A 57,671-nucleotide genomic window follows, 5' to 3' on the forward strand; every position below is an offset into this window, starting at 1 on the left:
GATTAATCGTTTCAAGCCCAAACGTTTCCACCGCCAATGTTTCATAAGGTATAGCCGCCTGTTCCAAGGAATTTATCAGTGCTTTATTCTTTTGTTGAACACTCATTAATTCTTGAGGACCGACCATAATCAACACTTTCTTAGGTTGTGTTTGACACACATACTCTCCAATCATTCGTCCACCTAATTGATGATCTGATTTAACAAAAAACTGACTCTCTTTTGTCGTACGGTCAACTTGAATAAATGGAATCGCGCTCTCCTGTTCTTCGCTAGCTTCAACCGCCGTGATAATCCCTGCAAAATTATGTTGTTGGAATGAACGATAATATTGTTCTTGGCGAGCAGTATCGTTCGACGTATTACTCAACACCATTTGATAATTTTTTTCTACTAAGAAATCTTCCGCTCCTCGAGCTAACATTGGAAAAAAGGGGTTTGTAATATCTGGTAAAAGTAACGCAATCATTCGCGTTTTATTTTGAAATAATGAACGGGCAATCTCATTAGGTCGATAATCTAACTTTTGAATAGCCGCTTCTATTTTTAATTTCGCCTGATCGCTTACGTATCCTTTGTTGTTAATATAACGCGATACCGAAGCGACAGATAAACCTGCTTCTTTCGCGACTTCCTTAATCGTAGCCATCACTATCACCCTCACTTTTTAAATAGGTAACCGATTACACATTAAATTGTAACCGGTTACCTATCTTTTGTCAAATAGTTTGTGTTATATAATTTTTATCCATAAATTGGTATAAAAAAGACAACAGTCGTTTAACTGTTGTCTTTTCCTTTAATTTATTTCGCTACTTGTTTTCTTTTCAGATAAGCAACGATAGTGATTATCATCATTCCTACCCAAACAAGCCAAAGTGTTGCAGATTCTCCTGTTTGAGGTAATCGTTTTTCTTCTGTTTTCGGTGCCTTATCTTCAGGCTTCGCTGGTTTTGTAGGTTCTTCAGGATGAATATCCTCTACATACGTATTCGTTACCGTATAACCTGTTTCCATATCACCTGAAATGGTACTTTCGTACCCAGGAACGGCCACTTCGTTTACTGTGTACTGGATTTCTTCACCGTCTTGATATTGATCAAGCTCTGTAAAGACATATTGCCAGTTGTTGTCTTCCGATAATGTGATTTCGGATACTTTTTCACCATTCGCAAGAAGCTCTATTGTAACTTGTTCTGCTTTAGGTCCTACCCATTCTTTGGTGACACCGATACTGCGATTTCCTTCAATCGTATTGACAATAGTAAAGCCATTTTCCATGTCACCTGTCATTGTACTACTGTATCCGTCAAGCGCTACTTCTTCCACTGTATAGTCAATCGCTTCGCCTGTCTTCGCATCGTACTGTGGCAAGTTTTCAAAAACAGCCTGCCATTCATTATCTGCGGATAGTTCTAAGTCTGATACTTTTTCACCGTTCGCTAATAACTGAACCGTTACCGAGTCAGCTGCTTTCCCTACCCATTGTTTTTCAACAGGGATATCCATTGTTTCAATGTTCGTATTCACTACTTTGAAACCTGTTTCCATATCACCTGAAATGGTACTTTCGTACCCAGGAACTGCCACTTCGTTTACTGTGTACTGAATTTCTTCGCCGTCTTGATACTGATCAAGCTCTGCAAAGACATGTTGCCAGTTGTTGTCTTCCGATAATGTGATTTCTGATACTTTTTCACCATTCGCAAGAAGCTCAATTATGACACTTTCTGCTTTCGGTCCTACCCATTCTTTGGTGACACCGGTACTGCGTTTTCCTTCAATCGTATTGACAATCGTAAAGCCGTTTTCCGTGTCACCTGTCATTGTACTACTGTATCCGTCAAGCGCTACTTCTTCTACTGTATAGTCAATCGCTTCGCCTGTCTTCGCATCGTATTGTGGCAAGTTTTCAAAAACAGCCTGCCATTCATTATCAGCGGATAGTTCTAAGTCTGATACTTTTTCACCGTTCCCTAATAACTGAACCGTTACCGAGTCAGCTGCTTTCCCTACCCATTGTTTTTCAACAGGGATATCAATGTGTTTTAATTCATTTTCAATAACCGCTATTTCTTGAGCATTGTTAGCTTCTAGATTTATTTCCTGTGTTTCTTGCGGATTAAATACCACATATTCTGGTGCGTTTATTTCTCTTACTACAAGTTTTCCTGGTTTAAATCCTGACGCTCTAATCTGACCATTCTCGTCAGTTGTAAAGTTTTCTTTAGTTTCTGGTTTATTTTGATATAAAGGACCGCCGTCTTCTCGTTCAATCTCAAAAGTAACACCTGGTATTGCAACTTCAGTACCTGCGACAATCTTATTGATATTTAAAAAGGCACGTACTTTACCAGAGATATTACCACCTACATCAATATTAATAACACGACCTTCATTATCAATATGACCTGGCTTTTGATCTTCAAAAAAGTCAAAAGACGCATTATTCGTAAATTCTTTTAAATCATTATTAGTAATCAACGCATCATAAGTGAAGGCAAATTCACGACCATTAAGAACTTCTTCAGGTATTTCTATATCAATCGTACCGTCTGTCATATTGTAATCAATCTTAGAACCTGCCGCTGTTCCGTACTCTGAAGCTAAAAATTCCTCAATACTTGAAAAGCCAACATAATGTGTTTGGAATTGTTGACCACCCCAGTATAATCCAATCTCAATACCTGAACCATCAAGAAGTTGTCCTTCTCCTAATTTATCATGAATAACAAGAGGTCCACCTGGATAAGCATCTCCATTAATATTCCCTCTTAAAAACCATGTAACGTAGCCTGGTTTTGCAGCACCATACATCATGCCAGTCTTACCAGCGAATATACCGCGATCGCCACCCTTAGTATTAGAAACATTCACTATTTGATTGCCTACTGTTAAGGTGTGTGTACTGTCTTCTTCCACGTTTAACCCCGATAAAGTAAGCGTAAAATCACCATGAATATCATGTTGTCCTTGAATCCCCTCTGAAAAAATCATTGTAATTCCAGTATGATCGACTTTGATTTCCACGTTTTCAATTTCCGGTAATTTAGAATTTAACTCAAAACCTGCTACCCCATCACTGGTTATTGGTATATGAATTTCTTTTCCTGGATAAATATAATGTTCACCAGACGCATCCTCACTCTGTCCGGCAAAAGTTAACGTCACTTGAAAGTCCTGTGTATGACTAATATCAGTTGGACTTACACGTAAATCAGTAATAATCTCATCGAATCCTGCTTTTTCTTGTGCTTTCACTAACGTCATAAAGCTTGGTACAAACTGTCCAATAACGAAAATCAGCGTCATGATCGATGTTAACCATCTATTCTTATTCAACATATAACTCTCCCTTTTTTAGCACACGTGAGATTAAAAATTAGAAAAAGATGTCTCTTGAACAATCATTTTGGCGGACTTATCATAATCTCTTTTCAAGACACGATTTAAACTCTTCGCATCGGTAAAGCCATTATTGAGTGCCACGTCCATGACCGTTCCATTTCCTTTTTTTAATTCATCAATAGCATGCATACTTCGGACACGTTCTATGTAGTTCGAAACCGTATAACCTGTATAATCTTTAAAAAATTTACTTAAATGGCTGACAGAAACATTCACTTCTTTAGCGATTTTAGCCAATGGCAAACGCTCTTTATAATGTTGATGAATATAACATAAAATGCTATCGAGTAATATCATATCTTCACAACCAGGTAATTCCGTTCGTTCATCTGAAAAAGCAGCAATTAAAATTCCTGCTACTTGCAAGACAAGTCCTGTATAGATAAAATCAGGTAGTGTGTTATCACTTACTTGTTTCAACTCCACGATTTCATCAAAAATTCTTTTTAACTTTTCATAGCTAGTTTGCTGAAATTGACTCATACGTTCTATATCAGGTAGATGATAAGAGTAATTCATGAATTCAGGGCAATAGTTTCTAACAAATTCTAATGGAAAGATTACGGTTAAAAATTGAGTTTCTTCATCAAAACTCACACAGTCAAGGCCATGAACTTCATAAGAATTAACAATCATCATCTCTTCCGTCGTTCGCTTGACGACTTTGCCATTTAAATAATAACTGTCTACCGAACCTTTATTGATATAGTTTATTTCAAGCTCTGGGTGCCAATGTCTTGGCATGGTATACGTTCCGTCATAATCTTGCTTTCGGATGATGTTACTACTCGCATTCCATTTCTGCAAATACTCATCGATATTGTGACTATTAAAATTCATCACAATCGGCTTCGTCTCAATATTATAAAAAGACTCCATCGGATAACGTCGATTAGGCATTTTATCTGTCCTCCTTTCCAAGAAAATTTAAACGATTACATGCGAACATCATAGTTTGAGTCCGCAGTTGATTATAGTGATACTCTCATTTCCTATCGATGCTTTTATCATTTAATTTTAGGGCGAAAATTATTTTCATAAAATCAAACACCTTAGAATCATTATTGTATCGCGTTTTTTCTGTATTCTATTTCATTTTTCTTATAAATAACATAATTTGTGAAAAACTATCGTTATATTAACGTTTTTTTAAGGCTATATTCACATGCCTAACTTACAAAAAACATTCATCCGTTCAATTTTTTTCATTCTTGTCAAAATAAAAAAACAGGCACTTAGAGTGATTCTCTAAGTGCCTGTTCTGGCTAGATAACTTATTCTGTTTCCTCATTCTTACTAAAGAATTTCTTTTCTTTTTCTTCCTCATCCACTTCTTCTTCAGGATGAAACTTTACTCTTATTTGTAAAACACGTGAACCTTCCATCTCTTCTGATGTCAGAGTTAAATTATCAACTTCGTAAGTTAATTTTTCATTTTCTTCAGGAATCGTTCCTAAAGCAGTAATTAAGTAACCTGCCATCGAGTCGACATCATTCATATCTAACTTCGTATTGAAACACTCATTAAACTCATCGATTGGCATGCGTCCTTGTACAAGGTATTCATTCTCACCAACTTGAGTGTATAGATTTTCTACTTCGTCAGATTCGTCATCAATCTCGCCAACAATTTCTTCTAGCAAATCTTCTAACGTCACAATGCCCACCATTCCGCCATATTCATCAAGTAGAATCGCCATTTGATTTTGCGTACGACGTAATTCTAATAATAAATCATCAGTAAAAATCGTTTCAGGTACGAATAACGGCTCATGGATAACATCCATCAAATCTATTTTTTCAAATCCGTGCTGATGAGCATATTTTAATAAATTTTTCAAATGGAGCACACCAATGACTTTGTCTTTGTCATCTTCATAAACGGGAATCCGTGAGAAGTTTTGCGACATGACTTTATCTAAATTTTCATCAATCGGATCAAGTAAATCAATCATGAAAGCATCCGTACGTGGTACCATGACTTCTCGAGCTAACGTGGTATCAAGGGAAAAAACACCCTGCACCATTTCCAACTCATCCATTTCTAAGACGCCTTCTTTTTCTAATAAGTAACGCATTTCATCACGCGTCATCTTATTATCATCATCGTCAAATTTCATTGGCGTAATTCGGCTAAGCAAGTCCGTCGAAACTGATAGTAGCCAAACAAATGGACGAGCGATAAAGCCTATCGCCATAATCGGTCCAACAGCAAACTGTGCGACCTCTTCCGATTTATTTAACGCAATCCGCTTAGGATATAACTCTCCAAACACAATTGAGATATACGTTAAAGCAATCAAAACAATAAACTTAGATGCTTGAATCGCCCATATCTTATCACCAAAAACCGGCGCTAATTTTAGAGCAAAGCTATCTGCTAAAGACGCCCCGGATAAAATATTGACTAATGTAATGCCAACTTGAATCGTCGATAAAAAATTACTCGTATTATCTAATAATTTAACCAATCGTTCAGCAGCCTTATCGCCACCTTCTGCTTTCTGTTGAACTCGATTAATATTCAACGACACGACGGCAATCTCTGCCGCGGCAAAAAAGGCGTTTAGTAATGTCAAGACAATTAAAATACCAAATAATACTAATAAAGACTGACTCTCTGGATCAGCAGTCATACGCTGTTCTCTCCTCACAAAATAAATTTAATTAAAACACAATTAATCAACATTCTATCACAAACACCACTATCTTTCAATTTTTTCAATCGTTTTGTCAGTGTCTTTTTGCGATAACAACTCTCGTCGATTCCTAACTTGTACCATATCATACACATGGATAAAAACTGTCTTACACACTGCATAGAACGGTACACCTAAAATCATACCTAATAATCCGGCAATATTCCCTGCGACTAATAAAATGATGATAATCGTTAACGGATGAATATCCAAACTCTTACCAATCACATTAGGATAAATAATATTCCCGTCGATTTGTTGGACAATTAACACGACCACACAAGCGAGTGCCGCATGTAACAACGCTTTTTCATGACCACTAAACAAAGTAACAAATAGAGCTGGTGCTAAACCAAGATACGGCCCAACATACGGAATCATATTCGTAATCCCAGCGATTATACCAAATAGAAAGGCATATTCGACACCAATAATCTTGTACCCAATCATCGTTCCTACCGCTACGAACGTACATTCAATCGCTTGCCCGCTAATATACTTAGAAATGGTTTGACTCATCTTGCTTAAGAGAGATAATATCTCCTCTTTTGACTGTGTTGGAAGATACTTTTCTAACATAGGTATCATTCGATCTCCGTCTTTTAACATGTAAAACAGCATAAACGGTACTGTAACAACTACAATTGTTATATTAGCAAAAACCCCAACAAAAGAACCCAGTCCAGAAGAGACACCATTAATGACATTTTTGACAATTGAGCCTAAAGATAAATCCATTTTATCTAAATAAGATTGCACGTCTAAGTCTCTTACAAATGGATGTTTGAATAATTGATTAGTCCAATTTTCAACAGATGTGACAACTTGAGGTAAATTTTGAATTAACTGACCCATCTGCTTCACGAGATTAGGAATAATTAAACTGACAAAAAAGATAAAGATTCCGATGAAAAAAAGTAACACCACTACTACTGACAAATTCTTAGATAGCTTAGCCTTTTCTTGCAGCAATTCCACTAACGGATTTAACATGTAATATAAAAACCCTGCAATTAAAATAGGTGAAAATAACGTTGAAAAGAATGTGAAGAACGGCTGAAACACAAAATCAATCTTCGTCGACACGAAAATCAAACTCGCAATAATCAACAATTCGAGAGACCAAAACATCAATTTAGAGTTTCTTAATCGCTCAAACATTTAAAACCTCCTTATTTTTACTTAATAACCATTTAAAAATGACACTATCTACTATATAATACAAAATATATATAAATTATCCTTTTTTTAAAAATGATTGTCAATATATTTATCACAATAGGAGGGCCCCTCATGATTTATCACATTGAACACACAGATACTATTATTTCGCCTATCTATCAAGACGCTCTCACACTTAGAAAAATAATCTTTGTTGAAGAGCAAAATGTTCCACTTTCTATTGAAATTGATGCTTTTGAAAAACACTGTCGTCACTTCGTCTTATATCATGACGAAACCCCTTTAGCCACCTGTCGTTCCTTACCACTTGAAAATGCTCAGTTAAAACTACAACGTATGGCAGTAAAAAAAGAGTATCGTGGTCAGCACATTGGTTCCTATCTCTTAAATCATGTGATTCAAGATGCTCAAAACGAAGGATATCACTCTATCATTCTAGGAGCACAAGAACACGCTGTTCCTTTTTATCAAGCTTTAGGGTTTAATATTTGTAGTCCACGCTACATGGATGCTAATATTCCTCATTTTGACATGAAAAAAGAAATTTAACTGGAATTATTGTTATTTTTTGTCCATAAGACTTGAAATCACGCGTAAACATCAGTATCCTTTACATAGCAAATAAATCAAGGAGTCGCCATATGACACAAAAACAACGACAGCTTATACTTGGTCTGATTGTTCTTATTTTAATACTGTTCATTACGTTATTAAGCTTAAAATATAAAAATAAATCACCGAGAAATGGTTGGGTTCCAAATACTCCTCCTATTGTACAAACAATTTTTAAAACATCTGGAGAAGAGATTATTTTTGAAGAGCCCTACCATAAACATCAAACTGCACAACAATTAGACGAACTAGAAAATCAATTAACTGATGTTACGGAAAATATTAGAAGCAATGAGAGTAAAGAATCTTATCTAAAATGGCAACTCGCAGTTGAAGATACGATACGCTATTGTCAAAGACACGGCGATATGCGCCATATCCAGCAAGGAAAAGAGCTATTAACAAAAGGTTTCCTAAAATTTTACGAATCACCCTAAGCCAATTCTAGCAATTGGCTTTTTTTATTCCTCCCTATTTTGTGCTTTACTTTCTTTTTTTTATCGTTATAATTAGGTTAAGCTTAAATAAAGTTTAGGTGTACCTAAAAAGGAGAGGAAAAATGAAAAAAACAATTATAACATCATTGATAATCAGTGGACTTTTCATAAGTCACAACGTTTTAGCAACAGAGGTGACAACCGATTTAGCAGAACAAAGCGCAGACGTTTCAGAATTGATAGTACCTGAAACCTCATCTCTTGAGATAGGTCACGTTTTTACCGACCAACAAGGTGTTATTTATAAAATCACCTCCATCGATGGTGAACGCGGTGACGTACAAGTAGGTGATGGCGAAAGCCCTATTCCAAATCTTGGCTCGCATGTACAAATCCCTGAAACATTAGATTTTGGAGGGGTTACGTTTACCGTCAAACAAATCGGCAGTTTTGCTTTCACGAAGTATCAAGATGAAGGAGGCGCTATCGCAGAAGGTGGCTCAAATGTAGAAATTATTGAACTACCAAGGACTATCACAACCATTCAACCAAAGGCGTTTTACTCGTCACTTGATTTACGTTTAATTCATTTTACACCAGATAGTCAGTTGACCACGATTGGAAAGGATGCCTTCGCGTTCTCAGGATTGTCTAAAATTTCCATTCCCGATAGCGTGGTAGAAATAGGAGCCAACGCATTCGTCTTTAATGAATTTTTAACCGAGTTTCAGCTTAGCGATACGTCTTCTCTTCAAGTTATAGGAGATGGAGCGTTACGAACAACCCGTCAACTCAAACACATTTATTTACCAGCTTCTCTGATATCTATCGGCGAACGTCCATTTTCAGGTGCTATAGGACTCCAAAGTATTACCGTTAGTCCAGAAAATCTGAATTACAGTTCAATTGACGGAGTCCTATTTAATAAGACACAAGAAACGTTGATAACATATCCAGCAGATCATGATGGCCACTCCTATACCGTTCCTGAAACGGTCGCGACCATTCACGACCACGCTTTCGAATATGATGTCAACTTAAAATCATTAACCTTATCAGATTCTGTCCGTCATGTCGGTGACCTTGCTTTTAAAAATATGCGCAAACTAGAAACCTTGCACTTAAATGAAGGATTAACATCTGTCGGCCGGCTCAGTTTCTATGGTATTAATCAGCTAAAAGAATTAACTTTGCCAAATAGCTTAACCGAATATGGGCGCAATCCTCTCTATGAATTAGACGGGTTGGAACAAATAACGATTGGAACTGGGACGACTCATCTACCCGCTAACTTCTTAGGAGGGCCTTTCACTCAACTTCACACGATAACAATACTAGGTGAAGAGGTTACATTTGATGATGATATGTTTAATTTCTTTGATAGTACGGATTGGCAAAATCTAAAATTTTTCGTTACAAACGAAAACGTTAGACAACGGCTGTTAGATACTTTAACGATTGAAAAAGAACAAGTCAAATTGTTAGAGAGCTTACCAGAAGCCCCAGTCACTCCTACTGAACCAGATGAAACAGAAGATACACAACAACCAGAGAGTCCAAATGAAACAGAAGAAAGTGAAACAGGCACACCGACCACACCTACTCAACCAAACGAAGAGAACGAGAATGAACAGCAAGAAGATAATACGGATACATCAAAAGATAAGGAGCAAGATGATAATAAAACGCCTAAACCTGATGCTGACAAACCTTTAGAAAATGAAATAGATAAACAAACGACTTTACCATCAAGTCCTAACAAGCATCCTAATCACAATCAAGTGGATGTGTCCGTGATACATGCAGAACAACAAGAGCATGCTAAAAAAGCCGCTCATTCATCTCAACGCTTGCCACAAACAAGCGAAGATAAGAAAAGTAATCTCTTACTTGTCATCGGCAGTACACTTTCAACAACTGCCGCGATAATCTTCTATAAGAAACATTAACTTGTTTATTTCGACAACCCTCCAAATTGTCGTTTTAATATAAAAAAAGACTGTCTTTTCGACAGTCTTTTTTGCTACTCTGTTCTATTTTTATCCAGTGTTTTCTCAGCAAGTATTAAACAGCCTTTAATCCCTGCATTATCTCCCAAACCACATGGGACAATATATTGATCTAATGGCGGCACTTCAACATAATGGGCTATCTTTTTTGAATAAGCTTCACGAATAAGAGGAAATAGATGCTCTTGTTTCATAACTCCCCCTCCGAAGACAATCATCTCTGGTGATAGAATAAGTGTGTAATTCATGACTGCCTGTGCCAAATAGTCTGCTTCTATTTGCCAATAATCATGTTCAACAGGTAAATTTGATGCCTTCTCATTTAAACGTTTTTCAATAGCTGGTCCGGAAGCTAATCCCTCTAAACAATTATGATGGAATGGACAATTCCCTTCAAACGAATCATCTTCATGCAAACGAACCAAAAGATGTCCCATTTCTGGATGTCCATATCCTTCTAGTAAGTGCCCATTTACTACAGCTCCTCCTCCTATGCCCGTACCAACTGTAATGTAAACACAGCTTTTTTTTTCCTTTGCAGCTCCGAAAGTTATTTCTCCCAAAGCCGCTGCATTTACATCTGTTGTCCAGCCAATTGGAACTGATAATGCTGAAGATAGCGTTCCAACAAAATCGTAGTTTTGCCAAGCTACTTTTGGGGTGTTAGTAATATAACCATATGTTTTGGAATCTTTATTAACATCAATGGGACCAAAAGAGCCTACACCTAACGCTTCAATCGGATATCTTTTAAAAAAATCAACAACTTTTTTAACAGTTTCACTTGGTGTTGTTGTGGGAATACTTAATCTTTCAATAATATTTAACTCATTATCACTGACCGCACAGACAAATTTAGTTCCACCAGCTTCTATACCACCTAACACGATTCATCCAACTCCTTTATGTCAAGACAGTCTATCATTACGTCACTGGATGATGTCATCTCTAACCTTAATTTTGGTTGTTTTTGATAGAAATTCAACGAGAAAGTTGTGGCATCATCTAAGAAGACTTCTAAAGTCGATACATCAACAAAGATTTCGATAACATAGGTATCTTTTAATAATTCATAACTGCGACTACGCAAAGGTTTACTTTCTGCTCCCACAATATCATAGCCACTTTGGCTTCGATCAATGGTCATTAATTTATCAGAATTGTTTAATATTATTTCCACATATTCTTCTTCAGAGCCAATTTTTATAGTTACATTTGCTTTATTAAATTCTTCCACATGTAATTTGATAGATGATGCACATGGTAAAATTTGATAAAAGGAATCTGAGTTTTCATTAAGTGTGATATTCTTAAAATTAGATATTGACACGAACGATTCTTCAACTGAAAGTATCGGCGTTTGTATTAATCGATTTTCACTAACATTCAATTTTCGTGGCAGTGTCATCGAGCCTACCCAACCATGTTTTAAATCATTCGTCGGCATGTTACGGTCCCACATTTGCATCCACGCAACCATAATACGTTGCCCTTCGTCATCTTCACAGGTCTGAGGAGCATAAAAATCTAATCCACTGTCTATTTCATGTGAGTTTTCTACATGAAATTCCCCCTTCTGCCAATCAACTTGTCCGATAAAAGCAATAGTAGAACTACGATTATGAAAAGCATACTTCTCTGGCAACATAGCGATAGGAGACATGATTAAAACATCTTTTCCATCCAGTTGAAATAAATCCGGACACTCCCACATGATTCCTTCCTGTTCTTCCCCTTCTAAAAGAATTGATACATACTCCCAATTTATTAAGTCCGACGATTGAAACAGCAGTATCCGACCTCGTTCATCTGATGTTTTTGATGCCACAACACAATAATATTTGTTGTCATGTTCAAACACCTTTGGATCTCTAAAATCTGCAATGTCTGCAACACCTTCAATGTGACTCTCATCAATCACAGGGTTTTTTTCATATTTCTTAAAATGAATACCATCCTCAGAATAAGCTAAACACTGGGTTTCTCTTCGCTCACCATTTCGTTCATAATGACCTGTATACATTAAGTATAGTTTCCCATCTTTTTCAATAGCACTACCAGAAAAACACCCATCAATCTCATAATTTTCCTCAGGTGCTAATGCCACTGGCAAATGCTCCCAATGAATTAAATCTTTTGATTTGGCATGTCCCCAATGCATTGGTCCCCAAACACTTTGATAAGGATAGTGTTGATAAAACAGATGATACTCTCCTTTAAAATAGACAAAACCATTTGGATCATTCATCCAACCAACCGGTGGAGTTAAATGATACTTTGGACGATATGTTTCTATCATCTTGTCCTGATTCTCTTCAATAAATTTATTTGCTTGTTCTGTTGTATATAGCAATTATTTCACTCCTGTTCCTTGACTTCCTAATCCTTGCACCAAATATTTTTGGAAAAACACATAGATTAAAATTAGTGGTATAGTAGATATTGTCAAAATAGCCATAACCTGATTTGTATAAACTGGCGTTGTATTATTAATATTCGTAATTGCAACTTGTAGTGGAAAAGCTTCCGTGTCTGTTAAAACCATTAATGGCCAAATATAATCATTCCACGATGCGATAAATGACAATGTGCCAACTGTTGCAATCGCCGGTTTTGACATCGGCAACATAACATTCCAAAAAACTCTAAAATTACTTGCTCCCTCTATTTTAGCTGATTCAATAATCTCATCTGGTATAGCCTTAAAAAAGTTAGTAAACATATAAATAAATAATGGACTCGCTAAAATCGGTAAAATAACTGCCATACGGCTATTTAATAAACCCAATTTTTGGACAATAGAGAACTTAGATATCATGATCGTTTCACCTGGTATGACGAGTAACGCAATCATTAAAGCAAACAAAAATTTCTTCCCTTTAAAGTCAAACTTTGCAAATGAATACCCCGCTAATGAATTCACTATGATAGACCCTACTGTTACGGTCAATGCATACATCACACTATTCGCTGTATAGCGAACAACATTAAAACGTGTAAACACTTCTTGAAATGATAAAAACCATTCGCTAGGATTTAATGACGGTAAAAAAGAACGCCATGTTCCCATTTCTTGATAAATAGCAGCTTCAGTTTTTAAAGCAGAACTAATCATCCAAACTAGTGGGAAGATGAAAAAACAAGCAAGTAATATCATAAGTATAATACTTAAAATTTGATACATTCTTTTTTTAGTCATTATTCCGACCTCCCGTTACTCTTCTCTGTAAAAGACTAAATATGATAATAACACCACCGTAGATAACTGTAATCGCACTAGCATATCCTACATGCCTATCTGTGAATCCAGAGCGATAAATGTAATACACAGGTGTAATGGTAGAGTTAAGCGGACCGCCCTGTGTCATTACCATAGGTTGAATAATCAACTTAAATGCATCAATTAATGTCGTTGTTAAAATCATGACACTTGTAGGTTTTAACATAGGTAAGGTAACATTTCTGAACTGTTCCCATTTATTCGCGCCATCAATTCTTGCAGCTTCGTAAATTTCACTAGGAATATTTTGTAACCCTGCCAAAAATATTAACATTTGATACCCCGCACCTTGCCACGCAGAAATAGCAATAATAACAAACATCGCTTGTTTTGGACTTGTTAAGAATGGCTGTGCATTGATTCCTACTTTTAACAACAAAGCATTAATTAATCCATCTGTTGGATTTAATAGATAAAGCCATAATACAGAAACAACGACAAGTGACATTACAACTGGAGCAAAGAAAGCAATTTTGAAAAAAGTATTGCCTTTTCTTTTTTTATTCACGAGTAACGCAAGTCCAAGAGCTGTTCCAACTTGAATAGGCATAATAAAGATAACAAACTTACCGATATTCCATAAACTCTTTATAAAAAGTGGGTCTTTAAAAAGAGTAATGTAGTTTCCTATTCCTATAAAGCTTCTATCTTGTGGTGTTAACATATAATAATCAGTAAAAGAGTAATATATAGATAGCAATGTTGGCAAAAACAAGAAAAGTCCTAGTAATATAAGTGCTGGTAATAAAAAGATGTAACCTCCAAATCTTTCTTGTGCTACTTGTTTTTTCATAATGTTAATTCTCCCCCCTTTTATAGGTAAAGGGCTAGTTGCCTAGCCCTCTATTCTCACTGTTACTTTAAATGACTCTCAATTTCTTGCGCCTTAGTTTCTAATAACTTATTCAAATCTTTATTATCATCGAAATAAGTACTTTCTGTTACTGTTTCTTGTACAGTTCGAGTTACTTTAGGATACTCTACTAAAACTGGACGAGAATGGCCACTCACTTGATTTTGTTTAATCAACATTTGCATAGGCTTTGCAACTTCTTCAAGCATACGATTAGCAACTGATGTTCTAGCAGGGAGCACCGTATTCCCCATGCTCATATTATAAAGTTCGTCCTCGCTTGTTAAAAATTCAATCAAAGCTCCGGCCATTTCTTTTTTATCCGAACTTGCTGTCATACCATACTGCCAACTCCCAGTCGGTGATACTAATTCTTTTGTCTTTGGTGACACTGGGTAAGGCAAGATTCCGTAGTCAATATCTTGATATTCTTGATCTAACTCTTGCATCGTCCAAGATCCTGACATCTTCATTGCATATTTACCAGTTTGAAATCCTGCTTCGGAAGGACTAATAGTAGAATATTTATTTTTTATTAAGTCTTGGATAAATTGAAAGGTTTCGACATTTTCTTTAGCATCAAAAACACCTATAGCTTTAGTTCCATCTTCGTTAACAATATCTCCACCGTTTGACCATATGAACGGTGTAAAAGCGTAGAATAACCATTCTGAATGATCATCAAATCCCATATCAATTGCTGGTTGGTCAAATTTATCTGTCAGTGTTTTCGCAATAGTATTAAATTCATCCCAAGTCCAAGGTTTTTCTAAAGTAGGTAAATCTGATTCTTCAATCCCCGCTTCTTTAAACATATCTTTATTATAAAAAATTCCTACACCTGATTCAGAGTAACCAATTGCATAGAGTTTCCCATCATACGTACCTTGATCGATAATACTTGGTAAAAAGTCCTCTTTTTCGGACAAATAGTCATCAATCGGAGCTAACATCCCTGCGTTCGCATAGGCAGCAGTGTTAGGACCATCCAAAGTCAAAACATCTGGTAATGTATTAGTTGTTAACGCTGCGTTAACCTTATCTTCATATCCGCCACCCGAGCCACTCCTTGGAATATATTCCACGACAGCTTTGTAGCCTTTATCGTTCGTTTCGTTGAATTTTTTTATAGATTCTGTCATCACTTGACCTTCTGCAGACTCTTTTGAATACTGAACCCATACTGTTACCTCATCATCTTTTACTTTTTTCTTAGTGTCTGCTTTTTGATCAGCAGAAGAACAAGCTACTAGCGATAAAGATAAAGCCACAACTCCCATAAAACCTAAAATTTTTCTTTTCATCGGTCTTCCTCCTAAAGGATACGTTTTATTTGATTACGCTTTCATTATAAACTGTCTGAAACGCTATGTCAACCGGTTTCACAAAAAATCAAAAAATATGACCACCGGTACCAATGCCGTGTGGTCAACAATTATATTGATTTTGAAGTTCTATTGCTAATCAATTCTACTGGCAAGATGGTACTCATTGGTACTTGCTTATTATCTATTTCATCTAATAAAACCTCTACCGATTTTTCTGCTAATAACGCTATTGGTTGTTTAACTGTCGATAAATCTGGTAAAATTGTACGGATATTTTCAGTTCCGTCAAATCCAACTACTTTTAGCTCTTTTGGCACTTCTATTCCGAGTTTATTAGCCTGATTTATAACGATTGATGCCATTAAGTCATCTCCAGCAAATACGCCATCAATCTTAGGTGATGACTGTAATATCTCAAATACACGTTTGTTTTTTTCTTTATTACTTTTTGTAAAAGGTATATGAGCAACATGTGACATCATATTATGGTTTCCAATGCAATCTAGATACGCTTTTTCTCGATCATTTGCAGGCGTTTGAAGTCTTGGATCCCCTGAGATACAAAGAATATTCTGACAGTCTGCCTTAATTAATTCTTCCGTAGCCATATAGCCGCCATGATAGTTATCCGATTGAATCGTAGGAATCGATTCTCCCAAAGACCGTTCTACCGACACCATTTTCAGTGGCATTTTTTCATATTCTTCAATATCTATATTATGAGAACCCACGATTATGCCATCTACTCTGTTTTCCTGAAGCATCCTTAAATATTTCTTTTCATTTTCGCTCTCGTTTATACTGTTACACACTAGTAATTTATAATCTAGTTTCGAAAGATGTTTTTCGATATGGTAAGTTAGTTCTCCAAAAAATGGATTAGAGGTTGTTGGAATTATTAGTCCAATTAACTTGGTTTTATTTGAAAAAAGAGAACGTGCCATCTCGTTCGGAATAAATCCTAATTCCTCAATACTATCATGTACTTTCTTTTTCATCTCATCACTAATATACCCACGATTATTCAACACTCTAGACACAGTTGTAGGGGAAACTCCTGCATTTTTTGCAACATCTCGAATTGTTACTTTTGTCATCTCTTTTTCTCCTTACTTTCAACATAAAATCCTGCTTCCTAAACCGATAGGAGAGCAGGATTTTAATAATACTTAATATTCATACATTCTAACTATGACGACTTACGTGATAATTGTTTATAGCGCTCATACCATAATTTCACATACGCTTCTGAAAATGGCCCTTTCCCTTCGTTAATCCACTCAACGAGTTCCTTGACATTTTCTTTGAGTATATAGTCAATCTCTGCTGAATATCCCATTTGTTGGCGATGCATTTCATACTCATCAACATCTAACAACTTCTTCTCTCCATCAGGAAAAATCTTGATATCCAAATCATAATCAATATACTTTAATGCTTCGGCATCCAGTACAAACGGTGAAGCTAAGTTACAATAGTAAGAAACCCCATTATCACGAATCATCGCAATAATGTTAAACCAAAATTTTTCATGAAAATAAACAATGGCAGGCTCTCTCGTCACCCATCTACGACCGTCTGACTCTGTGACAAGCGTGTGATCATTGACGCCAATTAAGGAATGTTCACTCGTCTTTAAAACCATGGTATCACGCCAAACGCGATGTAATTTACCGTCGTGTTTATAGCTTTGAATCGTAATGAATTCTCCTTCTTTCGGAACACCCATTTTGACCCTACTTTCTACTGATTCACCAGTTTTTTTGCCAGGGTGCTGTTCACACCGGTATCATAAACATTATATCATAAAACATTTAAAACCGAGAGAACTTTTACCAGAAGAAGAGGTATCTCACATTCAAGCTAGATAAAAACTACTCCCAATCCATTTCCCCTGTGACTACTTTCGCACTCATTTCTAACGAATCATCTGGCAAATTAGGATACGCTGCTTTCATATCTTGAATAATTTCCTCACTCGTGGTGTACGTTGCTTCAGATAGCATGAAACGCTCTAAATACTCTTTCGTAAAGGCTATATTCTCTGGTGAAAAGTCATTACCTGAAGCAAAATGACTAGGTATCACACGTGTAGCGCCAAATGTTGTTAGCTCTTCCAAGTCTTTTAGCCACTGTTCTTGACTTTCGCGAGTCTTCGTGTCGGCCATAAACAAATGACTATCTGCTGCAACTAAAATGCCCCCTAATAATATCTTATCCGTCGGTTGATACAACGTTTGTTTTTCCTCATCACTACCTACGATTTGCAGCGTATCCGAATCTAACGTCAACGCTGATGGCGCTAGCTCTGGTAATAGGATACGGTCAGGTGCATTGTCTTGCAACGTTTCTTGCCAAACTGCTTGTTTCGCTTCATTCGTCTCTTTAATTCGTTTTATCGTACTAGCGGTCGCTAAAACTTTCGCATCGGGAAACGCCTCTTTAATCACGGCTGTTCCAAAGTAAAAATCTGGATCACTATAAGAAATATAGAGGGTGTCTAGAGTTATCTGTTTTTCTTTAATATAAGCTACGATATCCTCAGCATTTTCTTTTGAAAACTGTGTATCAACTAAAAGCCCTTTGCCATTTTTTTCCACTAGAACAGCCGTAGCACCGAAGACTTCATCTGGTTTCATCACATGGTAGGTAAACGTTTCTCCCTTTATTACTTTTTCGATTTTAGGACGCACTTGAGTTTCTTTTGTTTTGGTCGTTTTTTCTTTCGTTTCTTTTTTAGCCTGACATCCTACCAATCCTACCGCTATCACTAATGCTAAACCTACTAGCCACTTCTTACGTTTCATCTTATCACACCTTTCTTATTTAAAGTAAGTTTATGGGATAATTATTTTTTTAGCAACTCATAACACTTGAATATCTATCTTTTTTTCACAGTGCTTATTATTTGTAAGTCTTTATCCTTTATGGTTTAATTAACTAACTAAATATAAGGAGATGATTAATATGTTTACAGTAACTCAGCGAAGTACTTATAGTTTGCTACTTATTCGCATTATGCTAGGCGTTACCATGCTCTTACATGGATTGCAAAAATGGTTGAATCTCGGAGACGTCACTGATTTTTTCACTAGTTTAGGATTACCCACATTCGTGCCCCCTATTATTGCTACCATCGAAACTGTCGGAGGCCTATTCATGATACTCGGTCTACTCGTCCCTCTTGTTTCTCTAGGTTTTGTCGCCATATTAGGAACGACAATTTTTATGTTAAAAAGTCAAGCTGGCTTTATTGACGGTTTTGAACTGGAATTACTGTTAATTGTGATGAGTCTTGCTGTCGGCTACGCTCACTTAAATAAAAACCTCTTTCAACTCCTCCCCTTTCAAAACGATCGTCCATTTTAAAAAAGGCTCTTGCAAAATATAAAAAAGGAAGAAAATCTTTTTTGATTTTCTTCCTTTTTTGAGACTAATCCATAAAGAATCGAATCTAGTCATCTTTTAATTCATATATTGCTTTTTTTATTCATTACCCGGCACATCTGTTAAAGTCCAAACAAAAGAAGTTCTGTATTGTGCTTTCTTTTTAACGGCTTTACCTGGTACAAATAGTTTGACACTTTCTTTAGATTTTGTTAAATCTTCATCACCCCAGCGTGTTAAGAAAGTACCTGCTCCCGCATCTTTTTTAGCACTCATTACAAGTAAATCTTCGTTCATATTGTCGATTTCGATTTCATCTACCGCTGTTGCTGGTGTTGATTCTGAAACAGTATTGATATTTCCATTAGTTAAAGTAATTTTTGCTCCTTCTAACTTATGGCTATCTTCTGTTTCAAACTGTTTCGTTTGCTTAACTTTTAAAGTCCAACCCTCTAATGTTCCTCTGTTGTCTGTTACTTGGACATAGTTAGGTCCTTCTCTTAGTTCTTGGTCAGTATCTTTATCCTTATACTTTTGTAATTCAGCATAATATGTTTCGTCTTTCGATGTTATTTTGTTTTCACCAAAGTTGAAACTAGAAGCAAAATCAATGGATAGTGGACCTGGTGTTCCTGGTTGAGGTTTTCCTTCTGGATCTGTTGGGTCTGTTGGGTCTACTGGTTGTTCTGGATCAAGTGGGTCTACCGGGTCTACTGGTTTTTCTCCAGGAGTAAATTCGATTAAGCCATTCGATGTATATTCTCCACCATCTTGTCCTGCTGCAGAAACTACACCTGCTCCCATAGATAATCCTAAAGCCATGACTGATGCTAAACTAATAATTTTGTTGTATTTCATTGTAATTCTCCTTCTATCTATTTATATTAATATTTATTGATTACAGTACTTCTTAATTAGCAGGGATTTCTGATAAAATCCAAGTTAATGTCGTTTTATAATTAACTGCATCTTTTACTGTTGCTCCTGGTACAGTTAATGTAACACTTTTGTTTAAATTAACATTTTCTTTGTTACCTTCTTCATCTACAATAACTTCCTCTTCAGTAAGGACATTCTCTCCTTCATCCCAACGATTCAACCATGTACCTGCACCTGCACCTTTTTCTGCAGTCATTACTCTATGAAGTTCTCCAACTTTCAATCCCATATTTTCATGAGCTAGTGGTGGTGTCGTGTTTGTCTTACTTCTTACTTTTGCATTAGTCAAGCTAATTTGAGCTCCGACTAACTCTTTGTTTTTCGTCTCTTTTGTTGCTTCAAATTGATTTTCTTGTTTTACATCTAAAGTCCATCCTGCGTTTGTTCCGCGTTTATCTGAGACTTGAACATAGTTTGGTCGATCTTCTAACCCTTCAAAACGTTGAGCTCTTGCATAGTAAGTTTCATCTTTATCTGTGATTTTGTTAATTCCAAAATCGAAACTAGAAGCAAAATCAATAGATAGTGGGCCTGGTGTCCCTGGATTTGGTCCTTCTGGATCTGTTGGATCAATTGGTTTCTCTGGCTCACCTGGGTCTATTGGGTCTGTTGGATCTGTTGGATCTGTATCTGGAATAAATTGAACCATTCCATGAGATTCATATTGTCTCACCTCTGCATTTTCTGCTGCTAAGACACTCGGCGCTAACAGATTAGATCCTAAAATTGACAATGCTAATACTGACATCATTTTTTGTTTTTTCATTTTCTTTCTCCTTTAAAAATTTTTTATATTAAACAGGATAGCCTATTTAAAACGATTTTTATAAAAATACCTTGACGACTAAAATTATAATTATGCTATATAAAAGCAATAACCATATCATATTATTTTTATTGTTGACTGTATTTAAGTTCGCATACTTTATTGGTACAGTTTCCAAAAAAAGTTTCTTATCATTAACATCTCTAGCTATTTTTTTATTCTTTTTTACATCTATCAAATTAGCTTCAACAATCATTCTTTTATCAGTGTAAGTTGGTTTATCACATGTAATCATTGTTAGCTTAGGTGATTCTGACGTCTCCAAAACAGAAACTTTTGTTTCATCCGTAATATAAACATCACTGACACTATATTGATATTCACCTTCTGCCTTTTCTAATATCAATTTATCGCCTATTTTAAGTTTGCCAATATCTCCCAATAACAAACCACTATCCGATAAATGATGTCCTAAAATAACGACATTATCTTTTAATGGATTTCTTTTTGGATACATATTGACTACACCAGTAAAAAAAGAGCTGTCAGTTGTATCATTCGATATTATTAAATTTTTTTTTAATGATGGTATCTTTAAAATAGATTCATATGTCACTGTTGTATCCATCTTCATTATTTGTTTCAAAGTTGGTGGTTGGATTTTAGATAATTTTTCAGAGCGATCAAGATCATCTGAGCCCGAATCAAAGACAAACTCGACTTGATTTGTCTTTTCTACCAATAAACTCATTTTAAAAAAAGGATAAAATAACACACTTATACCAATCAACATTAAAATAAGAACAATATAATCACTCTGCTTTTTTCTCATTCTTATTCCTTCTACTGAAATAAAGGCTAATAATTAAAGCAAGAATAATGATTATTAAACCGCCTATGATGTACCAATTTGTATAGTCTTGTTTAAGGGTAACATCTTTTTTGTTTAATTCTCGTGCTTTCTCCTTTGAGATAGAGAATTTTTCAGAATAAGTCCATTTGTCCTGATACTTAACAGGATTGCCTTCTTCATCTTTACCATACTCGTGCTCACCATCATTATTCTTGTTTGCATATACTGTTATATCTGCCACATAGTTTCCTGCTTCAAGTTTTTTACCTTCCTTAATCACAGGATAGTTAAATGTTGTATTGGGAGCAATCTGCATATTTTGTTTTTCTTCTTGCATGAAAGGCTCTTTTTTTCCATCCTTTTTAATTTTAGTAGCAATGACAACATTATTTATATAGGTTGGTTTCGGGTTTTGAAATCTTGTTACTATGGCATTTCTAGCATTTATCTGATCTGGATATACTTTGTTCAAATTTAATTCAGGTTCAACTTCTTGATTGTTATCGGAATGCATTATGATTGCAATAACATATGCATACTCATTCTTAATAGCTAGGCCATTTCCTTCTTCTTTTTCTTCTTCTTTTTCTTTTTCTTCTTTTAACGTAATACCCCCAGCTATAATCCCTTCAAATGTCTCTTTTGGTGGTATCACCTTTAACTTCAAATCATAAAAACTTTTCTTAGGAATTACTACTTGTTCTTCTGTTTCAACCAAATCTGCTAAATCATAACGTAACGTATCGTCTTTTTTTATATCATTAGGAGAGTATTCCACTACCCCATTACTGTTCGTTGTAGACGATGAAATACTTGTATTAACTTTAATATCTTTGTCAGAGTCATTAAATAACTTAACCACAAGTTCTTGTTCTTTCTCCGGCTCTACCTTTATATCAAAATAAGACTGTTCTTTATCTACTTGTGTATCCGGCTGTATCGGCTGAGCCGAAAAATTATATGTATCAGCCAGACTGGTTGTCATTCCAAGCCAGTTGAACAACATTACAAATAAAATTAGTAATTTTATTCTATTTTTTTTAGACATTATAATTCACTCTTTCTACTTTTTTTATGTCTTGTTGTTTTAAATATAAAAAGACAATTATAGTAACAGATAACGCGTTATAAAGTAGAATATTATTATTATCTCCTAGTTTCGGGATCATAATTGCGCGCCCTTGACTTTCATCAGTTTGATAACCTGGGACTATATTCTGACTTTGGCTCTTGTCTTCATCGGAAATATGAATATTAGGATACTCTCCGTAGAAACCTACACCAGAATTTGATTGATAACTAGTACCAAAAACTGTTAGCGGAAGATTAAACATCAAAAAAAATATAAATGTGTACATAATTCTTTTTTTTGTTTTTCTCATAGTACTCTCCTTTACCTTATTTTTAACACTGTTAAGGTGTATCTCTTAACTGCCACTGTAACTCTCCTTTATATGTACCTACTAGTTGTTTGTCGATTGGAACTTCGATACTAATACCTTTTTGGTCCTTTTCCCATGTATCATTCACTTTATAATCGCCCTCATGTTTATATTGTTCAACGATTGTCTCATTTTTAGTAATAGGTTCTTTCCCTTTTAAATCATTCCAAACCATCTTACCCATCAAATTGTGCTTTGGTAGCAACTGATTAGTTAGAGGTTCTTTTTCTCTGACCGTCAATGTCCATTTGTCTGCATTTTCAGCTCGAAACTCTTCGACTACTAAGTCTCCTTTAGTCTGAGACCAGAAGTCCTTATGACCAGTCTTAATTTCATGTTTACCAAAATCTATTATTTCTGGTACTTTTTTTAATCTCAAGACATTCAAAGGTCCTTGTTTAAAATTTATTACAATTGTGTTATTTGCAGGTGTCTCGTCACGGTTAGGAGTTTGATAATAAAAATTATAGAAGTTTGTTTTATTTTGATCTATTGTCGCTTTAGCTTTCAATCTTAAATTAGCTTTAAAGTTTAATTTAGAAGCTAAATTTCCTAGCCTAACTCTAAGAACGTCCCCATTATAATCTATTTGTTTTTCATCAACTTTTTCACCATTGATTTCAAGTGTTCCTTTTTGATAATCCAAATCTTCTAACTTTACTCTAATAGTATCGTTTTCAGTAAAATTATTACCTTTAACTTCTATATAATCATTGATTACTACTTCTTCATCTTTTTTCAAATCAACTTCAAAAAGTTTATTATCGTCATTAAAATAAGAATAATGTGAAATCGCTTCTGGATTTTGAGTTTTTACAAAAGAAATTTCTATATCATTAGAATCACTAACAACACCTTCATCCAAGTATATAAAACGATACTTGTTTGTTTCGTTCTCTTGAGCACTTTCTAAAACCTTTGCTTGAAAAGTTAAATCAGATTCCCATCCCATTCCAGATGCCATATCACCTAAAGTAATAGTTAGTCTCCTATTGTTTTCATCAAAACCAATGTTTTCTTCCTTTACTTTTTTACCATTTATTTCAAGAGTTTCTCTTTGATATGATAGATCTTTCAAATCAATAACAACTTGTGCATCTTTAGTAAACTTGGAGTTGACTTTATCATCTAAAATCAAATGATCTTTGATATCTACAGTACTACCTTTGCTTGTAGTTATTTTTTCACTGTAACTGTTATCTGCATGATTTTTCAAAGAGGCAATGTGACTAACTGAGTTAGGTACTGTTCTCATGGCTATCGCATTTTCTGCCCACCCCTCTCCTGTTGAGCCTGTAAAACCCCAATAAACTTCGTACGAGCCTCCAAACATTTGATTGATCTTTGGATAACCAGGACTTGACTGATTCAAATCGTATTCAATTGTTTGATTTCCATCACTAAATTGAAAATCAGCCCGTACTTTCAAGATTTGATTATTAGCATCCCAATCCACATCAAACTTATGCCAACGTCCATCAGATAAAGTTGAAGAACTACTCAACACTTTAGTATGTTTGTGACTAGGCTTCATCATGTCAAATTTATTAATATCCGCACGTGGACGAACAAAAGCGACATGCCCTCTTTTTCCATCATCTATATATTTGTCGGTCTCATCATATACAGGTTCTTTTCGATAGTCATTCTTAAATGTATCAAACTCAAAAGATAATGCATTACGGATAAATTTATCACTAAATCTCGATCCATATGCTCCTATGCCAGATCCATCACTTCCAAGAGATTGAACACCATCCGGATCAGCATGAAGTGTAAAAGTTATACCATCAGCAGCTTTCTCACCTCTATCTCCTAAGTAGATCCAAGACCTTAGTTTAAAATCTTTTCTTAAATTGACTTTATTCTTTGACCATATAGCTCCTAATTGTTTGTTAGTAGCAGTTATTTGTAGCACATTTTTATCACTTAATACTTTAGGGCCACTCCCTACAGGGTCAGCAAAGACTTTGCCTAATGGCAGCAATTCATTTAGATTAACTGGAGGAAGTGGGACAGTTCTAGATTGTATTACTTCTCTCTGACTTTCTTCTGCTTTACTTTGCTCTATCTGGATATCTCCTGATTGGTTTTCACTTGATTTCAAATCTTCCGAGCCATTATTATCGCTATCTAATAAAAGATCAAACGTAATAGATTCGTCGACTCTCATACCGTCTATTTCACTAAGTGTTAACAGCTGATTATATTGATTTTTTAAGATGATTTCTTCCGACATACCTTTTTGAAAAAAATCTTCTATTTCTTTTTTCTTAATCTCTTCCCCTTTCACTTTCGTTAAAATAATTTCTTTTTGTTCTTTTAACTTTTGTTTTGCCATTTCACTTGGAATGAATCGAATATCATAGTTTATTTCACTTTTTGTTTCTAGTGTATTATTTGTTTTTTCCGAACTAGAATTTTCAACTGTTTCAACAATTGCTTGTTTTTCGTTTATCTCGGGAGAAGCTCCCACTAACACCGGCATCATTAACGGCAGTCCAAAAGTCACTACAAAAGACGCCAAAATTTCTTTCACATGAATACCTCCTTTTTAATAACGAGCGTTTTTAAAACCTTGTTTTATTTAAAGTATCACATACCAGTTCATAAAACAATGGTTTTGTTTTATATTAAAATACGCATTTTTATGTTATACGTTTTGAAAAATACTTAACAACCGTTCAATTAACCGCCAAAACAAACATTTAAAAAACAAGATAAACCTCTATTTAATAACGTTTTTAAATCTTTTAAAAAACATATGATAAATCACCATTTTATTTCATTACATAATATAAAATGTTATTTTAACTACTTTTATATTAAGAAACTCATGATGAGAATATGTGAAAACAAATAAAAAAGTATGCGTGTTACTGTCTTTTCTAACAGTCACTCACATACTTTTTATATTTAACGATGTCCGTATTTCTCGACTGAAGCATTGTCCACTTTCAAAATACTCAACATGACATAGGCAATCCAACTATCTCGTGAATACAGCGTATATTTTGGCTGCCAATCTGTCGCATATTTACTCTTATAGTCACGTAATCCTTGAAACGAATAAAATCGACTGCCAAAATGATACACGAGATACGCGATCCTTTCTTGGATAAAACTTTTACGGGAGGTTCCCACATTGGCTAGAGGAGCCATTCCCATATTAAATTCTCGAAATCCTGCTTCTTTCATCTGTTGAAAAAGATTCATAAATAAATAATCCATTGTCCCACTTGGCGCTAACACAGGGTCATGACGCATTAAATCAATACTAATACGTGCATTATTATAAGCAGGCATCATAGAGGCAAAAGCAATCAACTGTCCGTCCGTATTGCGAATGGTCGCAATCGGCGCTTGCTGTAAATAGTCGTCTGAAAAGAACCCCAGTGAAAAACCTTTTTCTTTCCGCCCGTCTAGCCACGCATCTGACACACGTTGACACTCCTCGATAAAACTACCGTCAAACGGTGGCGGTGTTAATTCAAACTGATAGCCTTCCTTTGTTAAGCGATTCATCACCGCACGACGGTTTTTCATCTTTTTTCCCGTTAACGTAAAGGCTTCTAATGAGACATGCGCTTCTTCGCCCATTTTAATGAAATCGTAGCCATACTCATGCAAGTATAAAACGATTGACTCAGTGATTTCATAAAAAACAGGTAAATATCCCCATTCATCCGCTTGTTCAATAAAAGCAGATAGCGCTTCTGGAAAGTCTTCTTCATTACCTGACGGGTCGCCCATGACGATTAATTTATTATTTGATGCTTGAAACTGGATAAAAACAGTCGGTTCCTCTTGTGGATAACAAAACAGACGTTTATCACCTAGAAACACTAAATGACTCGTTTCATTTCCACCATACGTTTCCAAAATCGTATGGACTTTCTCGTTGTCAAAGGCCTCGCCTATTACATGTTGGTCCCCTTGTAAGTAACGAATCATCGACACAATCAAAAAGAACACAATCAGAGTCAACAAGAAGCCCATTAACCACACTTTTTCAGATGGGAAAAACAAAAAGGTGTGAAATGGTGCGTGATGGGTAACTTTCGGCAAATTGTAGACGCCGATTCCAATATAAAAGAACATGAGCAGTCCCATGATAGCACTATCGACCGTGACCATCTCCCATGCATAGACAAACTGGCGACGGACAAATTCTGACTGAATCGTTACCGTTAATATAAGCAATATCGCGAGTAAAATTAGCATAAACCAACCCAAGTCTACAAGTAGTGCGTAAATCCACGTTGTCGCAATCAGTAATAATGTTGGAATATAGGCTTTTTTCACACGCGCGGCAACGCCCCGTCCCATAATAATCAGCAAATAGCCTAATGCAATACTTGGCAGTTGATTTAAAATATGAAAGCGTTGCGGTAAAAAGTGATGTAACCATTTGACCGACGCAAACGCCTCTGGCACTGTGGCAGCAAGAACCATTAAAATACCTGCTAAGTATAAAGTGACCACGACCATTTTATGCAAAGTTTGATTTAATAGCTGACGTGGTATTCCGTCATACTGCTCGTTTAAGGTATGTCCCCATGTTTTTACAAAGAGTCCCAGTCCTACTAAGAAAGGCAGTATATAATAAAACAGGCGATATAATAATAACCAAGCAACGACACTTTCTTTTGGAATACCGAGTGACGTTAAACCAAAAATCATCATCACGTCAAAACTTCCCAAAGCTCCGGGAATCATGGAAACCATCCCTAAAACTGTCGCCGCTACAAATAGTGGGATGACTTCTCCGAGATGAAATGAGATACCCATTAACCAACCGATACTAATAAAGGTTAATTGGACACCCGTCCATTCTAAAAATGAAATACCCACTAGTTCCAATCGAGTTTGCACTGATAAGCCACCTAGCAATCCCGACTTCTTAAACTGGGTAATGATTAAGACTAGCGGAAAATACAAGCCACCCCCGATTAACCAAATCCAATATTGAGCGACATATTCATTAAATGGCCCTATCCAGAGTGAGATAAAACTTAAAAAGCTATATATCGAAAGGCCGGACATTAAGAATAAAAAGATATGCGAAAGCGCACGTAATACTTCCTTACGATCATGTCCGGCTCCTTTTCCATAAAGACTGGAGCGCAAGCCAATACTCACTACACCACCAAACCCCGCCACATTATTAATCGTATTAATCATCCAGCTATTTTCAAGCAGATAGCGTTTGTTTCGCTGGTCGTTTAACAACTTCATCAAGATGACGTCATAACCTAACATTGGTGTGACAGAGACAAATCCTACGACCCCCATTAAGACAATCTTCCAAACCGCAATATCGCGAAAAATAAGTTTTAATTGAGAGATAGAGAGTGTTTTTCCAATCGATAACAATTCAAACGTTACAATAACCATTACCGATATAACAAATAGACGTTTTAACATTGGTTGTTTTTTCTTAAGCCATTCTAGCATACCTAGTCCTCCTTTACCTGACTATTTCTTCGACTTCCCTTTCATTATAGACTACTTTTCTTCTTTTCTACCAAAAAAATAACAGTCCGACAAAAAATCCATCTTAAGACTGATTTTTTATCGGACTGCTGACTAATCTTCAATATATTTTTGTTTTTGTAATATCTCGACTATTTTTTGCTGTGGTTTTGGAAAAGGTAAGGCCGACCAAGCAGTCGGATAGTACCAGCCCGTCTGCTCATCGCTCACTTCCGCTTGATAGCCATAAGCAATCAGCACGTGCCATTTTTGATGACTAAAAACATGTTGAATTTCTCCTACAGCTTCCTTTTGCCAAATCACATCCGCCACCTCTTCTGCCAAATGTTCAACTAAAGACGGCTCATCTTCAGCGACAAGCTCTAAAATCTGTTCACCCGCATCACGCGTCTGGGCATCTTCCCATTGCTGTTTAAAACGCGTGTAGCTTTTCTTATCTAGCTTCACTAAGGGAAACGTCCAAAAGTTTGCTAACAATCCCGTCGTCGGACGTTGCTCTAAATACCAGCGACCTTCAGCATCTTGCATGGCCAATGCGAGATAATAATGAGGTGTTACTTTCGTCTTCTTACTTTTGACTGGGTACTTCTCTCTCTCATCCATTTGATACGCTAAGCAGTAGGCAGCCAATGGACACGCTTCACATTTTGGTGAGGTGGGTGTACAAATCGTCGCACCTAAATCCATAATAGCTTGGTTAAACTCACTCGGATGTTGCGGCGAAATCGTATGTCGTACGACTCCTTCAAAGATGAATCGTGTCGACGGCTTGGCAATATCTTCCTTGATACCAAACAGACGACTAAAAACCCGCATGACATTTCCGTCTACAGCTGGTTCCGGCTGATTAAACGCAATACTGGCAATCGCTCCGGCTGTATACGGCCCAATCCCTTTTAACACTAATAGCGACTTCAAATCACTAGGCATCTCTCCGTCGTACTCTTCCATAATTGTTTGAGCGGCGAACTGCATATTACGTACGCGTGAATAATAACCTAATCCCTCCCACGCTTTTAACAACTGATCTTCTGGCGCAGCAGCCAAATCGGCAATCGTTGGAAACCACGCCATAAATCGCTCGAAATACGGAATGACTGTGGCGACTTGCGTTTGTTGTAACATGATTTCTGACACCCATATCCGGTACGGATCTTGTGATTCACGCCACGGTAAGTGCCGCTTTTCTTCGTCATACCACGCTAAAAAATCTTGCTGAAAAGCAGCGACTTTCTCTTTCGGCCAGTCCGCTACGTAACTAGCAATACGCTGCGCTCGTGCTTCTTTTACCATTTTATTCTCCTTCTATGCGCTCATCTAACCACGCTTGAATCATCTCAAAAGAAAAGCCTCGTCGAGCTAATCCTTGTTTGACCTTTTGCACGCGCGCTTTTTCATCTAGCCGATGTGACGAACGCCATATCTTTTCGCCAGCACGTGCTAACGCCTCGCGCTGCGCTTCTTCATCCGGCTCAATCTCCAAGATATCGATTGCTGCTTGACCAATGTCAAAGGAAAAACCTTTTGTAACGAGATGTTTTAAGACTTTTTGTTGCTGATGTTGAAAACTATCCTTACGATAACGACGAAACGCTTTTTCAGCTAGCTTAGCCGCATTTTCTAAAGCTGTTTTTGTATCATAAAGTGACAACGCCTGCTCCGCACAGTCTGGCGCAATCCCTCGCTTACGCAATTGTTGTAACACGACTTGCGGTCCCTTATCGCCCATACGCATTTGCGTGCGCACGTAACTCTCAGCATACTGCACGTCATCTATTAATTTTAACTCTTTTAATTTTCCAATAATATCACTAATCGCGTCTTCGGCAATTTCATGCTCACGCAAGTAGCGTTTGACCTCGGCTTCCGATCGCAGCTGATAACTCAAATAATGTAGACTACGCTGATATCCTTCATCTATCGCGGTATCATGACGCAATTGTTGTAAGGCAGCCGTGTCGAGCGTCGTGCCTTTCAATAAACGATGTCGCACTAGCACATCTTCTGACACGCTTAAGCTGACACCTGAATCAAACAACACTTTATAGCGCCCAGGCTTTTTCGTCTGAGCTATTTTCACAACCGTTTCCGCCACTTACCTCACCTCTCATTTTCTCTACTCTTTCTAACGCTATCCCTTATCATATCATTAAATCAAAAAGTCTGGCAAAAAGAATGATAGACGCCCTTCAAACACCGATTGATGCTAACACATCCACTACCTCCGCCAAATCAACGCCTCTATGTAAGAAACAGAGCGACCGCTTGAGAAAAAAGCCATCGCCTCCTCTAATGACTGACAAACCACTGGCTTTTGCTTACTCCCTCCATGCTGCGCGATGTAGTGACGCCACTCATCACTTAAAGGAGCCGTAAACGACAAATGATGCAGCGAAGTACGCTCGATAAAATAATCAAAAAAGGTCGAAAAAACATCGCAGACATCACGCACGTGAATTAATCGTTGATGAAAACTACGATAAGAACTATTGAGATGACAATGATACTGACCATTAAAACAAATATCTAACCGATACGGACTTTCTTCCTTCGTCAAATCCAAAAATGAAAAAACCTGGTCAAAATTGAACCATACGCTGGCGTACTGACTCGGTCCAGTTAATGGCAACCAAATACCATACTGATGATGTAAAAATGGCTGTTTCTTTATACGACGACCACTCAGTAAAGAAAATAACTGTCGTTGCGTATCATAGTCATCGACTTGCAATTTCGACATCTGATGAATAAGCTGCCCCGTCGTTCGCTCGACAAAAACAGGTAGACTATCCCTTTGAAAAACTAAACTCCCCTTTACGCAACGGGATTCATACGGCATGACTAACAATGTTTCCTTTGTCAACACGACATCTGCTTGCGGACGGGCAATCTCATACCATTCACTCAAATCATACTCTTTCACAACTTTGACCTCTTGTGACAAACATTCATTTTGAATCTTCTCGTACATCGTTTACTCATCCTTTCTTTATTATTAAATTTTCCCTTTTTATATAGAATATGCTAAAAAAAGATGAAATGAACGTTTTTTTGATGTTTTTTTGATTAAATAACACTTCGTATTTTTTACACCATTTCGATACACTTTAACTGTCAACCGGTTGAACATTATTAAATAAAGGTGAAAAATATGAAACAATCAAAAGAAGAACGGATAAACCCCTACATCGGGATCGTCTACGGCGTCTTGAAACAACTACACATCGCCCCTAATCATGTCGATTACGAAGATTGGTTACAAACGGGACTACTCATCCTATGCGAATGTCTAGAAAAAGTCTCACTCGATTTTGAAACTGAAGAACGCGCCTATCACTTTCGCGGTATTCTCTTTCGTCTCGTCAAATCACGGATGATCGACCGCATTCGCCAACAACAACGTCAAACACGACACCAAGCAGTAGAAGATAGTCAGTTACAAACAGCCGTCGACCCGTCAACACAAACAGAAGAAGCGCTCGTTGAAGAAGTCGATTATGCACTATATAAACAAACCATTTGGCCACATCTCTCACAACGCGAACGAGCCTATCTCATCGCCACTATGGAGAAAGGCTGGACGATACCAGAAATCGCACGCTACTACCATGTCAGCCGTCATGCCGTCTATAAATGGCGTAACCAACTCGCTCTAAAAAGCTTGCGTTATTTTTTTAATAATCATCGCGACGATAACTTAAACTAAATGATTTCTAATGTTATTTAATAAAAAAATGCGAAATTAGGGTTAACATTTTGCCCCTTCATTTCGATATTATTAGTGTAAGACGTCGCGACATGCTTACAAAAAAAGAGAGAGGAGCAATCAAAATGAAAGAATGGATTAGTAACCAAGTAGAATTACACTTTGCAGTGGATGGGGAGGAAAAAATGAAGAAACAAACGATTTCTAACATCATTCAAAACCCAGCTGAAAGTGACGTACTCGCCTATGCTCGTTTAATTGAACGTCTCGTCCCTGAAAAGATGAACTTAGACAGCACAGTGCTTGTCGAAAAAACACGCTTTACCGCGTAATTTTACATTTTGAAAGGAGATATTAGTATGAAAAAATTACAAATGATTTTTAAAAACGGAACGGGTAAAAAAGTCACCTTGACACAACGTGACTGCCGCGACGACTTAACAGCGGAAACAGTCCGTGAAGTAATGGCTGGGGTAGCTAATCTCGCTTTAATCGAGAAAAAAGGTATCGCCCAATACGTCGAACCCGTCAGCGCTCACTATGTCGAAACAATCACAACCGACTTGTTTTAATATAATGTAAGAAAAGGCAGTTACCGGAATGGTAACTGCCTTTTTGATGTTGCTACCGTTTTAACCTTTTTTTTGATATACTTAAAGAAAACAAGTCTTGATAAGAAAGAGTGGTACTATACATGGAAAAAATATTAATTACAGGTGGAGCTGGTTTCATAGGATCAAACCTAGCGAATCATTTGTCAGCAGAATACGACATTACAGTCGTCGATGATTTGAGTATGGGAAGCGAGTCCAACTTAGACAAATCGGATAACATTCACTTTCATCATGAATCGGTATTAAATACAACTTTCATGACGAAGCTACTTACAGAACAAAATTTTGACTATATTTTCCATTTAGCAGCTATTGCCAGTGTCGCTGACTCAGTCGAACGTCCAATCGAAACACATGACGTTAACTTTAATAGCGTTCTGACTATGTTAGAAACTTTACGTCATTTACCAAACAGACGCTTAAAACGTTTAGTATTTGCTTCGTCTGCTGCGGTATACGGTGACGAACCAACACTTCCGAAACAAGAAGAGAGTGTCATTCGCCCACTCACCCCTTATGCTATAGATAAGTTTGCTGCAGAGAAATTCGTTCTTTCCTACCATCATTTATATGGTGTACCGACTGCTGCCGTTCGCTTTTTCAATGTTTATGGTCCAAATCAAAATCCGAGTTCACCGTATTCAGGTGTTATCTCCATTTTAACCGATCGCTTTATGAAAAAAGTAAATGGCGAAGATAGTCAGTTTACCCTTTTTGGAGATGGCGAACAGACACGTGATTTTGTCTATGTTAAAGATGTTTTACAAGCGTTATGGTTGGTTGCCACGAAAGAACAAGCTCTCGGAGAAGTCTACAATGTAGGGACGGGTATTGCCACATCCTTAAATAATCTAATTGACAGCATGCATCAATCTCTGTCAGTCGAGCTACCTATTCAGCATGAAGCAACTCGTGAAGGGGACATTCCTTTTTCCTATGCGAATATTAAAAAATTAACTTCACTCGGTTACCGACCTAAATATACTATTCAAACTGGAATTCATGAGTATTTACAATCTTTTTAAAATAGCTAAAAAGCACTGTTTTTCAACAGTGCTTTTTTTATTTAAAATCAGCCGGACGAGGTGCTTTATCAAAAGCATACGCAATGGCTTGTAATATACGTTGACTAGCTATTCCATCTCCATACGGATTAGGCGCTTCACTCATCATTTTATAACGTCCCTTATCTTCTAGCAATTCTTTTGTCGCTTTCTTAACGGCATGATAGTCCGTTCCGACTAAATGCAATGTACCTGCCTCAACGCCTTCTGGTCTTTCAGTCGTATCTCGTAAAACTAAGACGGGCTTGTTAAGGGAAGGAGCTTCCTCTTGAATTCCACCCGAATCCGTCAAAATCAAATAGCTACGAGCCGCTAAATTATGAAAATCTAATACTTCTAGTGGCTCTATCAGATGAACTCGTTCTACGTTACCTAAAACATCCTCTGCCACTTCTCTCACCTTTGGATTAAGGTGCATCGGATAGATAAGTTCAACATCAGGTGTTTCTATAACAATTTCTTTTAGAGCTGTGAAAACATCTCGCATTGGTTCTCCTAAATTTTCACGACGATGCATGGTCACTAAAATAATCCGCTGTTTATCATCGATGGACGACAATACTTCATGGTGATAATCTTTTTTCACTGTATACTGCAACGCGTCAATCACTGTATTACCCGTAATAAAAATATGTTCATCATTTTTTCCTTCTGCTAGCAAATGCTCTCTAGCTAACGATGTAGGAGCAAAATAATCATCTGCAATCACGTCAATCAGTTGTCGATTAATCTCTTCTGGAAATGGTGAGTACTTTTGCCAAGTACGTAACCCTGCTTCAACATGACCGACACGGATTTGATGATAAAAGGCAGAGAGACTAGCCGCGTATGCAGTGGTAGTATCTCCATGGACTAACACCATATCCGGCTTTTCTTTGCGCATAATTTCGTCAAGCTTAAGCAAAACGCGACTCGTGATTTCAGCGAGCGATTGATTGGGACGCATGATATCCAAATCATAATCTGGGATAATCTCAAAAGCTGTTAAAACCTGATCTAACATCTCACGGTGTTGCGCTGTCACAACCACACATGATTCAAATATATCTGCTTCTTTTTTCATTTCTTGAACAAGAGGCACCATTTTGATTGCTTCTGGACGGGTTCCAAAGACACTCATCACCTTGATTTTTTTTGTCACGACACACTTGCTCCCTTCAACATTCCGTCATCCTATAGTATTTCCTGTGTTACTTCTATCATAGCATATCTCATCCATTTCCCAATAAAAAAAATCCAAATGACAAGCATTTGGATTTTATAACGTTTACGCCTCTTGTTCTGATTCTTTCAGCTCTTCTGCTAGTTCTACGATAAAGTCTTTTAGATTATCTTTGACCTCTGGATGTTCCAATCCATACTCGATACTTGTTTTTAAGAAGCCAAACTTATCCCCAACGTCATAACGTTTACCTGTAAACTGATGGGCAAAGACACGTTGCGTTTTATTTAACGTGTCAATCGCATCGGTTAACTGGATTTCATTTCCTGCACCAGGTTCTTGATGTTCTAAAATATCAAAAATTTCTGGTGTCAATAAGTAACGACCGATAATCGCCAAATCACTAGGCGCTTCTTCTGGAGATGGTTTTTCCACAAAGTTACGCACGCTGTACAATCCTTCTTCCATTTGCTCTTCAGGATTGATAATGCCGTATTTTGACGTGTCTTCATGTGGCACTTCCATGACCGCAATGGTCGCCGCTTTATTTTTATCATAGTTATTAATCAGCTGTTTCGTCAGAGGAATTTCATCACTCATCAAATCATCACCTAACATGACAACAAACGGCTCATTCCCAACAAACGCTTTTCCTAGTGATACCGCATGACCTAGCCCTTGTGGATGTGATTGACGGATGAAATGTAAATTAAGCCCGGTTGTTTCTTGCACCAATGCTAACAAGTCATCTTTACCTTTTGATTTTAAATTTGTTTCTAATTCTAAATTCGCATCAAAATGATCTTCAATCGGGCGCTTTGCTTTCCCCGTCACGATTAAAATATCTTCAATCCCTGACGCAATCGCTTCTTCAACGATGAACTGAATCGTTGGCTTATCCACAATCGGCAACATTTCTTTTGCCATGGCTTTCGTTGCGGGTAAAAATCTCGTCCCTAAACCTGCCGCTGGAATAATCGCTTTTTTTACTTTACTCATTTGACATAACTCCTCAATCATTATATTTTAAGCTCATTATGGTAAGTCAAGCTGTTCTTTTAAAAGCGCTTGAACTCGTGCTAACTCTTCTGGACTAATATCTTGATAGGAAACACCTTCACGCATGGCGCCAACCCCTTGAAGCTGGTCGTTTTCAATATGTGAAAAGGCATCCCAGTATTTACTTTGCATGGCCGTCATCTGACTCCACGGAATATCTGTCTTCACATGGTCTTCAAGTGTGTTTAAAATAGTCCCATAATTGGCAATAATACTTGGACTCATCGCTTTTTTGATAATCGCCATGACAACTTTACGTTGACGCTCTTGACGTCCATAATCACCATTAGGATCATCATAACGCATACGAATGTAAGCAAGTGCTGCATCCCCATCTAATTGAAGTGGTCCTTGATGGAATTCATATCCATCCTGAGTAAACTCAATGTTATTTTCTAACTGAATTTTCCCAACGGCCTCAACGATTTCTTTTAAACCATGCATATTGATACTGACATAGTGGTCTATTGGGACTCCTAATAGCTTTTCTGTGGAGTCCATAGACATCTCTGCACCACCAAAAGCATAAGCATGATTTAGCTTATCAAGTGTCCCTAATCCGACCATCTCTGTATAAGTATCTCGTGGGATACTTACGATTGTCGTCTGTTCTCTCTCTGGACTGACTGTAGCAATCATTATAGAGTCTGAACGTCCCTGTTCGGTACGACCCAACTCACCAGTATCAATCCCTAAAAGTAATATCGACATGGCTTCTCCTTGTTTCACTGAAACTGGTTTTTCACGCAACTGTGACTTGATACGAGTAGACTCTTCATAAACACCATCGGCAGTTTTCTTAACGTCAAAATAGACCTTACCTAAGTAACCACCAACCATGATTAGCAGTATCACTATAACAGATAAAATACTTAATATTATCTTTTTGCTTTTAGACATTTATTCACCTCTTCTGACGAGTTTTTAATATTTTTTTTATATTTCGTTTAATATTTTCAATATTTACTTGTCGAACAGCTACAATCGGTATTTTATTTTCCATAAAAGTTTTTATTAATCTTAATTTTTCTGACAAACTAAAATTGTAGTAATTTGATTCTATCAACCAATGCAAACCATTTATGTTCATTTTTTTATACAAGTATGGATCTAAATTATTACTTATATACTCGTTATATTTTAAAAATGTTTTTATTCTTATTATAAATTTATCCTTTTGATAACTTGTTGTAAGTGTACCTGAGTCTCTTGTTACGCAGTAGAGCAAATCTTCAGAGGTTGCGATTTTGTTCGCCGTTAATCCCGCCTTTACTGAAAACATCACGTCATTAGAAACTATTATTTCATCAAATTTTATGTTATTCGCTTTAATAAAGTCACTACGATACATCTTCGACCAAGGTACAATAAAATTTATTCTTAAAAAAGTTTCATTTATTTTATTCGGCTTGTCCAAATATCTTAAAACTAAATTATTCAAAACATAGTGTCTGTCTGAGAGTTCTTTTGTACGTTCATCTATACTAGTACTTAAGAAGTATATAATGTCAACTGCGCTATTTATTTTATTATATAGGGATTTATAATAATTAGGCATAAAATAGTCATCAGCATCCGCAAAAACTAGCCATTCTCCTACAGCTTTTTTAAGTCCTATATTTCTACACGTACCAGCTCCCTTAATCCCCTCATTGAAAAAAAGAGATAAATTTGTGAACTCACAAACCATTTCTATAATACTCGATATATCCTCAGTACTTCTATCATCAACAATAATGACCTCTAATAAATCATCGTTTTTTTTTAAATCTATAGACTTCAATAATCTTTTCAATTTGCCTACTGAGTTATAATGTGGAACGATAATGCTAACTCTTTTTTTATACATACTTACTTTATTCTCCTAATTCGATTGGCTAATTCCTTTGTGACCATTTCCATATCATAATTTTCAGATGTCTCAATTCCTTTTTCTATCATCTTTCTTCTATCTTCAGGTGCCTTTTTTATATATCGTAATGTATATTTTTTTAATTCTTCAATATTACCTTTTTCAAACAAATATCCATTTTCTCCATGTTTTACATACGAATTTATTCCGTTAATATCAGACCCTATTACAGTACATCCACAAGCTAGTGCTTCTATACCAATTAATCCTAAACTTTCTTTAAAACTCGGAAAAATCAAACAATCAATTTCATTAAATAACTGAGATAACTCTTCTTGATCCATAGCAGGTAGATATTCAATTAATTTATGCGATATCTCTAACTCGTCTATGTATTCCCACATTTGTTTAATTTCAGATCCCGAACCGACTATTTTAAATTTTATCTTCTCATTTTCTAACTCTTTTACTAACTTTATAAATATTTTCCATCCCTTAAAATGTTCTATTCTACTGACATAGCCGATAACAAATTCTTTATTTGTATCTTTATTTGTCTTATCTACTAAATCTCTGTTAGGTTTAAATATTTTTCTATTTATTCCCCCCGAAGGAGACACAAATACATTATTCTCAGTTATACCATACCTATTTATCATTAACTCTTTATAAGATGATGAAGGTGTAACTATCAATGATGCTTTTTTTATAACAGGCCTAATGAGAAATAAAAGTATCTTTTGAATCACTTTAGTAGGATTTACATCTGTACCGTGTACATTTAAGATAATTGGATTCATTGTTTTCATGAAAATAAATGGTAAAGAACTATTAGATATATAATGTATATAAATAAACTGATAGTCTCTATTATTTACATATTTTATTATTTCCCAGTAAAAATTCAAATAATGCTTTACAGTACGCTCTTCTTTAGTCAAGACTATTGAATCAATATTATAACCTGATTTTTTAAGTCCTTCATAATTATTTTTAACAAATGTTCCAAAATAGGGTGATTTATCACTTGGAAATAGATTTGAAATAAATAAAATTCTATCACTCATTAATTAATCCCTCATAAATACATCACGAGTGTATACTTTTTCAAAAACATCTTCTAATGCTTTTTCAACCCTATTGCTTACAATAAGATCACACTCTTGTTTAAACTTATTTAAAGATTTTTCTACAAAATTCCCATAAAAAACGGGTTGATTTAAAGTAGGCTCATAAATAACTATCTCTATATTTTTTTCTTTCAACCTTTGCATAATTCCTTGAATAGAAGAATATCTAAAATTATCTGAACCAGACTTCATCGTTAGACGATAAATTCCGACTTTTTTAGGTTTTTTATCAATAATATCATTTGCAATAAAATCTTTACGTGTTGTATTAGAATCAACAATCGCTTTTATAATATTATTTGGAACATCTTCATAATTTGCTAACAGCTGCTTCGTATCTTTTGGTAAGCAATACCCTCCATATCCGAAAGAAGGATTGTTATAATGAGAGCCAATCCGTGGATCTAAGCCAACACCTTCTATAATTTGTTTCGTATCCAAACCTTTCATAGAAGCATATGTATCTAACTCGTTAAAATATGACACTCTTAATGCTAGATAAGTATTAGAAAATAGTTTGATTGCCTCTGCCTCAGTTGAGTCTGTTAATAATACTGGCGAATTTTTTTCTACTGTATTTTTCAAGAACATATTCGCAATTTGTTCTGCTCGCTCTGATTTTTCTCCGATAATGATGCGTGACGGATAAAGATTATCGTATAAAGCTTTCCCTTCACGTAGAAACTCTGGAGAAAATATAATGTTTTCAGTATTATACTTTTCTTTTAATGTTTCTGTATAACCTACAGGAACTGTTGATTTAATGATAAACGTTGCTTCTGGCTTTTCTTTTAATACTTTTTCAATGACATCTTCAACTGTTGATGTATTAAAATAATTACGTTTTTCATCATAATCTGTAGGTGTAGCGATTATAAATACATCAGCATGATTGATAGCAGTTTTCAACTCATCTGTATACTCAATATTTAAATCATCACGTGCTAAAAACTCTTCAATTTCTTTGTCTATCAATGGAGATTCTCCATTATTCAATCCTTTTATTTTTTCTGAAACAATATCATACGCCATTATATATTCTGATTGCGATAATAATAAAGCATTCGCTAATCCTACATATCCTAATCCAAAAATTGATAGTTGCAAAATCTATTCCTCTTTTCTTTAGTTAAAAGTAATCTACAAATTTTCATTTTTCAAAGCATTAAACGCTTCATTTATGACCATATGCATATCAAAATACCTATACATGCCTAAACGTCCACCAAACACTATATTAGGATATTCTTTTGATAATTTTAAATATTTTTTATACATTTCAGTATTTTTACTATCATTAATGGGATAGTATGGTTCGTCGCCTTTTTGCCATTCTGAAGGATACTCTTTAGTAATTACAGTTTTATTTTGTTTACCAAATTCAAAGTGTTTGTGTTCAATAATACGTGTATAAGGTGTGTCTTTATCAGTGTAGTTAACTACTGCATTGCCTTGATAGTTTTCACAATCTAATATTTCAGTTTCAAATTTTAAAGATCGGTATTCTAATGTTCCATAACAATAATCAAAATATTGATCTATCATACCCGTATAAATTATTTTAGAAGCCTCTTGTTCAAATTTTTCTTTATCCGAAAAAAAATCAGTGTTTAAATGCACTTCTATATTATCGTGTGAGAGCATTTTTTCAACAATTTGTGTATAGCCCCCTATAGGAATACCTTGATATTTATCATTAAAGTAATTGTTATCATAATTAAAACGAACGGGCAATCTATTAATAATAAAGCGTGGCAATTCTTTACACGAACGCCCCCACTGTTTCTCTGTATATTCTTTAACTAATCGATTATAGATATCTGTTCCTACTAAAGAAATTGCTTGTTCTTCTAAGTTTTGAGGACGAGAAATTCTTGCTGCTTGTTTTTGTTCTTCTATTTTATTCTTTGCTTCATTCGGTGTGATAACTCCCCATAATTTATTAAATGTGTTCATATTGAATGGAAGATTATAAATCTCTCCTTTGTAATTAGCAATTGGTGAATTAGTAAATCGGTTAAATTCTGCAAATTGATTTACGTACTCCCATACTTCCTTATTACTTGTATGAAATATATGAGCTCCATATTTATGAATATTAATTCCTTCTTGATTCTCAGTGTATATATTTCCTGCAACATGTTTTCTTTTTTCTATCACTTTAACTTTTTTCCCTTTTTTTGCTACTTCATGAGCAAAGACAGCTCCGTATAAACCCGCACCTACTATTAAATAATCAAACATATTACCCTCTCTTTTCTACTAATAATTTTTTAATAATCTTGATTTCCCCCATATAATATGATCCCAGTAAGAATGTTAAAATAAAAATGAATGACCTTATAAAAAGCTCTATAAATATAGAATAACTGTATTGAATAAGGTTAAATAAATAAAATACTATAATTAACAATACTGATAATTTAAACGGGTTTTTTAACTCTCTTAAAATATAAAATAGATTAGTTTCTAACGCTTTATTTGTTAGTAACCAAAAAGAAAACACGAAGTTTAGTGTAAACCCCCCTACTAGTATTATGGATAATTTCTCTATATCTTGCATGAAGATGCCTAATATTATAGCACTTACTAAAATGATCGCAGAAACACTTCCACCAATAAATAGATAATTAGTTTTATTTCGAGATTGAAAGATTGCACCGGTAGATGATAAAAGCATTTGAATCCAAACTGTAGTGGACAAAATCGCAAAAGTTTTTACAGCTCCGGTCCATTGCTTACCAAACATAAAGTATATAATATATTTAGCGTTCATAGATAAAAAAACTGACAATGGCAATCCAATTAATGCTAGAACCCTTATAACTTTTGAATATACATTTTTAATAACTTCAACGTCATTTTCATGGTTAGATAAAACTGGTTGTAGTACAGGTGTAATAACTCCCGCTAATAAACTATTTGGATACATTAGTAATTGATACGCCTTACTATAATTACCCAAAGCTTGTTCTGATATGAACTTCCCAATTAAAATATTATCCATATTACGTGAAAAATAATTAATAAAATTAAAACCAAATTGGTTTTTAGAAAAACTTCTGATTTTAAAGTATGCTTGTTTATTAATTTTTTTTGTTGGCCTAACTTTTGAAAAAGAAAATAACAATAGAAAGGATACAAACGCATTAGCAATGTTATTAACAACAAGAGCATACACTCCAAAATCATTATATGCAGCTATTATTCCAATTAAACCAGCAATAACAGACGTTATCAGTTTAGCCATACTTACAAACTTAAATTGTTGTTTTTTTAGGAGGATAGCATTAGGTACGATTATCAAAGAATAAAAAAACACAGATATAGATAAATATGATGATATTGGTATATAAATAGAGTTGTCATAAAACCAAGCTATGCCAAAACCAAATAAAAGAAAGAACACCCCGAGAAAAAAGGATAATATTATTGACAAAGTAAAAAGTGACTTTATGTCTTCTTGATTTAACTCTTTGCTTTGTATAATTGCAGGTCCAATCCCCATATCCGCTAGCATTTGAAAAAAAACAATAAATACTGTAACGACCGCTACAACTCCATAATCATTGGGAGTTAACAAACGTGACAATATAGCATTGATTATTAATTGAATTATCATATTTCCATATTTACCCAGAGCCGTGTATATAAATCCTGTCTTAATTGATTTAGTCAAGTTGTTGTTCATATTTACCTCCATTCATTCTTAATTGAGAAAATAGGGCAAGTAAAATAGGATTATAACTAATTCGAAAAGATTTATTATCTGTTACATCATAGAGTATAACAACACATATAGCTAATACATATACCCATCTATTACTATTTACAAATTTTTTTAAAATTTTGTACGTTGCAGTCAAATAAAAAACTAGTAGTATTAATCCTTTTGAAAACAACTGTTCTATGACTAATGAATCTAAATAAAAATATTCGTGTCCATATAAACTATTTCGTCCTGATCCATTCATCAATATTTCTTGTCCAAATAAATTAACATTATACATATAAAACGCCTTATTCGCGTAATAGAGTCGACCAGTTAATGCATTGTTTAAAAAATAGTAAAGTGAACTATTATTTTTATAATTGTAAGATAAATATACAATTATAAAAGGAACTAGTAGAGCGAGACTATTGATAAATATTTTTGTTAATTTAGAAATTTTAAAATTATACTTAAATAATTTTAAAATAACCATTCCAATAATAATGATAGTCGTATTAAGAAAAGCACTTCTTGCATCTGTTAACTGTAATACTAAAACATTTAAAATTGATATACTTACTAGCTCAAACCAACTTGTGTTTTTTTCTCTGATTAATAAATAGCTTAATATTAAAAAAAAGAAATACGATGCAAATACTGTAGGATATATTGTTCCAAGTGACATCCTTACTCTCTCATTCTGATAAAACACCAAATTAGGAATTATACTTACAGCGGACAGCAAAACGACTATCATTAAACATGAAAAAATGACTGTAAAATAAAACTTCAAAATATCTTGAAATTCCAAATTTTGACTCGCTATAATAATGAAAATAAAAGAAGCTACATCTATATTTTTAATAGAGAAAAAAGACAATACAGAAATAGTCATAAGAATCAAAGTTGCAATAAAGTATTTTTGTTTAATCCCTTTAAGAAGCATAAAAAAACACACAAGAATGATTGAAACCAAATTAAAAGCAAACAAGATACTGCTAGGAATTTCTATCATAATATGCTTAAAAAACGAAGCTAAAAGAGCCAATAGGTAGCCTATATAAAAAAATATATCAATTTTTAAGTTTCTTTTATTTAATGTTATTTCATCACTATTTATTAGCATATTTCTTTATTTCACTCCATGACCATAATGAATCAATAATACCTTTTTGTATAGACACAAATTTTTTTATTTTAAATTTACAGTTTTGTCTGAATAGTAATCGAAAAGCCTCTCTAATAGTATTTATATAATTTTTAATTATTAACTTCCTAGAATCGTATAATCTCGAGTTAAATAGCTTATTTCTATAAAAATATTTATACATCTTCACTCTATTAGGATTTTCTTCTGTAATAATACTTAGACTTTTAGCATTGTATCGCTTATGCAAAATCAAACTATTTCCTACAAAAAAAGCTGGTCCATAATCATTTACGAGTCTTAAAGTATATTCAGTATCATCACCCCAAATAAAATATTCTTTAATAGGATAACCAACTTTTTTAATAGCTTTCTCCGAAATCAGTAATGAGACAAACGTAGCTCGCTCAATTTCGATAATTCCATATTTTAGATAGCGATACCAATCTCCATATCCATTTTCATGTTTTCGCTTAGATATTCCCGGTACATTCATTGGTTCTTTTTCAGGACCATATACAGTACTCGCTAAAAAGCTAGGATTCTCTTGTTCTAAATAATCATATGCATCTAATAATTTTTCTAAACTATCTTGATTAGCTATGGTATCATCATCCATTAACCACAAAAAATTATAATCACAATTTTCATTAATATATTTGATACCTTCATAGAACCCCCCTGCTCCACCAATGTTTTTATCCATTTTTCTATAAGTTATACTTTTTAAATGGAACATAGCTCCGTCTTTAAATAAATCGGACGTACTATCTGTACTATTATTATCAATTACAACTATTTCCTCTATTTTATGATTTTGATTTAATAAAGCATATAAGCATTCCGTTAATAACTCTTTTCTATTATAAGTAACAACTAAAGCAACAATCTTCATATTTTTCTCCCATTCTTATAAATATCTTTTCATTTCGTTTATAAAAAACTCATTATTTGATTTAAACTCATTAAACTTATATATATCCAATTGCTCATATGCCTTTTTCAACTCATCATAATTAGTTGCGGACATACAGTATTTCATTTTTGTGAATTGCCTCATAATTTGAAATTGATGATTGTCAACATGTTCGTTCAGTTTTGATTCTCTTGGAACAATAATTATTTTTTTTTTGTTATTCAATGCTCTTATAATCGAACCTGTTCCCGCATGAGTTATTATTACGCTAGCTTCTCTTACTAATTTTTCATGTTCACCTTGATCAACAAAATTGCTATAATAAGCATTTTCGGGAATAAAGCTACTTACACCTGTTTGCATAAAAACTTGATTCTTGTCCATTTTTTTTTCTCGAGCTAAGTTATCTACGTATTGTAATAATCTATCAAACGGTATTTTTTGAGATCCAACAGTAACATATACTCTACCTTTCATTAATAAATACCTCCAAAATAATGCGCTTTAGGGTAATACTGTAACATTGATTCCCATTGAACAATAAATACATCTGTAATTCTATACAAAAATTTTCCAGATTTTGTTGGCGAGTTGACTTTTGCATAAGACTCTATAAAAACTAGTTTTTTATTATAAAGCTTACCAATTAAGAACATTGGAATAACTGATAAAGCACCAGTAGATATAATTATATTTGGCTGTTCTTTTTTAAATATTAAAAAACTTTTCAAAAAAACTCTTATTAGTTTTAAAATTAAAAACTTATCTTTTCGATTTATCTGATTTAATAAATATAATTTATGTCCATTTATACTATTTTCGTGTAAATTATATTCTGTTTTCTCTGTAACATAAAAAATATCATAATCTTCACTTAAAGTTTTTAACATTTTAAGTTGTTCAAAATGTCCTCCTGAAGATGATATAAAACAAATTTTTTCCATATTAACTTCACCATCTTTTTTTACTTAATACGCACTATTTGGAAATAGTACGACCTTTACTGTTTTCAATAATATTTTTAAATCGTTTTTTACACTTTGATTTTTGATATATTCCAAGTCTAATTCAACCATCTCATTAAACCCAACATCATTACGGCCACTGACTTGCCAAAGTCCTGTGCAGCCTGGGGTAACCGACAAACGTTGTTTATCATAATTTGTATATTTTTTCACTTCTCTTTTAAGAGGAGGTCTCGGACCTACGAGAGACATATCCCCTTTCAGAACATTCCATAATTGTGGTAATTCATCTAAACTTGTTTTTCTAATGAATTTCCCGACCTTCGTTATTCTGGGGTCTTCTTTCATCTTAAACATTGCACCTTGTACTTCATTATAGGCTAATAATTCCTCTAATTTTTCTTCAGCATTAACACACATCGAACGAAATTTATACATGTCAAATTCTTTATAGTTTTTTCCTACTCTTTTCTGACTAAAAAAAACGGGTCCTTTAGGATCTTCCATTTTAATTGCTAATGCAATACCTCCATACACAGGAGAAAGTAAAATCAATCCGGTTAAACTACCTACTATATCTATTGTACGTTTAACTAAATAGTAGTTTCTTGATGGTTTTATATTTTGTTTACTCATCTCTCTAGTTTCCAAATAAATTGCCCCCAAATTCCTTTTAATCAAATAATCCCAAAAATCCTGTTTTCACTGGACTATACGGTGCGACGTGTATGTCATCTCCGTTTATCATGTTTTTAGACACTTCTTTAAAATAACGTTCCTTTTCTATACCAAAGTCTTTTCGAATTGCGTTATACGCTTCTGCCAGATAAAACTTCCGTCCTTTCAGATTGTGCGCATCTGACGCCACACACTGAACGAGGCCATGTTTGACCATTTGTTTCGCTGTTTTTTGGATTTTTTTACCGAAGACCCCAACATAGCTAGGTGCCGTTAGCTGAGCTAAACAACCCATCTCCAAGAATGGGATCAACGCATTCGGATCCTCGATAAACCCTCCATTACGCTCTGGATGAACGATAACAGGCGTCACACCTTCTCCGATTAACGTCAAAAAAAGTGACTCGGCAAAGTAGGGAATTTCGATACTGGGAAACTCCATTAACAAATAGCGATCTTCGGTATCTGTACCGAGTAGTTGACCGTTTTCTCTATCTGTCAATAGTTCTCCTGTTACTCGAATCTCCTGACCTTCAAACACCGTCAGAGGAATTCCTTCCTCGTCCAGTCGTGCTTGCAAGTTCGCTACCGCTTGAATCACTTCATATTTTGGATTTAAATATTTTCCATTACGATGATGAGGCGTACAAAGAATATGCGTAATCCCACTTTCAACCGCTGCCTCCGCCATAGCTAAGGCATCCGTCATGGTTTGCGCGCCGTCATCTATTCCTGGCAAAATGTGACAATGTAAATCTATCATTCTCTGCACGTCCTCTCTTCCCTTATTTTAAGCGCCGTAATAATAATATCCTTGGTCGGTCGCTTTCGTTGCGCCATTATACACTACACCGAGTAAGTTTGCATTAACCATATCGAGCAGTTGTTGCGCTTTGATAATCGCACGCTTATCTGATACCCCTTCGCGTACGACGAGCATCGTACCATCTACTAGAGCTGACATAATCTGAGCATCAGTTACCGCGACGACTGGTGGCATATCAAAAATTATCAAATCATAACTCTCGCGTAGCTGTTCCATCACTTGTCCCATACGAATCGACCCTAACATTTCTGACGGGTTAGGTGGCTTCGGTCCACTAGTTAAAATGGATAGATTTTCCACCCCTGACGGTTGCGCCAACTGTGTGACATGAGCTTCACGATCAGTAAGTAGCGTACTAAAGCCTTGATGATTGCTAAGGGCAAATGTTTTCGCCACGGTCGGTTTGCGCAAATCGGCATCGACAAGTAAAACGCGAATGCCTGAGTTAGCAAAAACAACGGCCAAGTTTGCCGAAGTAGTCGACTTTCCCTCTCCCGGTCCTGAAGACGTTACGACGAGTGTTTTAAACTGGCTATCGACCATTGAAAATTGAATATTCGTTCTTATCGTCCGATATTGCTCCGATATAGGTGAGCGTTGATCCGCTAAGGTAATCAAGCTCACGGCATGTGTTTTATTAGATGGTTGTTGTTTCGACATCTGTTTTCCTCCTGTTAAACGCGACTACGTGAGCGACGCGTTGTTCCTTCTGAGACTCGTTTTTCTGTCACAGTGCTTGGTGCTACCTGTGCGGGGACAAGCTTAGCAGAAAGTTCTTTTGCCGACATCTGTGGAACGACTCCCAAGATTGGCAAGCCAAGCGTGTCTTTGATAAAGCGATCGTCTTTGACTGTTTTGTCGAGCATTTCGTTTAGGAAAGCAAGTCCGACACCTATCATTAACCCTAATACTGCTCCGATTAAAAGGTTTAACTTACGGTTTGGTGATACTGGTTCCTCAGGCAGTGTGGCTTCAGATAGTACAGAAATCTTATCTACCGTCAAGGCATCTTGTGCTTTTTCTTTGAAGGCTGCTGTTACGGCATTCGCCACCTGCATGGCTTCTTGCGGATCGGTAGACGTTGCTTTTATCGAAAACATTTGCGAGTTTGGATTTTGAGCGACTTCTATCATCCCTTGTACGTCATGAAAGTCCCCTTCAAAGCCCGTCTCCGCTTCTAAGCGTCCACGTGCATCTTCGGCAACAATCTGTGCTTGTGTGATGAAATCTTTATACGTATTCATCATTTGTAAGTTAAAGTTCACATCGTTTAAACTTGCACCATTTTCATTTGCTGGTAAGGTGACAGTTAACTGTGTAGATGCTTGATATTTTGGTGTCATGACAAAAAACGTTACGATACTAGTTAAGCCAATCGCAATAAAAAATGATGCTAATATCAGCATCCAACGTTTTTTGAGAATCTCAAAAATATCTTGTAAACTAATTGTCTCTTCCATTAAAATCCTCCAATAATTATGCATTCATATAATAATATACATATGGATTATATCATAGTTATGATAATTTTAAACCGTAATTTAACAAAAAACAATGTTTTATGAAAAAACCAAGTTATTTTTATGATGTTTTCATCAATATATATCATATTTCTTATGATTCAATCGCGCATTATTTCTTTTACTATTATAGGTATGAATCAACTCATTACATTCAATACTTTTTTGTTTTTTTTATAGCGGTGATACCTTAGTGGGTGTTGTTATTTTTTAGTTATAAATACAAGAAAAACGTTCATGTCTGGAACATGAACGTTTTTGCTTATTCTCCCGGGCTTAATTCCCATTCTAAAACTGTTTGATAGTCACCTGCTAAAGCATTGCCAGGAACTGTTAACTGAGGATGCAAATCAATCTCACTCAGAAGAGCGCCACCTGAAAACACTTTTTGTGCACTGTTATTTAATGTTTTTTCACCTGGACTTGTTACACCATTGTCTCCTGTTGGGTTAACTTTGATGTCCATACCTGTCACAAAACTTTGAGTTCCAGCAGCAATAGCAGTAGCTGAAGCAGTACGTGTATCTTTGACTTGTACGTTCCATTTTGCATTGTTACCACGGTAATCGCCAACTTGGATTACAGCAGTTTCTCCGGTTAATAAGTCTTGCGTATGTGAATTACCATCGAATGTAACGTCTTGAAAATTCATCTTAGCTGTAGCAGAAACATCCCCTTCAAACTTTAAATCTCCTGCTGTTACTGTAATTTCTGCTTGGGTGGCTTTATTCTCAACTGCTTTGACTGTCGTAGCACTTGCTAAGACTACGCCTCCAACCATCATCATCGCTACTACTTTTTTTGTGTGTTTCATCATTTCATTCTCCTTTGATTTTTATATATGGTAAACCCTAATAGCGTTATGGCTACTAGTGCTAGTCCCAGTTTCATGGCTTTGTTTGTCGCACGTTCATTTGTTTGAGGAAGCTTTTTCGTCGTATGACGGGTGACAGGACTAGATGTTTTATTTTCTAGCTGCGTCTGTGTTTCTTCCGTCTGTATGACTTCGTCCATTGATTCACTACGTGGATGAATGGTAATATTGGCAGTCGAATAACCTCTATCAGCCACCTCTGACGCTTTTTGTAAAGAGGGATTTATGAACAAAAAGAAAATCAACATGATTATCGCTATGTTTCTTTGTTTCTTCATTTTATGGTTCACCCTCCGTTAACGTCCATTCTAGTTCCGTCTGATACTCTGTTGGCGAAAGTAACGTGTTATTTGGCATATTCAAAAATAGTCCTGTCGTCTCTGACCAAATATCTTCCGTCACTATTTTCCCATTATTTAAATGATTTGAACTCAATATGTTTTGCCCTTCTTGATTTAACTTAATCTCTTTATTCATTTGTTTATAAAGCAAAAAGGGTGAAAGCGGTGAGGACGTCGTTTCTTTTAAGGACAACGTCCATTTTGTTTTTACTGGTCGTGTATCGCATACTGTCACGCGATTGTTTTTTTCTTTTCTTTCCACAAGTGTTTGGGCTTGCCCGAGTTGATAGTCTTCAAAGACCACCTTTTCAGGAATTTCCCAGGTCAGTTCCCCCGCTCTAACTTCTATAGAAACGGCATATCGATATAGAACGTCTCTATCTTCACTGATTTTTTCTGATACGATGATAGGCTGTTCGACTAGTCCAGCAACCTCAAAACACGGATCCTCATTTGGCAAGAGAAGTTCTTGTTCGTCATATTTTTGAGTAAAATAATCTGTGATATTTTGACCGATTTCTGATAAGTAACTATATAGTGGGACAGAGATATCTGGCTTACTTTCAAGCTGATTCACTTTTAATAAGCGTAGCCCCTGCTCTTCTACCAAAAAGTACCAATCTTGTGCACGTGCTGCAGTAAGGTCAAGTGATGTATTCTCGTTGTAACCTTGGACTAGGGATTGTTTATTACCTTCTCCCTCGTGATGTACGTGAATGATATCGCCATTATTTATCGCCAGTTCATTATATGAAGGAATTGTTCCCACAGGGTCAGTTGGCGAGAGCTGCGTTTTATTGTCAACGTTGACATCGTTTAATACGTGATTATCTTCTAACGACGTGGCCTTCACTATTGCTACTTCGACCGTATTTCCCACCAGTCCTATTTGTTCACGACTGCCTTGCACACTCTGTAACACTTTCCCCTGACTGTTATTTAGTAAGGCTAGTCCAAATAGGACGTGTTCATCAGCATTTTTTATTAACAGACTCGTTCCTGGATGGACGTCAACAGGAACGTCTATCGTTTCAGATAAAACGGGTTGTTTAGCTGTGACGGTCAATGGTAGTGTTTGAGACCCTGTATATTGATAGCGACTATCCGTATTCCAGTTAACGTCGTACTCCGTTGGTTGTAGGATATAACCATCTGATGCTCGTTTTACTTCCTTAATTCTTTCATTTAGATTGGGAATGGTCGTTTTTTCTCCCAAAACGCCTGATATGTTTTCATCATCTAAAGTCACCAGTAACTTATCTTGTACTTTGAATAAAAGGGGAATAGTTTTAGTTTGTTGATACTCATCTGTTATCGTCACATTGACTACCTTTTCACCCAATGTATCAAAAGTAGGAGGACCATCCGTGTAGGAAAGCGTCACTTCCCCGGCACTACTAGTCACCTGTAGATACCGATCTAATAACTCTTGTGGGTCTATGGGTAGCTTATCCCCATACGTGACGAAAAACTCAGTTTGCATAGGGTCTACTTGCAAACGAGGTACCTCCTCTAAAAGAGCTTTTATATTCCTAGCGACTTTTTTATCTGAATCTGTCAACCCAAAGAATGGGTTGTTAGAAGACTCATTTTCAATTTTACCCCGTTCATTTATGCCACCTAACCATGTTCCTGTTCCCATTTTATAGGTCATCGATAGTTCGGGTCTTACTTCTATGTTTCCACTTGATTCTTTATTGTTAAGTCGTTTAATCGTAATAGTAGCTTTACGACCCATTTGAGTTACATCGACTTGCAACGAGTCGTCTTTCGATGCAATCTGCAATGTCTTAATAGAAAAAGTGCTATCACCATATTTATTGTTATACGTCTGGTTTGGGAAATCTATCCAGTCTTTGTTCGATTCTGTAAAGTCGTCTAAGTTCAATTCAATGTTGACCGCTTCGCCTGTTTTTAAATAGGGAAGTTTTGGCGTATGTTGATTCATTTTAGCCGTAATCTTAGTTGCCATCGCGTTTATTTTTTCTTTAGCTAAATTTGTGTAGTTCGTCTTCCAATCAACACTATTAGGCACATCGGTCATAGAGCGCCCTAGTTCGTTTTGATTTTGTATTATTTCGGCTTTTACTTGAAGTGAGGAGGATAGTGATGGTGTCAGCAAACAAAGCGTTAACACTATCGCCTTATATCTGTCTTTCATTACGTTTTCTTCTCCTTCCAATGACAATCATTTGTATTAATATAATAAGCAGTAGAATTAGAATAATGACGACAAACAGCCACATTTTAGACGGCTCTTTTTTAGGCATGTCGATATTTTCATTAATCGTCTTAGCTTCACTTGCTTTAATTTCTAATTCTTCTGTCCATGTTTGGTGAAATTCTTTACCTTTTGCTTCTATCGTTACCAGATATTTTCCTGCTTTTACTTCTTCTTGGTTAAGTCGTAGCAGCATGTGATTAACAGTTTCTGGTGCCATTCTCACTTCATCGTCATACAGCGTTTGGATTGGGGCTTGCGTTTGTCCCATTCGCTTCATAGTGACCTGTACATTCATTCCTTTTAAAACAACTGGATGGACATTTTCAAAGACTATTTCTAAGTTAGAGTCATACTTGACTACTTGAAGCGCAGCTCCTTTAAATAAAATTTCCTCAGGATAATCTTGGTTCCCTTGATGAATTTTCACAGGGATTAAATAACTATATCGGTTAACAACTTGCCCGCTCTCTTCTTTATCATCCGTTTTGCGAACACGAACCCCTCCTAGCGTTGTCCCTTCAAACATCTCGTTTGGTAATGCGATGCTGATAGGAAAAATCGCTTCACTCTTAGCTTCAACACGAACGGCTTCATCCACTGTTGCAATCGTGCTTAGTGGAGGAATTTGACGATATGTCATGGATTCAGGTGTATATTCAATAATACCGTTTCGATTGCTAAACGCATTTTCCACTGCTAATTGATACTCATGTGGGATGTTATCTTGATTGACTATTTTAACACCTATTTCACAAACATTTCCAGGAGTTAGCGTCATATCAAAGTAATCTGATATATTCTCTGTTTGATACTCGTTAAATACGGGAGAGACAGAATATGTTATTTCATCTGCTAGAACAGGCTTATACATTAAAACGAGACAAAACAACCATAATCGCAAAAATCCTTTAATTTTTCTTTTCATGACAACGCTCCTATTTTTCTCTTTCTATCGCATTATAATAAACGTACGTTATAAAATCAAGGCAAAAAGTGTATTTTATTTAAATTTTTATATAATAATTATTATTATACGTTAATTTTTATAAAATATTTCAGTTTGATAAACTCTTTTATATTAAACATTTAATATTTTATGGTATAATAATATTGATAAAAATGATAATAAGGAGGGTGCATGTGTTATTTTTACTAGATAATGATAAAAAAAGAAAACTTGATATCTTAAATGCGATTTATAAAGCACCTTATCATCGTATAAGCTTCCATACGCTACAACAAGATATGAAGTTGAGCACGGTCACACTCACCACCGCCCTTTCACAGTTAATTGACGATATAGAAGAAATATGTACGGAATCAATTATTTTAGAATATCGACAAGGGAATCAAAAATGGTATGAATTACCTGAAAAGCAGCATTTTATACAGACGCAACTTCGACAATACTATATGCAAAACTCTATTAAGTTTCATTTAATCAAGGATTTATTTTTAAATAATGGCGGAACCTTAACCGGTTTTAGCCAAACTTATTTTCTATCTCCTTCTAAAATAACGCGTGAGATTAAAGAGCTCAATACCATGCTCGTCAAACACCATCTCCAAGTTGAAGGATTTAAACAACTCAAACTTTCTGGAACGGAGTCATCCATACGATATTTTTTTGTTCATTTATTTTTCCATACATATCAAGGTTTAGACTGGCCCTTTACGAACATGAACCCATTTCTAGTAAAGTATTATCATGAATTATTTCCAAAAAAGCTGTATCGTTTACTCGATGTTAAAGGAAATCTTTTCGCGTCCTATATCGTCGCGATTTCATTGACTAGATGCGCTCAGGCGCATTATTTAGAGTCGAGTATGTCTTTAGATTGGTTATACGAAGACGCGTCGCTACCTGATTTTGAAGAAAAAACAGAGCGTTTCATTTTATATCTATTAAACGACTCTCAGTATTCTGCCACACGTGACGTGTTAGTCAAGGAAGTTCGTTTCATCTATTCTTTCGTGTTCAGTCAACAGACCTTTATTGATGACAATACTGACATTCCTTCTTTTTTCTTTAACGAAGCATTGGAGTCTTTTCAATACATGCAAAATGTCGACTATATCTTGGAGCGATTAGCTTTCCTTTTCGAACGTGAGTTAGACGACCGTACGCGACGTATTTGGCGATATCATTTAACTGTCATTCATTACCGTTTGCTATTATTTCCAGAAATTCTAGTCACCTTGCCCGCTTATTGGACGGTCGACTTTTTAACCATTATTGAAAAAGATTTATACTATCAATTAACTTACGAGCGCATTCACGGAAATCTAACCATTTTTCATGAGGCATTAAATGAGCAGCATTTAGATTATCTCACTCGAGCTTACAGTGTTTTGACGATGCCTTATGTTTCGTCTTATTTTATGAAACATACGATGAAGGTGCTTTTTTTAACGAATAATACCGACTTTCATTTCTTACATAAAGCCTTGACGTCTGAGTTTGCTCGTATTTACTTGCGAATTGAAGCAGTTGAAATGGGAAATCCTGATACTGATGTCATTATCTCCGATACGTTAGTGAATCCGACGCTCTTAGAATTACCGGCTGATATACCGATTATTTATTATGAAACCAATGCTTATTTTGACTATTTAAATCATATTCAAAATCAATTATTTCAAATTCAATTACGGAAAAACGGTTTGGAAAACAGAAAAAAATAACAGATTGATGGTTAACCATCAATCTGTTATTTTTTATCTTATTTCATAATGTTCTTATAAAAATCTTCAATGGCCTGTTCATTATATGCTTGATAGTCAAACTTCTTAAAATTAAGTGAATCTTTATTCTCATAAAGTCTTATCATTTCATTTTTTATCCCTTCGACATCGTTTGTCTTCGTTAATAAGCCGTATGCTCCGTCTTGTAAAACATATCGACATGCTGGTATGTCTGTAGAAATAATCGGTAAGCCTAATGTGAGTGACTCAAGTAGCACCATCGGTTGCCCTTCATAGGCTGACGTTAAAACGAAACAATTACACCGTTTCATCAAAGGATACGGATTGCTTAATTGTCCTGTAAACGTCACAGCTTTCTGAATTTGTAATTCAGAAACCAAGCGTTGTAAATCATCTTTTATTGCACCACTCCCTACAATATAAAGATGTGATTGCTCGTTTTGTTTATAAAACTCAGCAAATGCCTGAATCAATAATTGATGTTGTTTTTCAGGTGATAATCTTCCTACTGTTACAAAGTTAAAAATCTTATCTTCTTTTCTTGGGTATGGGACGTACATGCCTTCAGAATTAAACGTCCCATTAATTTCGTCAAAGATTGCTTGTCGACTGTCTACCAAGCTAAGCGTTCCTTGAGATATATTATCCTGTAATTGAAGTAATTCCTTGCCATCTGTACGAAATATTTTCTTCTCTGTTGCATAGCTATCCGTTTTTTTCACATTATCTGAAAAAACAGTGGCTACTTTAGAAGAGTATATTCCTGTACCTTCTTTTAGTAAGACTTTAGCTTCCAACGACTCTTCTTTAAAAACTAATGGTGCTGTATCTGCTAATTCTTGCTCGTCTACATAGCGACTTTCAATCCACGCTGTTTCTAAATAAGTCGTTTGAATTTTATAAACTTTTTTACCTTGAAAGTCAGCTACCTTCAATAACTTTACTAATTGGTTAGTTGATTCTAAATCTAGGTTAGTTTCTAATGGTCTACTTAAACGAGAGTCTTCAAAGCATACTATTTTATCATTATCTGGCAAATCAAGTCGAGCAAACCCTTCACATTCTGCTTCAAATAACAATCGATTTTCAATTAATTGTTTTTTGTTACGGTATTTAAATCTATTCGTTAACATTGTTATTTTCCGAAGCAAACTAGTAACAATGGTAGGATACCTACCGTTTAATCTCTTAGAAAGACGAGCATTATTGTAGTTCAGCCACCCTAAATCTTCATTGAACGCAGAAACATGAAAATATTTACGCCCTCTTGACGTTGTAACAATCTCGTCAATGTTAACATAAAGATTACGTAAAAAGCCCGCTGTGGATATAGTGTAACATCCGTCAATATTATATGGTCGCGAATACAAGTAGCATCTAGCACTCGTATTTAACAATGCAAAATAATCCACTTTTTCAGTTGAAACTATCGTATCTGGCTTAATCTTAATTGATATTCCGGCAATCCATCCTCGATAAATATTTTCCAATCTAACTTTATAATAAACTTCGTCTAAATAAGTTGCTTTAGCAATAACCTCAACTTCACTATTTGCTTCTATATGTGAAAGAATTCTTTTTGATTGATTTATCGGTACAGCTTCATACACTTCAGCCATTTCGATCACATTCGCTTGCTGGTTGATAATTTCGATTTTCATCTCATCATTCAATGTCTTCTTAGGCGATTTTTCTGATAGAACTTTCTCTGGATTCAACGTATTAACACTATATTTAAACTTATCTTGATTTACTAAATTCTTTAATTTCTCACGATTAATATCATTTGTAATTTTTGATACAGATAATAACACGTCAAAATCATTGTATACCGTAAATAAATTAGTTAGAGACTTTTCATGCGGTTTTTTTCCATCTACTGTACGGTTTTTATCGGCCACAATATCACTATGAATAAAACATACCTTCTTACTATCTGATAAAGCCAAAATTAATTTAGCTGGATAGATACTGTAACCACTAAAATCAATCGCTATATCTATAGTAATATGACCAATCAATCTCTTCATTTCACGGATATATGCTTGTTGTGGATAGTTTTTCTTAACTATTCCGGTTTTACCATAATCTTGAAGGTAGCTATCTAATTTCCGCTCCGCTTTTGTATAAGCCGGTATCCCATATCTAAAGAGCAGTGTTGCTTTTTCCGTTATTTTTTCAATATTTTCGATTTGTTCTTTTCGATTGGTAAATCCGATAAAGCAAATTACATTATACCGACTATAATCCAAATTATTAACTAAATTTATAAAACTTGATGTTATTCCGTTATTAGCCATGCCTCCAGGATAAATCAGTAAATTTTTTTTGGAATTCTTTTTTTTCTGCGAGTTAATACTATTAAATATATGATTGACGTAACGTTCGGTAGCCTTACCATCATCATGTGTCACAAATTTTTCTTTCATTCTCTGATAGTTTTCTTTAAACTTTTCAGTATAACTCTCAACGTTTTTGATTTGA

53 protein-coding genes (2 of these 53 running past the window's edge) are annotated in these 57,671 nt (G+C 35.4%); 9 read left to right on the forward strand and 44 right to left on the reverse strand.

Annotated features, from left to right (window positions below):
• The 5 genes from CBF33_RS00860 to CBF33_RS00880 all read right to left on the reverse strand — a co-directional run.
• On the reverse strand, positions 1-649 hold the 5' portion of the coding sequence (locus CBF33_RS00860; RefSeq protein WP_126760736.1) for a LacI family DNA-binding transcriptional regulator. Its footprint begins 329 nt before the window's first position; 649 of the gene's 978 nt are visible here — the first part of the coding sequence; it begins with the start codon at positions 647-649; its stop codon lies off the left edge, out of view.
• A gap of 155 nt (positions 650-804) precedes the next feature.
• Positions 805-3,342: a Cna B-type domain-containing protein gene (locus CBF33_RS00865; protein WP_170167720.1), complete on the reverse strand. Its 2,538-nt coding sequence runs from the start codon at positions 3,340-3,342 to the stop codon at positions 805-807.
• A 33-nt stretch (positions 3,343-3,375) separates the two neighbouring features.
• Positions 3,376-4,308 (reverse strand): AraC family transcriptional regulator, encoded by a 933-nt coding sequence (locus CBF33_RS00870; protein WP_126760738.1) that lies wholly within the window; start codon positions 4,306-4,308, stop codon positions 3,376-3,378.
• A 374-nt stretch (positions 4,309-4,682) separates the two neighbouring features.
• The gene (locus tag CBF33_RS00875; protein WP_126760739.1) at positions 4,683-6,044 is read right to left on the reverse strand and encodes a hemolysin family protein; all 1,362 of its coding nucleotides are present in this window, start codon (positions 6,042-6,044) and stop codon (positions 4,683-4,685) included.
• Positions 6,045-6,113: 69 nt separating this feature from the next.
• Complete coding sequence (locus CBF33_RS00880) at positions 6,114-7,268, reverse strand: AI-2E family transporter (protein WP_126760740.1); 1,155 nt, start codon at positions 7,266-7,268, stop codon at positions 6,114-6,116.
• A 132-nt stretch (positions 7,269-7,400) separates the two neighbouring features.
• Here CBF33_RS00880 and CBF33_RS00885 point away from each other — a divergent pair, with 132 nt between their 5' ends.
• The 3 genes from CBF33_RS00885 (at position 7,401) to CBF33_RS00895 (ending at position 10,287) form a co-directional block, all read left to right on the forward strand.
• Positions 7,401-7,838 (forward strand): GNAT family N-acetyltransferase, encoded by a 438-nt coding sequence (locus CBF33_RS00885; protein ID WP_126760741.1) that lies wholly within the window; start codon positions 7,401-7,403, stop codon positions 7,836-7,838.
• Positions 7,839-7,930: 92 nt separating this feature from the next.
• Positions 7,931-8,338 (forward strand): hypothetical protein, encoded by a 408-nt coding sequence (locus tag CBF33_RS00890; protein ID WP_126760742.1) that lies wholly within the window; start codon positions 7,931-7,933, stop codon positions 8,336-8,338.
• Between the two features lie 122 nt (positions 8,339-8,460).
• Positions 8,461-10,287 carry a leucine-rich repeat domain-containing protein gene (locus tag CBF33_RS00895; protein WP_126760743.1) on the forward strand — a complete coding sequence of 609 codons (1,827 nt, stop codon included), beginning with the start codon at positions 8,461-8,463 and terminating at the stop codon, positions 10,285-10,287.
• Positions 10,288-10,361: 74 nt separating this feature from the next.
• Here CBF33_RS00895 and CBF33_RS00900 read toward each other — a convergent pair whose 3' ends face one another.
• The 8 genes from CBF33_RS00900 to CBF33_RS00935 all read right to left on the reverse strand — a co-directional run bounded on the left by CBF33_RS00900 (position 10,362) and on the right by CBF33_RS00935 (position 18,615).
• The gene (locus CBF33_RS00900) at positions 10,362-11,237 is read right to left on the reverse strand and encodes an ROK family protein (RefSeq protein WP_126760744.1); all 876 of its coding nucleotides are present in this window, start codon (positions 11,235-11,237) and stop codon (positions 10,362-10,364) included.
• Positions 11,228-12,700: a glycoside hydrolase family 32 protein gene (locus CBF33_RS00905; protein WP_126760745.1), complete on the reverse strand. Its 1,473-nt coding sequence runs from the start codon at positions 12,698-12,700 to the stop codon at positions 11,228-11,230. Before CBF33_RS00905 ends, CBF33_RS00900 begins: the two co-directional genes overlap by 10 nt.
• A complete protein-coding gene (locus CBF33_RS00910; protein ID WP_126760746.1) occupies positions 12,701-13,546 on the reverse strand; it encodes a carbohydrate ABC transporter permease in 846 nt (281 codons plus the stop codon).
• A complete protein-coding gene (locus CBF33_RS00915; RefSeq protein WP_126760747.1) occupies positions 13,539-14,420 on the reverse strand; it encodes a carbohydrate ABC transporter permease in 882 nt (293 codons plus the stop codon). Before CBF33_RS00915 ends, CBF33_RS00910 begins: the two co-directional genes overlap by 8 nt.
• A gap of 62 nt (positions 14,421-14,482) precedes the next feature.
• Positions 14,483-15,784: an ABC transporter substrate-binding protein gene (locus tag CBF33_RS00920; RefSeq protein ID WP_126760748.1), complete on the reverse strand. Its 1,302-nt coding sequence runs from the start codon at positions 15,782-15,784 to the stop codon at positions 14,483-14,485.
• A gap of 131 nt (positions 15,785-15,915) precedes the next feature.
• Positions 15,916-16,905 (reverse strand): LacI family DNA-binding transcriptional regulator, encoded by a 990-nt coding sequence (locus CBF33_RS00925; RefSeq protein WP_126760749.1) that lies wholly within the window; start codon positions 16,903-16,905, stop codon positions 15,916-15,918.
• Positions 16,906-16,997: 92 nt separating this feature from the next.
• Entirely contained in the window at positions 16,998-17,537 is a 540-nt protein-coding gene (ntdP, locus tag CBF33_RS00930; RefSeq protein WP_023605943.1) for a nucleoside tri-diphosphate phosphatase, read from the reverse strand.
• A gap of 145 nt (positions 17,538-17,682) precedes the next feature.
• Positions 17,683-18,615: an MBL fold metallo-hydrolase gene (locus CBF33_RS00935; RefSeq protein ID WP_126760750.1), complete on the reverse strand. Its 933-nt coding sequence runs from the start codon at positions 18,613-18,615 to the stop codon at positions 17,683-17,685.
• Between the two features lie 160 nt (positions 18,616-18,775).
• On the opposite strand from CBF33_RS00935, the gene CBF33_RS00940 reads away from it, so the two are divergent.
• Positions 18,776-19,177: a DoxX family protein gene (locus CBF33_RS00940; RefSeq protein ID WP_126760751.1), complete on the forward strand. Its 402-nt coding sequence runs from the start codon at positions 18,776-18,778 to the stop codon at positions 19,175-19,177.
• Between the two features lie 117 nt (positions 19,178-19,294).
• On the opposite strand, the gene CBF33_RS00945 is transcribed toward CBF33_RS00940, so the two are convergent.
• From CBF33_RS00945 to CBF33_RS00990, 10 genes are all read right to left on the reverse strand, one after another.
• Entirely contained in the window at positions 19,295-20,053 is a 759-nt protein-coding gene (locus CBF33_RS00945) for a WxL domain-containing protein (RefSeq protein WP_126760752.1), read from the reverse strand.
• Positions 20,054-20,105: 52 nt separating this feature from the next.
• A complete protein-coding gene (locus CBF33_RS00950; RefSeq protein WP_126760753.1) occupies positions 20,106-20,900 on the reverse strand; it encodes a WxL domain-containing protein in 795 nt (264 codons plus the stop codon).
• A gap of 58 nt (positions 20,901-20,958) precedes the next feature.
• Entirely contained in the window at positions 20,959-21,732 is a 774-nt protein-coding gene (locus tag CBF33_RS00955) for a class A sortase (protein ID WP_126760754.1), read from the reverse strand.
• On the reverse strand, positions 21,713-22,801 hold the full coding sequence (locus tag CBF33_RS00960; protein WP_126760755.1) for a WxLIP family cell surface protein: 1,089 nt from the start codon (positions 22,799-22,801) through the stop codon (positions 21,713-21,715). Before CBF33_RS00960 ends, CBF33_RS00955 begins: the two co-directional genes overlap by 20 nt.
• A complete protein-coding gene (locus tag CBF33_RS00965) occupies positions 22,794-23,135 on the reverse strand; it encodes a hypothetical protein (RefSeq protein WP_126760756.1) in 342 nt (113 codons plus the stop codon). Before CBF33_RS00965 ends, CBF33_RS00960 begins: the two co-directional genes overlap by 8 nt.
• Positions 23,136-23,166: 31 nt before the next feature.
• Entirely contained in the window at positions 23,167-25,734 is a 2,568-nt protein-coding gene (locus CBF33_RS00970; RefSeq protein ID WP_126760757.1) for a lectin-like domain-containing protein, read from the reverse strand.
• 377 nt (positions 25,735-26,111) lie between these two features.
• The gene (mprF, locus tag CBF33_RS00975) at positions 26,112-28,652 is read right to left on the reverse strand and encodes a bifunctional lysylphosphatidylglycerol flippase/synthetase MprF (RefSeq protein ID WP_126760758.1); all 2,541 of its coding nucleotides are present in this window, start codon (positions 28,650-28,652) and stop codon (positions 26,112-26,114) included.
• A gap of 132 nt (positions 28,653-28,784) precedes the next feature.
• Entirely contained in the window at positions 28,785-29,984 is a 1,200-nt protein-coding gene (gene mutY, locus CBF33_RS00980) for an A/G-specific adenine glycosylase (protein WP_126760759.1), read from the reverse strand.
• 1 nt (position 29,985) lies between these two features.
• Positions 29,986-30,786, reverse strand: a complete 801-nt coding sequence (gene recX / locus CBF33_RS00985; protein WP_126760760.1) for a recombination regulator RecX — start codon at positions 30,784-30,786, stop codon at positions 29,986-29,988.
• A 123-nt stretch (positions 30,787-30,909) separates the two neighbouring features.
• Positions 30,910-31,662, reverse strand: a complete 753-nt coding sequence (locus tag CBF33_RS00990; RefSeq protein WP_126760761.1) for a competence protein ComK — start codon at positions 31,660-31,662, stop codon at positions 30,910-30,912.
• A gap of 180 nt (positions 31,663-31,842) precedes the next feature.
• On the opposite strand from CBF33_RS00990, the gene CBF33_RS00995 reads away from it, so the two are divergent.
• From CBF33_RS00995 to CBF33_RS01010, 4 genes are all read left to right on the forward strand, one after another.
• Positions 31,843-32,397 (forward strand): sigma-70 family RNA polymerase sigma factor, encoded by a 555-nt coding sequence (locus tag CBF33_RS00995; protein ID WP_126760762.1) that lies wholly within the window; start codon positions 31,843-31,845, stop codon positions 32,395-32,397.
• Positions 32,398-32,522: 125 nt separating this feature from the next.
• Positions 32,523-32,729, forward strand: coding sequence for a DUF1659 domain-containing protein (locus tag CBF33_RS01000; protein WP_023605957.1), 207 nt, complete (start codon positions 32,523-32,525; stop codon positions 32,727-32,729).
• Positions 32,730-32,756: 27 nt separating this feature from the next.
• The gene (locus tag CBF33_RS01005) at positions 32,757-32,969 is read left to right on the forward strand and encodes a DUF2922 domain-containing protein (RefSeq protein ID WP_023605958.1); all 213 of its coding nucleotides are present in this window, start codon (positions 32,757-32,759) and stop codon (positions 32,967-32,969) included.
• A 122-nt stretch (positions 32,970-33,091) separates the two neighbouring features.
• A complete protein-coding gene (locus CBF33_RS01010; protein ID WP_126760763.1) occupies positions 33,092-34,036 on the forward strand; it encodes an NAD-dependent epimerase/dehydratase family protein in 945 nt (314 codons plus the stop codon).
• Positions 34,037-34,073: 37 nt separating this feature from the next.
• On the opposite strand, the gene wecB is transcribed toward CBF33_RS01010, so the two are convergent.
• From wecB to CBF33_RS01110, 20 genes are all read right to left on the reverse strand, one after another.
• Positions 34,074-35,195 (reverse strand): non-hydrolyzing UDP-N-acetylglucosamine 2-epimerase, encoded by a 1,122-nt coding sequence (gene wecB / locus CBF33_RS01015; protein WP_126760991.1) that lies wholly within the window; start codon positions 35,193-35,195, stop codon positions 34,074-34,076.
• 147 nt (positions 35,196-35,342) lie between these two features.
• Positions 35,343-36,236 carry a UTP--glucose-1-phosphate uridylyltransferase GalU gene (gene galU, locus CBF33_RS01020; protein WP_126760764.1) on the reverse strand — a complete coding sequence of 298 codons (894 nt, stop codon included), beginning with the start codon at positions 36,234-36,236 and terminating at the stop codon, positions 35,343-35,345.
• A gap of 36 nt (positions 36,237-36,272) precedes the next feature.
• Complete coding sequence (locus CBF33_RS01025) at positions 36,273-37,196, reverse strand: LCP family glycopolymer transferase (RefSeq protein ID WP_126760765.1); 924 nt, start codon at positions 37,194-37,196, stop codon at positions 36,273-36,275.
• A 4-nt stretch (positions 37,197-37,200) separates the two neighbouring features.
• On the reverse strand, positions 37,201-38,145 hold the full coding sequence (locus CBF33_RS01030) for a glycosyltransferase family 2 protein (protein ID WP_126760766.1): 945 nt from the start codon (positions 38,143-38,145) through the stop codon (positions 37,201-37,203).
• Positions 38,146-38,147: 2 nt separating this feature from the next.
• The gene (locus CBF33_RS01035; protein WP_126760767.1) at positions 38,148-39,215 is read right to left on the reverse strand and encodes a glycosyltransferase family 4 protein; all 1,068 of its coding nucleotides are present in this window, start codon (positions 39,213-39,215) and stop codon (positions 38,148-38,150) included.
• Positions 39,216-39,218: 3 nt separating this feature from the next.
• A complete protein-coding gene (locus CBF33_RS01040; protein WP_126760768.1) occupies positions 39,219-40,385 on the reverse strand; it encodes a nucleotide sugar dehydrogenase in 1,167 nt (388 codons plus the stop codon).
• Between the two features lie 33 nt (positions 40,386-40,418).
• Entirely contained in the window at positions 40,419-41,522 is a 1,104-nt protein-coding gene (glf, locus tag CBF33_RS01045) for a UDP-galactopyranose mutase (RefSeq protein ID WP_126760769.1), read from the reverse strand.
• Between the two features lies 1 nt (position 41,523).
• Positions 41,524-42,969: a lipopolysaccharide biosynthesis protein gene (locus tag CBF33_RS01050; RefSeq protein WP_244919666.1), complete on the reverse strand. Its 1,446-nt coding sequence runs from the start codon at positions 42,967-42,969 to the stop codon at positions 41,524-41,526.
• Entirely contained in the window at positions 42,950-44,116 is a 1,167-nt protein-coding gene (locus CBF33_RS01055; protein ID WP_126760773.1) for a hypothetical protein, read from the reverse strand. The genes CBF33_RS01050 and CBF33_RS01055 overlap by 20 nt, the downstream gene beginning before the upstream one ends.
• Positions 44,103-45,032 (reverse strand): glycosyltransferase family 2 protein, encoded by a 930-nt coding sequence (locus tag CBF33_RS01060; protein ID WP_126760775.1) that lies wholly within the window; start codon positions 45,030-45,032, stop codon positions 44,103-44,105. The genes CBF33_RS01055 and CBF33_RS01060 overlap by 14 nt, the downstream gene beginning before the upstream one ends.
• A 15-nt stretch (positions 45,033-45,047) precedes the next feature.
• Positions 45,048-45,530, reverse strand: a complete 483-nt coding sequence (pssE, locus tag CBF33_RS01065) for a PssE/Cps14G family polysaccharide biosynthesis glycosyltransferase (protein ID WP_126760777.1) — start codon at positions 45,528-45,530, stop codon at positions 45,048-45,050.
• Positions 45,530-45,997: a PssD/Cps14F family polysaccharide biosynthesis glycosyltransferase gene (pssD, locus tag CBF33_RS01070; protein WP_126760779.1), complete on the reverse strand. Its 468-nt coding sequence runs from the start codon at positions 45,995-45,997 to the stop codon at positions 45,530-45,532. Before pssD ends, pssE begins: the two co-directional genes overlap by 1 nt.
• Before the next feature lie 24 nt (positions 45,998-46,021).
• Positions 46,022-46,654: a sugar transferase gene (locus tag CBF33_RS01075; protein WP_126760993.1), complete on the reverse strand. Its 633-nt coding sequence runs from the start codon at positions 46,652-46,654 to the stop codon at positions 46,022-46,024.
• 37 nt (positions 46,655-46,691) lie between these two features.
• Entirely contained in the window at positions 46,692-47,459 is a 768-nt protein-coding gene (locus tag CBF33_RS01080; RefSeq protein ID WP_126760781.1) for a tyrosine-protein phosphatase, read from the reverse strand.
• 27 nt (positions 47,460-47,486) lie between these two features.
• Complete coding sequence (locus CBF33_RS01085; RefSeq protein WP_126760783.1) at positions 47,487-48,182, reverse strand: CpsD/CapB family tyrosine-protein kinase; 696 nt, start codon at positions 48,180-48,182, stop codon at positions 47,487-47,489.
• Between the two features lie 14 nt (positions 48,183-48,196).
• Entirely contained in the window at positions 48,197-48,982 is a 786-nt protein-coding gene (locus tag CBF33_RS01090) for a YveK family protein (protein WP_126760785.1), read from the reverse strand.
• A gap of 322 nt (positions 48,983-49,304) precedes the next feature.
• Positions 49,305-49,856, reverse strand: coding sequence for a WxL domain-containing protein (locus tag CBF33_RS01095; RefSeq protein WP_170167721.1), 552 nt, complete (start codon positions 49,854-49,856; stop codon positions 49,305-49,307).
• A complete protein-coding gene (locus CBF33_RS01100) occupies positions 49,856-50,194 on the reverse strand; it encodes an LPXTG cell wall anchor domain-containing protein (protein WP_126760789.1) in 339 nt (112 codons plus the stop codon). The genes CBF33_RS01095 and CBF33_RS01100 overlap by 1 nt, the downstream gene beginning before the upstream one ends.
• Before the next feature lies 1 nt (position 50,195).
• Positions 50,196-52,418, reverse strand: coding sequence for a hypothetical protein (locus CBF33_RS01105; protein WP_126760794.1), 2,223 nt, complete (start codon positions 52,416-52,418; stop codon positions 50,196-50,198).
• On the reverse strand, positions 52,402-53,406 hold the full coding sequence (locus tag CBF33_RS01110) for a WxL protein peptidoglycan domain-containing protein (RefSeq protein WP_126760796.1): 1,005 nt from the start codon (positions 53,404-53,406) through the stop codon (positions 52,402-52,404). Before CBF33_RS01110 ends, CBF33_RS01105 begins: the two co-directional genes overlap by 17 nt.
• Before the next feature lie 215 nt (positions 53,407-53,621).
• Here CBF33_RS01110 and CBF33_RS01115 point away from each other — a divergent pair, with 215 nt between their 5' ends.
• A complete protein-coding gene (locus CBF33_RS01115; RefSeq protein ID WP_170167722.1) occupies positions 53,622-55,166 on the forward strand; it encodes a helix-turn-helix domain-containing protein in 1,545 nt (514 codons plus the stop codon).
• Between the two features lie 38 nt (positions 55,167-55,204).
• On the opposite strand, the gene CBF33_RS01120 is transcribed toward CBF33_RS01115, so the two are convergent.
• Positions 55,205-57,671, reverse strand: partial view of a CDP-glycerol glycerophosphotransferase family protein gene (locus tag CBF33_RS01120; RefSeq protein ID WP_126760800.1) — the 3' portion only. It continues 1,076 nt past the right edge of the window; 2,467 of the gene's 3,543 nt are visible here — the last part of the coding sequence; the start codon falls outside the window, past its right edge; its stop codon occupies positions 55,205-55,207.

Source organism: Vagococcus lutrae, assembly GCF_003987555.1.
Lineage (GTDB): Bacteria > Bacillota > Bacilli > Lactobacillales > Vagococcaceae > Vagococcus_A > Vagococcus_A lutrae.

Bases quoted from the DNA above. Each gene is read 5' to 3' on its own strand.
- CBF33_RS00955 (WP_126760754.1), bottom strand. From the start codon at position 21,732: ATGAGAAAAAAGCAGAGTGATTATATTGTTCTTATTTTAATGTTGATT.
- CBF33_RS00910 (WP_126760746.1), bottom strand. From the start codon at position 13,546: ATGACTAAAAAAAGAATGTATCAAATTTTAAGTATTATACTTATGATA.
- CBF33_RS00995 (WP_126760762.1), top strand. From the start codon at position 31,843: ATGAAACAATCAAAAGAAGAACGGATAAACCCCTACATCGGGATCGTC.
- CBF33_RS00945 (WP_126760752.1), bottom strand. From the start codon at position 20,053: ATGAAATACAACAAAATTATTAGTTTAGCATCAGTCATGGCTTTAGGA.
- ntdP (WP_023605943.1), bottom strand. From the start codon at position 17,537: ATGGGTGTTCCGAAAGAAGGAGAATTCATTACGATTCAAAGCTATAAA.
- CBF33_RS01055 (WP_126760773.1), bottom strand. From the start codon at position 44,116: ATGCTAATAAATAGTGATGAAATAACATTAAATAAAAGAAACTTAAAA.
- CBF33_RS00990 (WP_126760761.1), bottom strand. From the start codon at position 31,662: ATGTACGAGAAGATTCAAAATGAATGTTTGTCACAAGAGGTCAAAGTT.
- CBF33_RS00935 (WP_126760750.1), bottom strand. From the start codon at position 18,615: ATGAAACGTAAGAAGTGGCTAGTAGGTTTAGCATTAGTGATAGCGGTA.
- CBF33_RS00940 (WP_126760751.1), top strand. From the start codon at position 18,776: ATGTTTACAGTAACTCAGCGAAGTACTTATAGTTTGCTACTTATTCGC.
- CBF33_RS00890 (WP_126760742.1), top strand. From the start codon at position 7,931: ATGACACAAAAACAACGACAGCTTATACTTGGTCTGATTGTTCTTATT.
- CBF33_RS00960 (WP_126760755.1), bottom strand. From the start codon at position 22,801: ATGTCTAAAAAAAATAGAATAAAATTACTAATTTTATTTGTAATGTTG.
- CBF33_RS01090 (WP_126760785.1), bottom strand. From the start codon at position 48,982: ATGGAAGAGACAATTAGTTTACAAGATATTTTTGAGATTCTCAAAAAA.
- CBF33_RS01105 (WP_126760794.1), bottom strand. From the start codon at position 52,418: ATGAAAGACAGATATAAGGCGATAGTGTTAACGCTTTGTTTGCTGACA.
- CBF33_RS00895 (WP_126760743.1), top strand. From the start codon at position 8,461: ATGAAAAAAACAATTATAACATCATTGATAATCAGTGGACTTTTCATA.
- CBF33_RS01100 (WP_126760789.1), bottom strand. From the start codon at position 50,194: ATGAAGAAACAAAGAAACATAGCGATAATCATGTTGATTTTCTTTTTG.
- CBF33_RS01025 (WP_126760765.1), bottom strand. From the start codon at position 37,196: ATGTCTAAAAGCAAAAAGATAATATTAAGTATTTTATCTGTTATAGTG.
- CBF33_RS01110 (WP_126760796.1), bottom strand. From the start codon at position 53,406: ATGAAAAGAAAAATTAAAGGATTTTTGCGATTATGGTTGTTTTGTCTC.
- CBF33_RS01080 (WP_126760781.1), bottom strand. From the start codon at position 47,459: ATGATAGATTTACATTGTCACATTTTGCCAGGAATAGATGACGGCGCG.
- CBF33_RS00920 (WP_126760748.1), bottom strand. From the start codon at position 15,784: ATGAAAAGAAAAATTTTAGGTTTTATGGGAGTTGTGGCTTTATCTTTA.
- CBF33_RS01035 (WP_126760767.1), bottom strand. From the start codon at position 39,215: ATGAGTGATAGAATTTTATTTATTTCAAATCTATTTCCAAGTGATAAA.
- CBF33_RS00870 (WP_126760738.1), bottom strand. From the start codon at position 4,308: ATGCCTAATCGACGTTATCCGATGGAGTCTTTTTATAATATTGAGACG.
- glf (WP_126760769.1), bottom strand. From the start codon at position 41,522: ATGTTTGATTATTTAATAGTAGGTGCGGGTTTATACGGAGCTGTCTTT.
- CBF33_RS00965 (WP_126760756.1), bottom strand. From the start codon at position 23,135: ATGAGAAAAACAAAAAAAAGAATTATGTACACATTTATATTTTTTTTG.
- CBF33_RS01050 (WP_244919666.1), bottom strand. From the start codon at position 42,969: ATGAACAACAACTTGACTAAATCAATTAAGACAGGATTTATATACACG.
- CBF33_RS01075 (WP_126760993.1), bottom strand. From the start codon at position 46,654: ATGAGTAAACAAAATATAAAACCATCAAGAAACTACTATTTAGTTAAA.
- CBF33_RS00885 (WP_126760741.1), top strand. From the start codon at position 7,401: ATGATTTATCACATTGAACACACAGATACTATTATTTCGCCTATCTAT.
- pssD (WP_126760779.1), bottom strand. From the start codon at position 45,997: ATGGAAAAAATTTGTTTTATATCATCTTCAGGAGGACATTTTGAACAA.
- CBF33_RS00950 (WP_126760753.1), bottom strand. From the start codon at position 20,900: ATGAAAAAACAAAAAATGATGTCAGTATTAGCATTGTCAATTTTAGGA.
- galU (WP_126760764.1), bottom strand. From the start codon at position 36,236: ATGAGTAAAGTAAAAAAAGCGATTATTCCAGCGGCAGGTTTAGGGACG.
- CBF33_RS01095 (WP_170167721.1), bottom strand. From the start codon at position 49,856: ATGAAACACACAAAAAAAGTAGTAGCGATGATGATGGTTGGAGGCGTA.
- CBF33_RS01000 (WP_023605957.1), top strand. From the start codon at position 32,523: ATGAAAGAATGGATTAGTAACCAAGTAGAATTACACTTTGCAGTGGAT.
- mutY (WP_126760759.1), bottom strand. From the start codon at position 29,984: ATGGTAAAAGAAGCACGAGCGCAGCGTATTGCTAGTTACGTAGCGGAC.
- pssE (WP_126760777.1), bottom strand. From the start codon at position 45,530: ATGAAAGGTAGAGTATATGTTACTGTTGGATCTCAAAAAATACCGTTT.
- CBF33_RS00925 (WP_126760749.1), bottom strand. From the start codon at position 16,905: ATGACAAAAGTAACAATTCGAGATGTTGCAAAAAATGCAGGAGTTTCC.
- wecB (WP_126760991.1), bottom strand. From the start codon at position 35,195: ATGAGTGTCTTTGGAACCCGTCCAGAAGCAATCAAAATGGTGCCTCTT.
- CBF33_RS00875 (WP_126760739.1), bottom strand. From the start codon at position 6,044: ATGACTGCTGATCCAGAGAGTCAGTCTTTATTAGTATTATTTGGTATT.
- mprF (WP_126760758.1), bottom strand. From the start codon at position 28,652: ATGCTAGAATGGCTTAAGAAAAAACAACCAATGTTAAAACGTCTATTT.
- CBF33_RS01060 (WP_126760775.1), bottom strand. From the start codon at position 45,032: ATGAAGATTGTTGCTTTAGTTGTTACTTATAATAGAAAAGAGTTATTA.
- CBF33_RS01010 (WP_126760763.1), top strand. From the start codon at position 33,092: ATGGAAAAAATATTAATTACAGGTGGAGCTGGTTTCATAGGATCAAAC.
- CBF33_RS01085 (WP_126760783.1), bottom strand. From the start codon at position 48,182: ATGTCGAAACAACAACCATCTAATAAAACACATGCCGTGAGCTTGATT.
- CBF33_RS00915 (WP_126760747.1), bottom strand. From the start codon at position 14,420: ATGAAAAAACAAGTAGCACAAGAAAGATTTGGAGGTTACATCTTTTTA.
- CBF33_RS01005 (WP_023605958.1), top strand. From the start codon at position 32,757: ATGAAAAAATTACAAATGATTTTTAAAAACGGAACGGGTAAAAAAGTC.
- CBF33_RS00880 (WP_126760740.1), bottom strand. From the start codon at position 7,268: ATGTTTGAGCGATTAAGAAACTCTAAATTGATGTTTTGGTCTCTCGAA.
- CBF33_RS01030 (WP_126760766.1), bottom strand. From the start codon at position 38,145: ATGTATAAAAAAAGAGTTAGCATTATCGTTCCACATTATAACTCAGTA.